Genomic DNA, 54,826 nt, shown 5'->3' with positions numbered 1-54,826 from the left:
GAACACCGCCTCCCAGGCGGTGGTCTCCCGAGCGGGCTACACCCAAACGGCAAACCGCGAAAACCTCCACGCGTACGTCCGCCACGCCTCCGCCTGAACCTCAGCCACCCGACACCCCCCTCCCACCCACCCGCCCGATCCCCCGCATCCACCCCTGAACGAACAAGCTCTCCCACCCACCCACCCGATTACCCCGCAGCAACGAGCGATGGCCTGCAGTCGGGAGCGCTCGGGAGGGGACGTGCCGGTATGTCCGCCCGGAGCACGGTTCGCGGCGCTCCGGGGCCGGAGTAGCCCCGCGGCCACCGGACGATAGCGAGGACGGACATACCGGCGCGGCACCGCACCCACAAGCGGACCAGACCCGCAGCCCGCCCCACGACCCGCACGCGGCAGCGCGACGCGAGGGGACGTGGCGGTATGTCCGCCCGGAGCACGGCTCCCGGCGCTCCGGCGCGGCACCGCACCCCAGCCGGACCGGCCCCGCAGGCGGCCCCCCGCCGCAGGAATGCCAGCTCCCACCCCCAGCGTTCTTCACTGTTATGCCGACACCTGACCCGACGCCCGCCGAGCCAGGCGCCAGCCGTACCCGTATGCCCGTGGCCGTCTACATCCTCGGCCTGGCCGTCTTCGCGCTCGGGACGAGTGAGTTCATGCTCTCGGGGCTCCTGCCCCCCATCGCCGACGACATGAGCGTCTCCATCCCCCGCGCCGGCCTCCTCATCTCCGCCTTCGCCATCGGCATGGTCGTCGGCGCCCCCCTCCTCGCCGTAGCCACCCTGCGCCTCCCCCGCCGCACCACCCTCATCACGCTCATCACCGTCTTCGGCCTCGGCCAGGTCGCCGGCGCCCTCGCGCCCACCTACGAGATCCTCTTCGCGTCCCGCGTCGTCAGCGCCTTCGCCTGCGCCGGATTCTGGGCCGTCGGCGCCGCCGTCGCCATCGCGATGGTCCCGGTCAACCAGCGCGCCCGCGCCATGGCCGTGATGATCGGCGGCCTCTCCATCGCGAACGTGCTGGGCGTGCCCGCCGGAGCCTTCCTCGGCGACAACTTCGGCTGGCGGTCCGCCTTCTGGGCCGTGGGAGCCGCCTCCGCCATCGCCCTCGTCGGCGTACTCACCCTCATCCCCCGCATCCCCCTCCCCGCCGAGAAGCCCCGCCTGAAGCAAGAGCTCGCCATTTACCGCGACCGCCAGGTCTGGCTCTCCATCGCGATCACCGCGCTCGCGGCCGGCGGCGTCTTCTGCGCGTTCTCGTACCTCTCCCCGCTCCTGACGGACGTCGCGGGCCTCGACAAGGGCTGGGTCCCGACCGTCCTCGGCCTCTTCGGGGCGGGCGCGCTCCTCGGCACGGCGATCGGCGGGCGCATCGCGGACGCGCACCTCTTCGGCGTCCTGCTCAGCGGCATCGCGGCCTCGACGGTCTTCCTCGTCGTCCTCGCGCTCTTCTCCGGTACGGCGGCCGTGGCGATCACGCTCTCGTTCCTGCTCGGCGTCTCCGCCTTCTACACCGCCCCGGCCCTCAACGCCCGCATGTTCAACGTCGCGGGCGCCGCCCCCACCCTCGCGGGCGCGACCACGACGGCCGCGTTCAACCTCGGCAACACCGGCGGCCCCTGGCTCGGCGGCACGGTCATCGACCTCGACTTCGGCTACGCCTCGACGGCCTGGGCGGGCGCGGCGATGACGGCGGTGGCGATCGGCGCGGTCGCGGTGTCCCTGCGGCTGCACCGCAGGACCCCGAGCCGCGTGGTCACATCCGCCTCGGCCGCATCCGCCGAAGCCGGAGCCGGAGCCGCTCCCGGCCACAGCCCGGCGGCGACCTCACTCCAGAGGCCGTAGGAACCGCCGCTCGTAGCGCCGGATGCACCCCGTCCGGCGCGCGAGCTCCAGGGCCTCCTGGCACTCGGGGTCGGTCGCGCTGTCGGTGCGGTACTGCTCGTACGCGGCGAAGCTCGGGAAGGAGAAGAGGGCGTACGCGATGTCGCTGTCGCCCTCGCTGGGCAGGAAGTAGCCGTGGTGGTCGCCGCCGAAACGGTTGACCAGGACGACCCAGCGGCGGCCGTACTCCTCGAAGTCGTCGATGCGGTCGGGATCGATCTCGTACTTCAGATGAACCGTGATCATGCGTGCCACCCTAAGCACAACCCGACCTACGCAGGCCTCCCCTTGGGCCTGCGCAACCCCGCATCGGTAAGCCTGCGCACCAGCTCCTTGGAGCCGATCTCGACCGCCCCCGCACGCACCGCGTCCTCGTAGCGGTGCGAGGGCAGGTCGTAGTGGTCGCGCTCGAACGCGCGCCGCGGGGCGCCGATGGCCTCCGCGAACGCGTGCAGTTCCTCGTACGAGGCGTCGCTGACCAGGTGCGACCACAGGCGGCCGTGGCCGGGCCAGGTCGGCGGGTCGATGAAGACCGTCACGTCAGGCCGCCCACCGGGGCCACGACCACGCCCGCCTTGCCGCACACCCAGTGCGGATCGGGGCCCAACTCCGGTTCCACGTCCAGCGCATGAGGGTCGCCCGAGCCGCAGACGGGGCACAGCGGCCAGCGGCCGTACTGCTCCAGGAGCGCGTCCTGGACGTCCTGGGCGACCAGGCCCGCGACGTACTCGACGCCCTCGGGCCACTGCTCGACCCACCAGCGGCGGTGCGCCACCGACGCCTCGACCAGCGAGACGACCTCGGCCTGGGCGACCTCGCGCGCCACGAGGTCGGCGAGGACAAGTGCACGAGCGGCGTGCAGCGCCTGCTCCAGAGGGTCGATCGCGTCCATGCAGCCATTGTCCACCCCATGCGCAACCCGCCGAAGATCCAACCGGAACGGAGGTGAGGCAGGTAACCGGGATCGGGACCAAAGGGGTCTTGACCGACCCCCGCTCCGAAAATATCTTTCAAGCGTGACCAATGACGTGAAGGAAATTTTCGCGGGCGCGGCGCCCCCCGCCCCAGCCGCCCTCGCGGCCAAGGTGCGCACCCTCGCCCCGTCCATGACCCGCTCCATGCAGCTGGTCGCCGAAGCCGTCGCAGGCGACCCCGCAGGCTGCGCGGCCCTCACGGTCACCGGCCTCGCCGAGCTCACCGGCACCAGCGAGGCCACGGTGGTGCGCACCGCCCGCCTCCTCGGCTACCCCGGCTACCGCGACCTGCGGCTCGCCCTCGCCGGACTCGCCGCCCAGCAGCAGTCGGGCCGCGCGCCCGCCGTCACCGCCGACATCGCCGTCGACGACCCGATCGCGGACGTCGTGGCGAAGCTGGCGTACGACGAGCAGCAGACCCTCGCCGACACCGCGGGCGGCCTCGACACCGTGCAGCTCGGGGCGGCCGTCGCCGCGCTCGCCGTCGCCCCCCGCACCGAGATCTACGGAGTCGCCGCCTCCGGCCTCGTCGCCCAGGACCTCGCCCAGAAGCTGCTGCGCATCGGCCACATCGCCCACGCGCACTCCGACCCGCACCTGGCCGTCACGAACGCGGTCACCCTGCACTCCAAGGACGTCGCGATCGCGATCACGCACTCCGGGTCCACCGGTGACGTCATCGAGCCGCTGCGGGTCGCCTTCGAGCGCGGGGCGACGACCATCGCGATCACCGGGCGCCCCGGCAGCCCCGTGTCGCAGTACGCGGATCACATACTGACCACCTCCACCGCGCGCGAGAGCGAGCTGCGGCCCGCCGCGATGTCGTCGCGCACGAGCCAGCTGCTGGTCGTGGACTGCCTGTTCGTGGGCGTCGCCCAGCGGACCTACGAGACCGCGGCCCCCGCCCTGGCCGCCTCGTACGAAGCACTCGCACACCGCCACAGCCCCCGCACCCGCAACCGCTGAGCCCCCTCCCAGAGGGCCCCGCACGCCCCCAGAGCAACCCGCACGGGCCCCGCCCGACCCGCACGAGCCCAGACGAACCGCCACCAGCCCAGAGCAACTCGCCACGAGCACAGAACAACCCGGCACGAGCCCCGCCCGACCCGCACGGGCCCAGAACAACCCGCCACCAACCCCGACCGGCCCGCACGAGCCGCGACCGACCCGCACGAGCCCAGACGAACCGCCACCAGCCCAGAGCGACCCGGCACGAGCCCCGACCAACCCGCACAAGCCCACAACAACCCACCACCAGCCCAGAGCGACCAGCACAAGCCCAGGGGCAACCCGCAGCGAGCCCCGGGCACCCCGCCGCGACTCCAGAGCAACCCGCCACGAGCCCCAAGCGGCGACCGCCACGAGCCCAGGGCAACCCGCCACCAACCCCGACCGGCCCGCCACAAGCCCAGCGCAACCCGCCACCCCCCGCCGCACACGAAAGAGCCGCACCCCATGACCTCCACGACCGACGCCAACCCCAACCCCTCCCCCACCCCCGGAGACGGCGAGACGTACGGCGAGCTCCGTGCCCAGCTGGACACGCTCACCACCGAGGCGTTCCGGCCCGAGCTCTCCGAGATCGACCGGCAGCCCACGCTGGAGATCGCGAAGATCATGAACGGCGAGGACGCCACGGTCTCCGCGGCCGTCGCCGAGCAGCTCCCGGCGATCGCCGCCGCCATCGACGGCACCGCCGAGCGCATGGCCCGCGGCGGGCGGCTCATCTACGCGGGGGCGGGGACGGCCGGGCGCCTGGGGGTCCTGGACGCCTCCGAGTGCCCGCCCACCTTCAACACCGACCCGGCCGAGGTCGTCGGCCTCATCGCGGGCGGCCCGAGCGCCATGGTCACGGCGGTCGAGGGCGCGGAGGACAGCAAGGAGTTCGCGGCCGAGGACCTGGACGGGCTCCGGCTCACGGCCGACGACGTGGTGGTCGGGGTATCGGCGTCGGGCCGCACCCCGTACGCGATCGGCGCGGTCGAGCACGCGCGGGCAAAGGGCGCGCTCACCATCGGCCTCTCCTGCAACGCGGACAGCGGTCTCGCGGCAGCCGCCGACCACGGCATCGAGGTCGTCGTCGGCCCCGAACTGCTCACCGGCTCCACCCGGTTGAAGGCGGGCACCGCCCAGAAGCTCGTCCTCAACATGCTGTCGACGATCACGATGATCCGCCTCGGCAAGACCTACGGAAACCTGATGGTGGACGTACGCGCCTCGAACGAGAAGCTGCGCGCCCGCTCGCGGCGGATCGTCTCCCTCGCCACCGGCGCTTCGGACGAGGAGATCGAGGCCGCCCTCGCCGCCACCGACGGGGAGGTGAAGAACGCCATCCTCACCATCCTCGGCGGAGTCGACGGCCCCACGGCCGCCGACCTGCTCGCTTCCTCGGACGGCCACCTCAGGGCCGCCCTGGACACCGCGCGCACGACCCGCACGCCCGGCACGCCCCGCACCACCTGACTCACCTCCCCCGAGCCGCTGAAGAACAGCGCCACCCCGCACACAGCAAGGCACCCCGCACCATGGCAACTGACAAGAACCGCGCCACAGCCGCCGCGATCCTCCCCCTCGTCGGCGGCGCCTCGAACGTCACGTCCATCGCCCACTGCATGACGCGCCTGCGCCTGGGCCTCGCCGACCGCTCGCTGGTCGACGACGAGGCGCTGAAGGCGCTGCCCGCCGTGATGGGCGTGGTCGAGGACGACACGTACCAGATCGTCCTCGGCCCGGGCACCGTCGCCCGCGTCACCCCGGAGTTCGAGGCCCTGGTGGCGGAGGGCGCTTCGGCCGCTCCGACCGCCGCGCCCGAACACACCCTCACCGCCGACGAGTTGGCGGCGCAGGGAGCCGAGATCCGGGCGGCGAGGAAGGCGAAGAACTCGACCCCCTTCAAGCTCTTCCTGCGCCGCATCGCGAACATCTTCGTGCCGCTGATCCCGGCCCTCATCGGCTGCGGCATCATCGCGGGCATCAACGGCCTGTTGATCAACCTGGAGTGGCTGCCGGGCATCACCCCGGCGCTCGCCGCCATCGCCTCCGGCTTCATGGCGCTGATCGCGGTGTTCGTGGGCTACAACACGGCGAAGGAGTTCGGCGGTACGCCGATCCTGGGCGGCGCGGTCGCGGCGATCATCGTCTACGCGGGTGTCGCGAACATCGAGGCGTTCGGTCAGAAGCTTTCGCCCGGCCAGGGCGGCGTACTCGGCGCCCTGGGCGCGGCGGTCCTCGCCACCTACATCGAGAAGTGGTGCAGGCGCTGGGTGCCGGAGGCGCTGGACGTCCTGGTCACCCCGACCATCACGGTCCTGCTCTCCGGCCTGGTCACGATCTTCGGCCTGATGTTCCTCGCGGGCGAGGTCTCGACCGGCATCGGCACGGCGGCGAACTGGCTCCTGGACAACACGGGCGCGTTCGCGGGCCTGGTCCTGGGCGGCCTGTTCCTCCCCCTCGTCATGCTGGGCCTGCACCAGGCCCTGATCCCCATCCACACCACGCTCATCGAGCAGCAGGGCTTCACCGTCCTGCTCCCCATCCTGGCGATGGCGGGCGCGGGCCAGGTGGGCTGCGCGATCGCGGTGTTCAAGCGCCTGAAGAACAACACCTCGATCCGTACGACGATCAAGTCCGCGCTCCCGGCCGGCTTCCTGGGCGTGGGCGAGCCCCTCATCTACGGCGTCTCGCTCCCCCTGGGCCGCCCCTTCATCACGGCGTGCGTGGGCGGCGCGGCGGGCGGCGCGTTCATCGGCTTCTTCTCGATGATCGGCGAGAAGGTCGGCTCCACGGCGATCGGCCCGTCCGGCTGGGCGCTGTTCCCGCTCCTGGACGGCAACAAGGGCCTGGGCCTGACCGTCGCGATCTACGGCGGCGGCCTCCTGGTCGGCTACGTGGTGGGCTTCTTCGCGACGTACTTCTTCGGCTTCAGCAAGCAGATGCTGACCGAGCTGAACGTCGACACGACCGCCCACGAGCAGGTCGTCGCGGGTTCGCCCGCCCCGTCCGCGGACCCGGCCGACCCGGCCAAGTCGCCCGCGGCGGTCTGACCCACCGCTCGACCTCACGAGGACGGCACCCCGCGCCGCGGGTGCCGTCCTCGCCCGTTCTCGCCGCTTCCCCTCGGGGAGTTGTCCGCGAAGTTCCCCGGAATTGTCCTTGATCGGTAACGGACTCGGACCCGGTGCATCCTCCGGACCCCGAACCTCGTCCTGCCAGGTGGCCGCGAGTGACCGGGGTGCGGCAAGGGACGGGACGCAAAGGGGCGGACATGGCACGGCACAGTGGCGGGCGTGGCTGGTACGGCAAAGTCATCGGGGCTGCGCTCGGGGTGACGATGCTCGCCACCGGCGCAGGGGTGTGGAGCGCCCAGGCCGGCACCACGGACTCACCGGCGGCGAAGAAGCCCAGCGCCGTCAAACCGGTCTCGGCGACCATCGCGCACGCCTCGCAGGCCGGTGAGCGCGGCATCAACCTCACCATCGACGACGGCCCCGACCCCAAGTGGACGCCCGAAGTCCTCGCCGTGCTCAAGGAGTACGACGTGAAGGCCACGTTCTGCATGGTGGGGACGCAGGCCCAGGCCCACCCGGACATGGTGAAGAAGGTCGTCGCGGCCGGGCACCGGCTGTGCGACCACTCGGTGTCGCACAACACCGGCATGGACAAGGACTCCAAGGCCTACCAGTCGAAGCAGATCCTCGACGCCGAACGCATGATCACCAAGGCGTCCGGCGGCGTACGGCCGATGTACTACCGCGCGCCCGGCGGCGCGTTCACCCCCTACAGCCGCAAGCTCGCCGCCGACCGGGGCATGCGCCCGCTCGGCTGGAACGTGGACACCAAGGACTTCGAGCTCCCAGGCACGGCCGCCATCGTCGCCACCGTCGAGCGGGAGCTGCCCAACGGGCCGACACTCCTCTTCCACGACGCGGGCGGCGACCGCACCCAGACCGTCGAGGCCCTGCGCACGCTCCTTCCCAAGCTCAAGAGCCAGGGCTACACCTTCGGCTTCCCGGTCCGCTGACCCTCACGGCAGCCGACGCTCCCGGTTGAGCTGCCGCACCCTCTCCCGCAACACCTCGCCCGGCGGGGCCTGCCCGACCTTCTCCGGCGGGCAGTCCCACTCCCGGCCGCCGTTCAGGGGCCTCAGCTGTACGAGCCCGCCCTCGCACCCCATGACCTGCCCGACGCTGCCGTCCCGGAAGTCGACGGCGTACGTCCCCGCCTCCGGCACGCTCGGATCGTCGTCGTTCACCGCGCGCTCTCCAGTACGGCGGCGAGCCGCAGCGCGGTGTCGAGGTTGCAGCGCCCCAACTCCACCAACGGCAGCGCGCCTTCCGCCGCTGCCGTCAACGGGTCCATCCGCAGGGAAGGCAGCGTGACGCCGACCTCTTCGAGCCCCGCTCTCAACTGCCGGACGGCCTCCTCCGCCGCCCGCACCCGTTCCTCCGCCGTCAGCGCCATGCGCCCCGCCTCTCACACTGGGTGTTGCTGTTTCCTCACTAAGCGTGTCCGTCGCTGCGTAGCCTGAGAAGCAACGGCGTCCCAACAAACCGCCTTGTTGGATGAGGAGTTGCTGATGACACGCCCCAAGGACCTCGATCCCTCGTCGAACCCCCGCGCCCTCCTCGGCTGCGAACTCCGTCACGCACGGGAGCGGAAGCGGATGAGCCAGGAGGCGTTGGGTGCGCCGCTGTTCGTCAGCGGCTCCTTCATCGGCCAGCTGGAGGCCGGGACGCGGCGGATGCACATGGAGTACGCCCAGCACTTCGACGAGGTGCTGGATACGGGGGGCTTCTTCGCCCGGAATTGCAGGGCTGTGGCGAGGTCGAAGTACCCGGATCACTTCGCTGAGGCGGCTGAGGCGGAGGCGGTCGCTACGGGGATCAGGGAGTACGCCCCCCTTTTGATCCCGGGGTTGCTGCAGACGGAGGGGTACGCGCGAGCCATGTTCCGGAATGGGCGCCCGACAGCAACGCCGGATGCCATCGACGAGTTGGTCGAAGCCCGCCTGGAACGAGCACACATCCTGCGCGACCCAACAACACCGCTGTTGTGGGCGGTACTCGACGAGGCAGCAATCCGCCGGGTGGTCGGAGGTCCTGCAGTGATGGCCGACGCTCTGCACCACGTCGCCGCGCTCGGGCGGCGTCACCGGGCAATCGTGCAGGTCATGCCCTTCTCGGCTGGAGCCCACCCGATCACACAAGGCTCCCTAAAGCTCATGACCTTTGAGGACGCACCCCCGCTTGCCTACGCAGAGGGAGTGGAAATCGGGCGCCTTGAGGACGACCCAGCCACAGTCGCACGCCAAACTTTGGCCTACGATTTACTAGGAGCCAGCGCGCTGTCCCCACACGATTCCCTGGCTCTGATCGAATCAGTGGCAGAGGATTACACCCATGAGGACCAGCCCTGAGTACGACCTGAGCACAGCCACCTGGCACAAATCCACGTACAGCGGCCCTGACGGCGGCAACTGCCTGGAGGTCGCCACCTGGCGCAAAGCCACGTACAGCGGCGGTAGCGGCGGCGACTGCCTCGAAGTGGCCGACGGTCACCCAGAGATCGTCCCCGTCCGCGACTCCAAGAACCCCACCGGCCCGAAGCTCGTGTTCCGGGCCGCCAGCTGGTCCGCATTCGTCGCGGACCTCAAGAACAACTGACCCCGAGGCTCAAGCCACCAGCCCCGAGCACTCTTTTCAAGGAACGGGAGGCGGGCCTCAACCCGCCCTCCCTCCCTTGGAGTTGGCACAGCCGATCACTTTCGGGCTTCGACTTGCCACGCAGTGTGACGACGCTCTAGCGTGCCCGAATAACGAACAACCCCCGCCCGGTGTCGGCAAACACCTGCGGGGGTTTAACCATCACGATCGAAAGAGACGTTCGATCCATGGCTGACGCCAAGCTTAGTGCCGCCCCCCGCCCTGCGCACGCAGACCCGCACCCCATGGCCAGTCCGGGTTACGGAAAGCGTTCGGCGCCCGAACAACGGCCCCGTACGAACCACGACTTCGCCCACCTCCCGCCCCGCGAGGCAGCCATCGCAGCCGCCGTCGACCGGCTGCCGGAGGGCGCGGACATCTCCGTAAAGACCCTGGCCAAGCACCTCCCGTACGGGCAGTGCGCCCTCCGCACGGCCCTCAACAGGCTCCAGTCCGCTGGGCACTTGAGGCGCGGCAGGGAACACGTGCACGGAAGTGGCAGCGCGCGCTGGATCACTCGAACGTGGTTCTCGCGCACCGCGCGGGACGACGCCTGGTGGGCGGCCTTCACGCGCGGCGACGTGCCGGAGCCGGAGCCGGAAAGACGGCCCCGACACCCCACCCGCAGCCGCGCGTTCATCCTTCTCGCCGCCCTCGGCCGGACGGCCCCCGCGCTCTCCCTCTCGTACGCGGACTGCGTCGCCCTGGAGCCCCAGCTCACCGAGTGGTTCACGCGCGGCGCCACGGAGCCGGACGTCCTCCGCGCCCTGACCGCAGGGCTCCCCACCCCGGTCCACAGCCCGGCGGCCCTCATCCGCAGCCGCCTCACGACGAAACTCCCGCCGGAACCAGCCCTCCGCCCCGCCCTCCGCGTCCTGGAGTGCGGCAGATGCGGCACCCCCGGCCGCCCCGAGGCCCTGCCCGGCGGCGTCTGCGGCCCGTGCCGGGGCGAACCCGCACCACCCCGCACAGCGGCACTCCTGCCGCCTGCAGCGGTCCACTCCCACGCGGCAGCCGTACGCGCCGCCCGCAGCCCACGCGAAAGGACACACGCATGAGCGCTCCAACGGTCGAAGGCACACAGCCGGGGCACGATGGAAGGGAGGAGGCACCACCATGACCCCTGGCACCGATGAGCGCCCCCAGATGTCCGTCGAGGAATTCGAAGAGCTGGCCCGCCGGGCACCGGAGACCGTGTCTCTCGAATTCCTCGACGGCAGGGTGTACGTCAAGCACGGCCCGATCGACATCGAGGACTTCGAGGAGCTCGCCCGCGTGGCCCCCGAGACGGTCACGCTCGAACTCATCGACGGAAAACTTGAGGTCAAGCCCGTGCCGGACGGCGACCACGGCGAGATCATCATGTGGGTGCTCCGTCGGTGCATGATGCAGCGCCCCGAACTGGCCCTGTATCCCGAGCAAGGGCTGCGGATCGACACGTACAGGAAGGGCTGCATCAAACCGGATGGCGCCCTGGCTCCCGTCGGCTATTTCGCCGGGCAAGAGGAGTGGGCGTCCCCCGCCGGCGTCCTGATGGCCGTCGAGGTGACCTCCCGCGATCGGGACACCGAGCGCCGCGACCGCCAGGAGAAGCCGCGCGCCTACGCCTACGCCGGCATCCCCGTCCACCTGCTCATCGACCGTGACAACCACACCGTCGTCGTATACAGCTCTCCCGAGAACGGCGTCTATCAGAGCCGTCGCTCTTTCCACTACGGCTCCACCGTCCGCATCCCCGCCCCCGTCGCCATCACCCTGGAAACCGAAGCGCTCAAGGACTACGCCGACTGACCGCCCCACCCCAGCCCGCCCCCTCCCCGGGTCACCTTCGGGACATACTTCCCCGCCCCCACCCAGCAGAAGTTGACCGAGACGAAGCCCGCCACGCCACACCCGTGACCGCCGCGCGCACCCTCGCCCCGGCCAAGGGTCCGGCGCCCCGGTCCGGCACAGGTGAAAACAGCCACCCCTCCACTGTCCGAAATGACCCCGCTCACCCGGTGAATCCCCGCGACCGCCTTCCGGCGACTACGGCGCGTATCGAGGATGGCACCTGCCGTCATCGAAACGACCAACCGGAGGGGCCCTTCATGACCGAGTCCAACGAGCCCACGGAACAGCAGATTTCCGAGGCCCTGGGCGCCGCCGCCCACATCACGCTGGCCCCCGGCCCCAGGGAGATCTCCGAAGCCGCGCCCACCCCCGACCAGGAGTGGACCCTGCCGGAGGGCAGGGCCTGGGTGTACCTCGCCAACCCCAAGCACGGGCTCGCCAAGCCGGTGATCCTCGCGGACGGGTTCAACACCGGGCCGAGCGACCTGGACTTCTCGTGGGAGATCCTGGAGCGGGGCCCGTACCCGTTCATCAGCAAGCTGCGGGAGCGCGGCTACGACGTCATCCTGCTCGGCTTCGACGAGCGCAGCGCCTCGATCCTGGAGAACGCCAAGGCCGCCAGGTCGGCGATCCAGGAGGCGATCGCGCGGCGCGTCGGCGACCACCCGCTGACCGTCGGCGGCTTCAGCATGGGCGGCCTGGTCGCGCGGTACGCGCTCGCCAAGATGGAGCACGAGAGCGTCGACCACCAGACCGAGCTGTACTTCTCCTTCGACAGCCCGCACCGCGGCGCCTGGATTCCCATCGCGCTCCAGTCGTTCGCGCACTACATCCGGCGGCTCAACGCCGCCTTCTCGAACCAGATGAACAGCCCGGCAGCGCGCCAGCTCCTGTGGCAGCACATCTCCGAGTGGGACGACAGCCCCGAGACCGACAAGGAGCGCATCGAGTTCCTCGCCGAGCTGGAGCGGGTCGGCGGCTGGCCCAGGCGCCCGAAGAAGATCGGCGTCGCCAACGGCGTGCGCACCGGAGCCGGCAACACCATCGCCCCCGGCGTACGGGCCTTCCGCGGCAAGGGCCTGGCCATCACCGGCACCCACCTCTACACCCAGCCCACCGGGGAGGACCAACTCGTCGCGCAGTTGCGGGTGGTGACCCTGCGCAAGCCGCAGATCCGCGTCTCGGGCATGCCCGAGATCGACGGCGCACCCGGCGGCACCCTGGAGGGCTTCGGCATCCTGGCCGACGAGCTGAACAAGATCCCCGCCATCATCGGCCTCGGCTCCGAGGCCGAGATCCGCGAACACTGCTTCGTCCCCGCCGTCAGCGCGGTCGCCCTGCGCGACATCGACACCCGCGAGAAGCTCTACGAGCCCTTCCCGGAGACGTCCGAGGACAGCGAACTGGACGAGTACTTCTGCTCCACGCAGAACGAGGGCCACACCCTGGTCACCGAGGAGCTCTCCACCTGGATCATGGACCGGCTTCCGGGCTGACGCCCTCCCGGGGGCAGGCCGTCAGCGGAGCCTCGGTCACACCGGTCGCCCGGCACAGGACGAGAACGACGTCGTCCGTGAGCGGGCGGCCGGTGTGCTCGATCACCATGGCGTACAGGGCGTCGAGCGCATCGGAGTTCGAGGGCTCGGCCAGCGCCTCCGCCGCCCGTGGGAGGAGCGGGAAGTCGACGCCGTCGCCGTCCCGGGCCTCGCTCAGGCCGTCGGTGTAGAACAGGAGGCGCTCCCCCGGCTGCAGGTAGACCCGGTGCGGCAGCGGGGTCGTCCGCATCCCCAACGGGAGCGCGGGCTGCGGGGGTTCGAGGAGTCTGACCTGCTTGCCCACCCGCAGGGGCGGCGGGTGGCCGCAGTTGACGAGGCGGACCTCGCCGGGCGCGAACTCGGCGAGGACGGCGGTGACGAAGTCCTCGGGCCCCAGGTCCGCGGCGAGCCGGGCGTCCAGGGCCGTGGCCAGTTCGGCCAGGCCGGGGGTGAGATAGGCGAGGTCGCGGAAGGCCCGCATCGCCGCCGCGGTGGTCCGCAGCGCCTCCAGGCCGTGGCCTCGTACGTCACCGACGAACAGCCGCGGTCCGTACGGCGTGTGGACGACGTCGTACAGGTCCCCGCACACCGAGGCCTCCCGCACCGGACTGTGGTGCCGGGTGCACACCTCGATCCCGCCGACCTCGACCGTCAGGGGCTGTAGCAGCGCGCTCTGCGACGCGCACGCCACCTCCGTGACCCGGGCGAGCGCCGCCTCCCGTTCGGCATGCCGGGCGGCATTGTGGACGGCGAGCACCCCGCCCGCCAGGAGGACCACGAACTCCAGACAGAAACCCGGCGTCCCCACCAGACGCCGCAGGACGCCGGTACCCGTCGCGAGCAGCAGCGTCCATCCGGCCACCACGGCGGTCCGCCGCGCACTGGACCAGACACCGGCCAGCACCGGACCGATCAGCAGCACGGCGACCCCGGTCGGCCAGCCGCTGACGGACGTGCCGAGCACCGCGAACAGGAAGCTCACCCCCAGGGCGAGCGCCAGAAGGCCGCCCCTGCTGCGCCATCTCCTCATGTCTGCCTCCCGGCGCCACCTGCCGGCGGGCATGGCCCGACCCCACCCCTGTATTCACGCTGCGTGACGACTGACGGTCACTATGGCCCAACCGCGCTCCTTCCCAGGTGCGTTGACCGGAGTAGTCGGCAGATGATCGGGCCTGACACCGCAATGCGGTGAACAGAGCGTCTTGCCTGGAGAAATAGGCATCTCACGACATCCGCACGCCCGGGACCGTGACGGAGAGCAGACTCAGGCGGCGGGAAGCAGCGGCTGCGGGGCCGGAAGAGGCCCCCAGGGGTGAGCGGCCGGACGGGGAGGCCAGCATGTGGAAATCCGGGCAGGGCCGGCAGGTGGGCAACCTGCCGGACGAGACAACGAGTTTCGTCGGACGCGGGCCCGAACTGCGGGCCGTCGCCCTGGCTGTGGCCGACGCCCGCGTGGTGACGCTGACCGGCGTGGGCGGCGTGGGCAAGACCCGCCTCGCACAGCGCGCCGGAGCCGAACTGCGGGAGGACTTCCCCGACGGGGTGTGGCTGGTCGACCTCGCCCAGCTGAGCCGGCCTGCCCTGATGGCGCTCGCCCTGTACGAAGCCCTGCGGCTCGCCGATCAGAGCACCCGGCCCGCGATCGAGGTGGTGGCCGACTGGCTGGCCGACAAGGAACTGCTGCTGATCCTGGACTGCTGCGAACACCTGGCCGCCGACTGCGCCGACTTCGTACGAACCCTGCTGACCGCGGCCCCGGGGGTACGCGTCCTGGCCACCAGCCGCCGCCCCCTGACCCTCCGTGGCGAACAGGCGATCGTCGTGCCCCCGCTGCCCGTCGACGGCCACGGCACGCGACTGTCCGACGCGGCCCTGCTGTTCATGGAACGCGCGGGCGTCACCGAGGAGGACGGCACGGCGGTGGCGGAGATCTGCGCGCGTCTGGAGGGCATCCCCCTCGCCATCGAACTGGCCGCCGCCCGCCTGCCCGAGATGGACCTGGACGCACTCCGGCAGCGCCTGCACACCCGCTTCGAGACACTCGCCTCCCCCGCGTCCGGCGCCTGGCACGGCGAGAGCGACCCCCGGCACCGGACACTGCGCACGGCCATCGGCTGGAGCCACGAACTGTGCACCCCTCCGGAGCGGCTCGCCTGGGCCCGGCTCTCCGTCTTCGCCGGCGGCTTCGAGCAGGAGGCGGCCGAACTGGTCTGCGCCGGCGGCCCGCTCGGCAGCGGGCAGATCGGGGGGCTGCTGTCCGCGCTGGTGGACAAGTCGCTCCTGCAAGCGGTGAAGACCCCGCGCGGGCTTCGGTACTCGATGCTGGACACCGTCCGCGAGTACGGCGCGGAGTGGCTGCGAAATCTCGGCGAGGAACAGCGCCTCGCGCAGCGGCACCGGGACTACTACCGCTGGCTGGTCCGCACCGGCAGCCGGGACTGGGTCGGCCCCGACCAGGTGTCGTGGTACGAGCGGTGCACCGCCGAGCACGCCAACCTGCGTACGGCGCTGGAGAGTTGTCTCGCCGACCCGGACCCGCGCGACAGCCTGGAGATGACCGGCGGTCTGTGGTTCTTCTGGCTCTGCTGCGGCTTCCAGCGCGAAGGCCGCCACTACTTGGACCGGGCCCTCGCCAAGGCCCCCGACCCGGTCCCGGAACCGGAACGCTTCTGGGCCCTGTGGGCCTGCGGGGCGGTGGCCTTCATGCAGGGCGACCTCGAAGCCTCCGACCGGCTGGCGAACCTCTGCACGCCGCTGGCGGACCGGATCGACGATCCGGCGGCGGCCGACGCCGCTCTCTACCTCGAAGGGGTCCAGCTGGTGCTGACCGGGCAGCCGGCAGGGGTGCTCGGCCTTCTCGCACAGAGGCCCAGCGCCCCCGACTGCGGCGGCGGTTCTCCCGCCATCAAGCTCTTCGTGCTCTCTGTCGTGACGTACGCCCAACTCCATCTGGGCGAGTTCGAACGGGCCACCGAGAGCGCCGACACCTTGCGCGAGGAGTGCGAGCGGCACGGCGAGCAGTGGATGCGCAGTTTCGCCTTCTACATGCTCTCCAGGGTGGCACTGGGCAACGGCGACCCTGCCTCGGCCGCCCGGCACGCCCGTGACGCCCTGTCGATCAAATGGCGGCTCCACGACGTCTTCGGTGCCGCCATGAGCATCGACGCACTGACCTCGGCCATGGCCGACCCGGAGCAGACCGGGCGGCTGCTCGGCATCTCCGACGTCCTGTGGCGCTCCAGCGGCGTCGCCCGGATGGGAGATCCCGAGCTCATGGCCACCCGCCAGGCCTGCGAGCGGCGCATCCGCGACGCCATCGGCGACGCGGCGTACGAAGCCGCCTTCCGCGAGGGTCTGGAGACCGACATCGACGACGGCATCGCCTACGCCCTGGCAACGCCCGAGGGCGGCACCCCTTCGTGAGAAGGAGTGCCGCCCTCGGTTCGCGTGAAGCGATGAACCGCTGATCCGCAGGGGATCAGAAGTCCATGTCACCGCCCGGCATGCCGCCGCCGGCCGGGGCAGCGCCCGCCTTCTCCGGCTTGTCGGCGATGACGGCCTCGGTGGTGAGGAACAGCGCGGCGATGGACGCGGCGTTCTGCAGGGCAGAGCGCGTGACCTTCGCCGGGTCGAGGATGCCCTCGGCGATCATGTCGACGTACTCACCGGTCGCGGCGTTCAGGCCGTGGCCGACGGTCAGGTTGCGCACCTTCTCGACGACGACACCGCCCTCGAGGCCGGCGTTGACCGCGATCTGCTTCAGCGGGGCCTCGAGGGCCAGCTTCACAGCGGCGGCACCGGTGGCCTCGTCACCTTCGAGCTCAAGCTTCTCGAAGACGGCGGCGGCCTGGATGAGGGCCACGCCACCACCGGCGACGATGCCCTCTTCGACGGCCGCCTTCGCGTTGCGAACGGCGTCCTCGATGCGGTGCTTGCGCTCCTTGAGCTCGACCTCGGTCGCGGCACCGGCCTTGATGACCGCAACACCGCCGGCGAGCTTCGCCAGGCGCTCCTGCAGCTTCTCGCGGTCGTAGTCGCTGTCCGAGTTCTCGATCTCGGCGCGGATCTGGTTGACGCGACCCTGGACCTGGTCGCTCTCACCGGAGCCGTCGACGATCGTGGTCTCGTCCTTGGTGATGACGACCTTGCGGGCGCGGCCGAGCAGGTCGAGACCGGCGTTCTCCAGCTTGAGGCCGACCTCCTCGGAGATGACGGTGCCACCGGTGAGGATGGCGATGTCGCCGAGCATGGCCTTGCGGCGGTCACCGAAGCCCGGAGCCTTGACGGCGACGGACTTGAAGGTGCCACGGATCTTGTTGACGACCAGGGTCGACAGGGCCTCGCCCTCGACGTCCTCGGCGATGATCAGCAGCGGCTTGCCGGACTGCATGACCTTCTCGAGGAGCGGAAGGAGGTCCTTCACGTTCGAGATCTTCGAGTTGACGATCAGGATGTACGGGTCGTCGAGCGACGCCTCCATACGCTCCATGTCGGTGGCGAAGTACGCCGAGATGTAGCCCTTGTCGAAGCGCATGCCCTCGGTGAGCTCAAGCTCGAGCCCGAAGGTCTGCGACTCCTCGACGGTGATGACGCCTTCCTTGCCGACCTTGTCCATCGCCTCGGCGATGAGCTCGCCGATCTGGGTGTCGGCGGCGGAGATGGAGGCGGTCGAAGCGATCTGCTCCTTGGTCTCCACGTCCTTGGCCTGCTCGAGCAGGGCGCCCGAGACGGCCTCGACGGCCTTCTCGATGCCACGCTTGAGGGCCATGGGGTTGGCACCGGCGGCTACGTTGCGAAGGCCCTCGCGGACCAGCGCCTGGGCCAGGACGGTCGCGGTCGTCGTGCCGTCACCGGCGACGTCGTCCGTCTTCTTCGCGACCTCCTTGACCAGCTCGGCGCCGATCTTCTCGTACGGGTCCTCGAGCTCGATCTCCTTGGCGATGGAAACACCATCGTTGGTGATCGTGGGGGCACCCCACTTCTTCTCGAGGACGACGTTGCGACCCTTGGGGCCCAGGGTCACCTTGACGGCGTCGGCGAGCTGGTTCATGCCGCGCTCGAGGCCGCGCCGTGCCTCCTCGTCGAACGCGATGATCTTGGCCATGTGAAGTGGTCCTCCCGGACAGGGGTGGCATGCTTCCGGATCGCGCCAGCGCCCGCGACGGACGGCCTGCAAGCCTTGTGGTTCCTTGCCCCACCCGGCCTGCGAGCCTCACCGACCCGATCCAAGTTCTGTCACTCTCACTCAGAGAGTGCTAAGCCCAATGATTAGCACTCGACCCCTGCGAGTGCAAGCGCCTCTTACGGATCCCCGACGTACGAGGGGCGCGTGCCCCGGCGACGTTTGAGGGGCACGAGCCCCGGGACGCACGAGGGGCCCGCACCCCTGTCGGGATGCGGGCCCCTCGTCACTCGCTAAGTCGCTGGCCGATCGCGCCGAGATCAGACGGCGAGCTTGACCATGTCCGCCTGCGGACCCTTCTGGCCCTGCGAGATCTCGAACTCCACTCGCTGACCTTCTTCAAGGGTGCGGTAGCCGTCCATCTGAATCGCGCTGTAGTGGACGAAAACATCCGCACCACCGTCGACCGCGATGAAGCCGTACCCCTTCTCCGCGTTGAACCACTTGACGGTGCCCTGAGCCATGCCTAACTCCCCTATTACTGGCCCTTGCACGGACCCGCACTTCGCGGACCCGGGTCAGACCTCACCCCCCCAATGGGTTGTGGAGGCGTGCGCCGGAACGCGTCGACCGCGGCTGAATGTATCTGTCCAACTGCCCTCTGCAACAGGTCAATCGGACGAGAATTCTGGGCACGCCTGATCGGGAATATGCGGAGAATTCACCGGGATTCAGGGCAACTCGGGCCAGACAAATGCCACGGAAAGGGCAAATGGGCAGTGCACTTTGGCTACTTCTTGTCGCCCTCAGGGCGACTTCGTATATGCGCTGGGCACAAACGGGGAAGCTCGCTTCCCAACTGTACCGCGCTCAACCACATGGAATTGCCCCCTCCACTTCTCTCGCGGAGGGGGCAACAGCAATTACGCAGGGTATTTCCTTAAAGGATCAACCACCCGCGACGGCGGGAATGATCGAGACCCCGGCACCGTCCGGCGTGGCCGTCTCCAGGCCCTGCTCGAAGCGGACGTCGTCGTCGTTCACGTAGACGTTCACGAAGCGCCGCAGCTTGCCCTGGTCGTCCAGGACGCGGGCGGCGATGCCGGCGTGGTTCTTCTCCAGGTCGGCGATGACCTCGCTGAGGTTCGCGCCCTCGGCGACGACCTCGGACTGGCCGCCGGTGTAGGTGCGGAGAATGGTGGGGATGCGGACCTTGACGCTCATGGGGTTCACCTCTTGATGCGGGGAGGAAGCGCCCCTGCAAGGGGCGCGGGGAACTGCGCGAGGACGGACCACGACCGTCCGTCGGCGACGGCGGCCGGGCCCTGCGGCGGCTAGCCGGCGAGCCCGGCGCTGCGGAACGCCTCAAGGCTGGGCTTGATCGTCGCCGTCGCCTGAGACGTCTCGGCAACGGCGTCGAGGGTCTTGAGCCCATCACCGGTGTTCAACACGACCGTGGTCAGCGACGGGTCGATGAGCCCCGCATCGAGCAGCTTCTTCGTGACGCCCACGGTCACGCCGCCCGCGGTCTCCGCGAAGATCCCTTCCGTGCGAGCGAGAAGCTTGATCGCGTCCACGACCTGCTCGTCGTTCACGTCCTCCACCGCACCGCCCGTGCGACGCGCGATGTCCAGGACGTACGGCCCGTCGGCGGGGTTGCCGATGGCGAGCGACTTGGCGATCGTGTTCGGCTTCTGGGGGCGTACGACGTCGTGCCCGGCCTTGAAGGCGGTCGACACCGGGGAGCAGCCCTCGGCCTGCGCGCCGAAGATCTTGTACGGCTTGTCCTCGACCAGACCCAGCTGGATGAGTTCCTTCAGGCCCTTGTCGATCTTCGTGAGCTGCGAGCCCGAGGCGATCGGGATGACCAGCTGGTCGGGCAGCTGCCACCCCAGCTGCTCGCAGATCTCGTACGCGAGCGTCTTGGAGCCCTCGCCGTAGTACGGCCGCAGGTTCACGTTCACGAAGCCCCAGCCCTCGCCCAGCGGGTCGCCGATGAGCTCGGAGCAGAAGCGGTTCACGTCGTCGTAGTTGCCCTCGATGCCGACGAGCTCGCCGCCGTAGACCGCGGCCATGACGACCTTGCCCTGCTCCAGGTCGTGCGGGATGAACACGCAGGAGCGGAAGCCGGCGCGGGCCGCCGCGGCACCCACGGCACCGGCGAGGTTGCCGGTGGAGGAGCAGGACAGGGTGGTGAAGCCGAAGGCGCGCGCCGCCTCGATGGCCTGCGCGACAACACGGTCCTTGAAGGAGTGCGTCGGGTTGCCGGAGTCGTCCTTGACGAACAACTTGCCCTGCTCGACGCCGAGTTCGCGCGCGAGGTTGTCGGCCTTGACCAGCTTGGTCCAGCCGGGGTTGATGTTCGGCTTCTCGGCCACGTCCGCGGGGACGGGCAGCAGCGGCGCGTAGCGCCAGATGTTGTCGGGGCCGGACTCGATCTGCTTCCTCAGCGCCTCGGGGTCACCGGTCGGCAGGTCGTACGCCACTTCGAGCGGGCCGAAACAGGCCTGGCAGGCGAAGATCGGACCGAGGGCGTAGAGCTCGCCGCACTCGCGGCAAGAGAGGCCGGACGCGGGGCCGAGATCCACGGACCCACTGCTGGAGGGGGTCGAAGAGGTGGTTTCGTTCGTTGCGACAGTCTGCGCAGCCATGGAGGCGAGGCCCTTTCTCCTCATCTTCCCCGTGACGCATCTCGTCACGAGACGGAATTGGCACCTTCCCCACCGAGACCTCGCGTGCGCGGTCGGCGGGATGGTTGCCGGGGCTTCAACGGGCCGTATCCCTCTGCCCCTCTGGATGAGCGGTATGGCGCCGGGGCTTCAGGGGCTCCGGGCATTTGTCGCGCGATGACCCCGACATGCGATGGTCATCCGCGTTGTTCAAGACTGTAACCGACGGCCTGGACCCTTGAGATAGTCGTCCGAACCGCGAGATGGATCACATGTAGGCCACACACAGGAGGAGCCACCCGTGCTGGAAGAGGCCGAGCGCTGGCTGACCAGGCGTTCCTGGTCCGTTGCCGACCGTCCGCTCAGCGCACTCGTCGCCGCCAAACGGGCGTCGGGAGCCTCGGTGAGTGTCGTCCTGCCCGCGCTCGACGAGGAGGAGACGGTCGGCGAGATCGTCGCCGCGATCCGCCGTGAGCTGATCGAGGAGGCCCCCCTCGTCGACGAGCTCGTGGTGATCGACTCCGGCTCGAAGGACCGCACGGCCGAGGTCGCGCGGGAGGCGGGCGCGCGGGTCGTGCACCGGGACGCGATCCTGCCGCGCATCCCGGCCGTGCCCGGCAAGGGCGAGGTCCTGTGGCGCTCGCTCCTGGTGACCGGCGGTGACATCGTCGCGTTCGTCGACGCGGACCTGAAGGAGTTCTCGGCGGACTTCGTCTCCGGCATCGTGGGCCCGCTCCTGACCGAGCCCGACGTGGACTTCGTGAAGGCGATGTACGACCGCCCGCTGGCCTCAGCCGCAGGTCAGGGCGGCCGGGTCACCGAGCTGATGGCGCGCCCGCTGCTCAACATGCACTGGCCCCAACTGGCGGGGTTCGTCCAGCCGTTGGGCGGCGAGTACGCGGCACGCAGGTCCCTCCTAGAGCGGCTGCCGTTCCCCGTCGGTTACGGAGTGGAGCTGGGCCTGCTCGTCGACGCACTGCACACCGTGGGCCTGGACGCGCTCGCGCAGGTCGACGTCGGCGTGCGCAAGCACCGGCACCAGGACGGGCAGGCGCTCGGCCGGATGGCGGCGGCGATCTACCGGACAGCGCAGCTGCGGCTCGCGCGCGGCCATCTCGTACGCCCCGAGCTCATCCAGTTCGAACGGGGCGAGCGGGGGTTCGAGCCGCGCACCCATGCGGTGGACACGGAGGAGCGGCCACCGATGGCCGACATCGCGGAGTACGCGGCCCGCCGCGTGGCGTAACCACCCCAGACCGGGCATTTTGTCTACATTCCCCACTTATGTGGCTCAGACAGGTAATGGGAAGCGCGCGACGCGTCGGTGCCGTGGCCATGGCGACGGCCACCCTCACGGCAGGAGCGCTCGGCGCGGCCACCGCGCCCGCCGCGGCGGCGGACGTGGTGGCGCGCCGCGCCACCGCCGCGAACGGCGAGGGCATCCAGGACGGCGACAGCCGACCGCGGCGGGTGCAGGCCCGGACCGTCCCGCGGCAGGAGCAGCGCGAGCCCGTGGGACAGCAGGGCACCCGGGGTGAACTGGCCGACACCGGCAGCGACTCGGACACGATGCTGTACGCGGGGCTCGCGATCGCCCTGTGCACCCTGGGCGCGCTGGCGGTGGCAGCGGCCAGGAGCAGAAGGGACTACAGGCGGGACCGGTAGCCGGTGCGGCCGGGCCCTGATTCCTTGAACGTATACGGCCGGGCCCGCCGTGGGCCCGGCCGTACGTTTGAGTCCTCCCCCGAAGGGCTAGGTTCGGCACATGGTCTCCGAGCACGCCGCCGCACAGATCCTCGTCGCGTCCAACCGCGGCCCCGTCACGTACGCCCTGGAGGACAACGGGGAGCTGACGGCCAAGCGGGGCGGCGGCGGACTCGTCTCCGGGCTCAGCGCGATCGGCGAATCCGACGGTGAATCGGCCCTGTGGGTCTGCGCGGCGCTGGGGGACGGCGACCGGGAGGCCGTGCGGCGCGGGGTCGGTGAGCCCGGCGTACGGATGCTGGACATCGACGCGGGCTCGCACGAGGGCGTGCACGCCGACGCCTACAACGGAATCGCGAACTCGGTCCTGTGGTTCGTCCACCACATGCTCTACCAGACGCCGCTCGAACCGGCCTTCGGACCGGAGTTCCGGGCGCAGTGGGCGTCGTACGAGACCTACAACCGGGCCTTCGCCGAGGCGCTCGCACAGAGCGCGGCGGACGGCGCGGCGGTCCTGGTCCAGGACTACCACCTGGCGCTGGTGCCGGGGATGCTGCGCGAACTCCGCCCCGACCTGCGCATCGGCCACTTCTCGCACACGCCGTGGGCCCCGGTGGACTACTTCCGGATGCTGCCGGACGACGTGGCGGAGCAGCTCCTGCGCGGCATCCTGGGCGCCGACCGGGCGGCGTTCCTGACGGGGCGCTGGGCGGACGCGTTCACGGAGTGCTGCGTCGCGGTCGTCGGCGGTACGTCGGGCACGCGCATCGGCGTGCACGGGCTCGGGGCGGACGCGGACTTCCTGCGGGAGCGGTCGCGGCGGGCGGACGTGGAGGAGCGGCTCGTCGCGCTGCGGGAGCAGGTGGGCGGCGGGGGCGACCGGAAGGTGATCGTCCGGGTGGACCGGACGGAGCTCTCGAAGAACATCGTGCGGGGCCTGCTGGCCTACCGGGAGCTGCTGGCCTCGCGGCCGGAGTGGCGGGAGCGGGTGGTGCACGTGGCCTTCGCGTACCCCTCGCGGCAGGACCTGGCGGTGTACCGCGAGTACACGGCGTCGGTCCAGACCCTCGCGGACGAGATCAACGCCGAGTACGGCGTGGAGGGCTGGACCCCGGTCGTGCTCCACGTGAAGGACGACTTCGCGCGGTCGCTGGCCGCGTACCGCCTGGCGGACGTGGCGCTGGTGAACCCCATCCGGGACGGGATGAACCTGGTCGCCAAGGAGGTCCCGGTGGTCTCGGACGAGGGCTGCGCGCTGGTCCTGTCCCGGGAGGCGGGGGCGTACGAGGAGTTGGGCGAGGACGCGGTCGTGGTGAATCCGTACGACGTGACGGGGACGGCTTCCGCGCTGCACACGGCGCTGACGATGCCGCTGGAGGAGCGGGCGGAGCGCACGAAACGCCTCGCGGCGGCTGCGACGGCGCTCCCCCCGGCCCAGTGGTTCCTGGACCAACTGCGGGCCCTGCGGGCCTGATCGGCCCCGGCCCCGGCCCCCGCGCCGGTCAGTCCAGTTGGGCGGCGATCGAGGAAAGCAGCTCCACGACGCCCTGCGGTCCTTCCACCACCAGGTCGGCCCGCTCGGCCAGTTCCACGACCTCCGCGTTGCCGCTGCACACCAGCAGGCCGCGCACCTGGTCCGAGCGGAGCTTCTCCACGGCCGCGTAGGCGGGCAGGTCGCCCAGGTCGTCGCCCGCGTACAGGACGGTCTCCGCGCCCACTTCGCGTACGTAGTCGGCGAGGGCCACGCCCTTGTCCATGCCCGGGGGGCGCAACTCCAGGACCAGGCGGCCCGGTTCGACGATCAGGCCGTGGCGGGACGCCAGTTCGGCGAGGGGCTCGCGCAGGGCCTCGAAGGCGGCCTGCGGGTCCCGCGCGCGGCGGGTGTGCACCGCGACCGCGCGGCCCTTCTCCTCTATCCACGTGCCGCGCCAGGCGCCGATCGTGTCCAGGAATCCGGGCAGTTCGGCGCGCACGGACGCCACGCCCGGGTGCGGCTCGGCCGCGTGCACGGTGGAGGAGACGGCGTCCCAGCGCTCGGCTCCGTAGTGCCCGAGCACGACGAGGTGTTCGAGGCCGGTGACGCCCGCGAGGCCGCCGTAGCGCACCGCCACGCCCGCCGGGCGGCCGGTGACCACCGCGACGGACAGCACCTTCGGGGCGAGCGCGGCGAGGGCGGGGACGGCTCCGGGGTGGGCGCGGGCCTGCTCGGGGTCGGGCACGATCGGGGCGAGCGTGCCGTCGAAGTCGAGCGCGATCACGGCCTTCCCCGGCCGCGCGAGGAGCGCGGCGAGACCCTCGCGCCCAGCGGGGGTCACGGGCTCGGGCAGCTCGGGGGAGTTCACAAGGTCACCCATGGGCCCGACCCTACGCTCAACGCTCCCCGCGCCGGGACTCCCTAACCCGCCGAAGCCGGTTGACGGTCACCGGATCGTGGGCGAGGGCGCGGGGGTCGTCGAGCAGGGCGTTCAGGAGCTGGTAGTAGCGGACCGGAGCCAGGCCGAGCTGCTCGCGCACGGCCCGCTCCTTGGCGCCGGGTCCCGTCACCCAGTCCCGGCGCTCCAGGGCGAGGATCGCGCGGTCGCGCTCGGAAAGGCCGGAGTCGCCCCTGGGGCCGTCCCCGGCATCGGCATCCTTCGCATCGGTCATGCCCTCACGCTATTCCGCGTTCTCCTCCGTCGCCGCCTTGGTCTGGAGCTGACCGAGGATCGACGCCGGATTGCCGTTCGGGTCGACGGCCTTGCCGATGTACTTCTTGACGTCGACGGAGACCTGAGCCCAGGACGTCTTGCCCACCGGGTAGAGCTGCGAGGTGGGCAGCTCGTCGAGGAACTCGGCGAGCGCCTTGTCGTCCTTGTTGCCCGTCATCTGCTCGGCAGCGGAGTTCGTCACCGGCAGCAGGTCGTACTCGCGGGAGAAGTCCAGGACGTTCTTCGTGCTGTAGGCGAAGTCGAGGAACTTGCCGATCTCCTCGCGGTTGCCGCGCTGCTTGAAGGCCATCATCCAGTCGGCGACGCCCATCGTGGCCTGGGTGTGGCCGTTCACCCCGGGCATCGGCACCATGCCGTACTTCACGCCCTTCTTCGCGGCCATCTGCATCAGCGTGGGGTGGCCGTTGAGCATGCCCACGTCGCCGCGCGTGAAGGCGGCGAAGGCCTCGGCGCGGTCGAGCTTGGCGGGGGGCGTGGCGCCCGTCAGGCCCTTGCCGACGAGCTCGTCCTTCAGCCAGGTGAAGGTCTTCACGTTCTGCGTGGAGTCGATGTCGTACGTGCCGACGTTGTCGGTGTAGCCGCCGCCTCCGCTGAGCAGCCACTGCATGGTCTCCGCCTGCGCCTCTTCCTTGCCAAGCGGCAGGGCGTAGGGGATCTTCACGCCGCGCGCCTTGAGCGTCTTGGCGGCGGCCGCGAGGTCGGTCCAGCTCTGCGGCGGGGTGAGGTTGGCGTCCTTGAAGATCTTCTGGTTGTAGAAGAGCAGGCGCGTGGAGGAGGCGAACGGCATGCCGTACTGGACGCGCTTGACCTCGCCGGCCTCGGAGAGGGGGGCCATGAAGTCGGCCTGGGTGGAGATGGAGACCAGGTCCTCGGTGCGGTACAGCTTGTCCGCCGCGGCGTAGTCGGCGTACGCGCCGATCTGGGCCATGTCGGGGGCGTCGCCCGCCTTCACCATTTCCTTGACCTTGCGGTCCACGTCGGTCCAGGAGTAGACGCTGACGTCGACCTTGATGCCGGGGTTCTTGGCCTCGAACTTCTCGGCGAGCCCGTCCCAGTACTTCTGGGAGCTGTTGGCCTTGGAGTCGCCGTAGTCGGCGGCCACCAGCTTGAGGGTGACGTCGCCGGAGTCGCCCGGACCGCCGCAGCCGGCGAGCACCGCCGCCATGCCCAGTGCGGCTATCGCCGCGGTCAGTCCTGTCGCGCGCCGCTGCACAGCTGTTCCCACCCTCGATGATCTACGTGAACTGCGATTTTCCCTCGCGTATGGACACGAGGTCTACACCACCTCAGTATCGCTTGTGCAACGGCGTACCAATGACGTCCCACCGGCAAGGAGCCTTGACGCATGTCGCGTACCGCAGCAGAGATAGCAACTCAGCCCGCCTGCTGGCACCGGGCGGCCGAGGCCGCCGCCGCCTTCGACGGACTGCCGGAGCCGGGCGAGCGGGTGGCCGTCACCGGGTGCGGGACGTCGTGGTTCATGGCCATCGCGTACGCGGCGCTGCGCGAGGCCGCCGGGCAGGGCGAGACGGACGCGTTCGCGTCCTCGGAGTTCCCCTCGGGGCGGACGTACGACCGGGTGGTCGCCATCACCCGCTCCGGCACGACGACGGAGGTCCTCGAACTCCTCGGCGAGCTGAAGGGCACGGTCCCGACCACGGCGCTCACCGCCGACCCCAAGACGCCGATCATGGACGCGGCCGACTCCGTGGCGGTCCTGGACTGGGCGGACGAGGAGTCGGTGGTCCAGACCCGCTTCGCCACGACCGCGCTCGCCTTCCTGCGGGCCGGACTCGGCGACATCCCCGGCGTGAAGTCGGTCGCCGAGGCAGCGGTGGACGCGGAGCTCGCGGTGACGGAGCCGCTGCCGGCTTCGGTGGTCGCCGCCGAGCAGTGGACGTTCCTCGGCCGCGGCTGGACGTACGGTCTCGCCCTCGAGGCGGCGCTGAAGATGCGGGAGGCTGCCGGGGCCTGGACGGAGTCGTACCCCGCGATGGAGTACCGCCACGGTCCGATCTCCATCACCGGCCCCGGCCGGGTGACGTGGATGTTCGGCGCACTGCCGGAAGGGCTCGCGGGCGACGTGGCCCGCGTGGGCGGAGAACTGGTGGCCCACCAGGACGCGGACCCCCTGGCGGACCTGATCCGCGCGCAACGCCTGGCGGTGTCCCTGGCCGAATCCCGAGGCTTCGACCCGGACCGCCCGAGGAACCTGACGCGAAGCGTGATCCTGAGCTAGTCCGGTACTGCCGGGGAACGGGTGGGTGGGTGATATCCGCCGCGAAGCGGCGGTTCGGGGCCGCCCACCCGCCGTGGAAGAACGGCAATCACCCGAAGTGGACTAGACCTCTCGCGGGGGACGCGCGAGACTGTCCCCCGTGAGACATGTCATCGCCCTCGATGTGGGCGGCACCGGAATGAAGGCCGCCCTGGTCGGGGCGGACGGCGCGCTCCTGTACGAGGCGCGGCGGGCCACCGGCCGTGAGCGCGGGCCCGACGCCGTGGTCGAGTCCATCCTCGACTTCGCCGCCGACCTCCGCGCCCACGGCATCAAGGAGTTCGGGGAACCCGCCGCCGCGGCCGGCGTCGCGATCCCGGGGATCGTCGACACCGAGCGCGGCATCGCGGTCTACGCCTCGAACCTCGGCTGGCGCGACGTCCCCATGCGCGAACTCCTGAGCCGCAGGCTGGAAGGCGTACCCGTGGCCCTGGGCCACGACGTCCGCACCGGCGGCCTCGCCGAGGGGCGGATCGGCGCGGGCAAGGGCGCCGACCGGTTCCTCTTCGTCCCGCTCGGCACGGGTATCGCCGGGGCCATCGGCATCGGCGGCGGCATCGAGCCCGGCGCCCACGGCTCCGCGGGCGAGATCGGGCACATCATCGTGCGCCCCGGCGGCCCGCCCTGCGGCTGCGGCCAGCGCGGCTGCCTGGAGCGGCTCGCCTCCGCGTCCGCGGTGAGCGAGGCCTGGGCGGCGGCGAGCGGCGACCCGGAGGCGGACGCGGCGGACTGCGCGAAGGCCGTGGAGTCCGGCGACCCGCGGGCGCGGGAGGTCTGGCAGAACGCCGTCGACGCGCTCGCGGACGGCCTCATCACCGCCCTCACCCTCCTGGACCCGCACACTCTGATCATCGGTGGCGGCCTCGCCGAGGCCGGGGAAACCTTGTTCACACCCCTGCGGGCGGCCATGACGGAACGCATCGTCACGTTCCAGACCCAGCCCCTCATCGTCCCGGCAGCCCTGGGGGACACCGCGGGGTGCCTGGGCGCGGGCCTGCTCGCCTGGGATCTGCTCGGCGCACCCGATCACCCCATTGACCCCACCGATCCCACCGACTCCACGGAGGTAACCGCCTGATGGCCACTAGCAAGGTCCTCGCCGGTGCTCAGGTGGTCCTGCCCACCGGGACCATTTCCAACGGCCGTGTGATCGTCGACGGCACGCGCATTGCCGGGAGCGCTCCCGCGGATGCCGAGGTCGTCGATCTCGCGCCGGACCACTGGGTGGTCCCGGGGTTCGTCGACATCCACAACCACGGCGGCGGCGGTGCCTCCTTCACCTCCGGCACGGTCGAGGACGTACTCAAGGGCGTCCACACGCACCGCCTGCACGGCACCACGACCGTCGTCGCGTCGACCGTCACCGGCGAGATGGACTTCCTCGCCCAGCGCGCGGGCATGCTCAGCGAGCTCGCCGAGCAGGGCGAGATCGCGGGCATCCACTTCGAGGGCCCGTTCATCTCGCCGTGCCGCAAGGGCGCGCACAGCGAGGGGCTGCTGCGCGACCCGGACCCGGCCGAGGTCCGCAAGCTGATCGACGCGGCACGCGGCCGGGCCAAGATGCTCACGCTCGCCACCGAGCTGCCGGGCGGCATCGACTCCGTACGCCTGCTCGCCGAACACGGCGTGATCGCGGCCATCGGCCACACGGACGCGACGTACGAGCAGACGCAGGAGGCCATCGACGCGGGCGCCACCGTCGCCACGCACCTCTACAACGCGATGCCGACGCTGGGCCACCGCGCGCCGGGCCCGATCGCCGCGCTCCTGGAGGACGAGCGGATCACGGTCGAGCTGATCAACGACGGCACGCATCTGCACCCCGCCTCGTTCCAGCTGGCCTTCCACCACGCGGGCGCGTCCCGCACCGCGCTCATCACGGACGCGATGGACGCCGCGGGCTTCGGCGACGGGCGGTACATGCTCGGCCCGCTGGAGGTCGAGGTGAAGGACAGCGTCGCGCGGCTCGTCGAGGGCGGCTCGATCGCGGGCTCGACCCTCACCCTGGACCGCGCGTTCAAGCGCTCGGCGACGGTCGACGGCCTGCCCGTCGAGGACGTCGTGCGGGCCATCTCCGCCAACCCCGCCAGGCTCCTGGGGATGTACGACACGGTCGGCTCGCTGGAGCCGGGCAAGGACGCCGACCTGGTGGTCCTGGACGCGGCATTCGACCTGGTGGGCGTCATGCGCAAGGGTGACTGGGTGGTTGCGCCCAATTAGGCCCAACTCGGGTGATTTCACCACCCGTTGAAGAGACAACGAAGAGAAGGCGGTTGGCCCGGACCCCTGGGCCAACCGCCTTCTCTTTGGCATGATCAGCCCCGAAAGAGACCGGCAGCAAGCGCGTTCTCCACTGATCCCGGGGGTGAGTGACGAGTGATCCTCACAGTGACGCTGAACGCCGCCCTGGACATCACGTACAAGGTCCCCGCCCTCACCCCGCACGCCTCGCACCGCGTCACCGAGGTCATCGAACGCCCCGGCGGCAAGGGCCTGAACGTCGCCCGCGTCCTCGCGGCCCTCGGCCACGACGTGACCGTGACGGGCTTCGCGGGCGGCGACACGGGCCGCGTCCTGCACGAGCGCCTCACGCGCGAGCCCCGCGTCACGGACGCGCTCGTGCCCGTCGAGGGCGCGACGCGCCGCACGCTCGCCGTCGTCGACGCGGCGACCGGCGACACGACGCAGCTGAACGAGCCGGGCCCGGCGATCTCCCCCGCGGAGTGGTCCGCCTTCCAGGAGTCGTACGAGGAGGCGCTGCGCGGCGGCACGGACGCGGTCGCGCTGTGCGGGAGCCTGCCGCCGGGAGTCCCGGTGGGCGCGTACGCGACCCTGGTCCGGGCGGCGCGCGCCGCCAAGGTCCCCGTGCTCCTGGACACCAGCGGCGAGGCGCTGCGCCGTGGCGTCGCCGCCCGCCCCGACATCGTCAAGCCGAACGCCGACGAGCTGGCCGAGCTGACCGGCTCCCACGAGCCCGCCCAGGCGGCCCGTGACGCCCGCCGCAGGGGCGCGCACGCGGTGGTGGCGTCCCTGGGCGCGGCGGGCCTGCGCGCGGTCACTCCGGAGGGCACCTGGCAGGCCGCTCCGCCTGTCCGCGTGCACGGCAATCCGACGGGCGCCGGTGACTCGGCGGTCGCGGGCCTGCTCTCCGCCCTGGTGGAGGAACTCCCCTGGCCACAGCGCCTGGCACGGGCCGTCGCCCTCTCCGCGGCGACCGTGGCGGCCCCGGTGGCGGGCGAGTTCGTGCCCGCGACGTACGAAGACCTGCTCGCGCGGGTCGCGGTGACCGGGGAGGCCACCGCGGCGTGAGGACACGCGTCACCGCGTGGGCGACGCACAACGGGCCGTACGGGCCCAGGAATTGGGGACATTCATCGTGCCACTCGTATCCACCGGTGACCTGGTAGCCGACGCGCGCGCCGCGGGGCGCGGGGTCGCCGCGTTCAACGTGATCACGCTGGAGCACGCGGAGGCGATCGCCGCGGGCGCCGAACAGGCGGGCACCCCCGCGATCCTCCAGATCTCCGAGAACGCCGTGAAGTTCCACGGCGGCAACCTGTCCGCGATCGCGGCGGCGGCAGCGGCGGTGGCGAGGACGTCATCGGCCCCGCTCTCCCTGCACCTGGACCACGTCACGGACCCCGAACTGCTGCGGGCCGCGCACCCCGAGGGCTTCAGCTCGGTGATGTTCGACGCGTCGAAGCTGGCGTACGGCGAGAACGTCAAGGCGACGGCGGACGCGGTGCGTTGGGGCCACGAGCGGGGCATCTGGATCGAGGCGGAACTGGGAAAGGTGGGCGGCAAGGAGGGCGAGGCCCCCCTGGACGCGCACGCACCCGGGGTCCGCACGGACCCCGCGGAAGCGGCGGCCTACGTGTCGGACACCGGCGTCGACGCCCTCGCGGTGGCGGTCGGCTCCTCCCACGCGATGACGTCCCGCACGGCAACGCTGGACCACGAGTTGATAGCGGCCCTCACGGCCGCCGTCCCCGTGCCGCTGGTCCTGCACGGCTCAAGTGGCGTACCGGACAAGGAGATCCGGGCGGCGGTGGCGGCCGGCATGGTCAAGATCAATGTCGGCACGGCCCTGAACACGGCGTTCACGGGAGCGGTGCGCGCGTTTCTGAAGGCAGACCAGTCGGCGGTGGACCCGCGCAAGTACCTGACGCCGGGGCGGGAGGCGATGGCAGAAACCGTGGCTCAATTTCAGCGGATCTTCGCCTAGCAGATCGTCGGCCGGCTGGTGGCATGACAAGGTAGAACCCGAAAACCAGGTGCCCATTACATGAGAATGGATATAGCTCTGTGAAGAAGCGCTCGCTTCTGCTGGCTGGTGTGGCTTTGGTCGCAGCCGTCCCGTTCACTGCACAACCAGCTGCCGCTGCCGCACGATGCGACAACGGTTATGTCTGCGTGTGGTCAAAACCGAACTTCGGCGGGGGCGAACGTGACCGCAAGCTCAGGCCGGGCTGCTACGGCACCGTCACCGGAGGCGCGCGCTCGGTGTCGAACCAGTCCGGTAAGCGCATCACGCTCTATAGCGACACCGGATGCTATGGAAGCAAAGTCGACATCAAGACGGGCCACTATTCCAGCTCGCTTCCCTGGAAAGCCCGAAGCGTTGCCGTTTGGGGGTAACCCTGCACCAAGTAGGGCTGACACCTTCAGCTCACGCTAAGTAGCGGATGCAGGTAGCAGCCCAGCTGACGCGGCGGCGCATTGTGTGTGCGATACCACTCCGCGAAAGAACGGTCCGCCGACATCTGTCCGCGGACCGTTCGACATCGCACTCTCAAGATGTACGAAGAGAACAGTGATCAGTTGTTGACGTGCCCGGCCTTCAGCCAGACCTGATCCAAGTTGGCGTCACACTGATCCCCCTCCTGACAAGAGATGGCCAGCGTGTTGGTGCCCTTGTTCAGGTGGACGTACGCATACGTCTTGGTCCATCCCTTCGCCCAATCACCCTCCTCAGCATGGGCGAAGTTGTCCAGGTTGAGCTTGCGGTCAGACGGTGTTCCGTTGACCAGGAGGGTTGTTTCGGCCGCCTTGCCGGGGACGCCGTAGCCCACGAACAGGGTGTACTCGCCGCTCTTGGGGATGCTATTCACGGTCCACGTCACCTGGGCGCCGACCTTGTCGAAACCGGAGACGTAGACGCCGCCCTCGGACTCGGCGCCCTCGACGTCCGAAGCCGTCGTCGTGCCGCCGTCGAGCTTGAGCGCCTTCGCGTCCGTCCTCGGGAGCTCGGCAGGCTTCTGCGGGTCCTTCGTCGGCTTCTCGCTGGGCTTGACCGTCTCGGCCTGCGTCGGCCGACCGCCCGCTTCCTTGCCGTCCTCCTTGTCGTCGCCGCCGAACACGATCGCGGCGCCGATGCCGATGGCGACGACCGCGACGACCGCGATCGCGGCGATCAGGAGGCCCTTGGTGTTGGGGCCGCCGCCGCGGCCGCCGGAGCCACGGGAAGCAGGTGTGTACTGCGGTCCCGTGGGGGCTCCGCCGGGCTGCGTCTCCGGAGCGGCGTAATGCGCGTTCGGCTGGCCGTAGGCCTGCTGCTGCGGCGGCACCTGCTGGCCGTACGCGGGCGCTGCCGGCGCCCCGTAGGTGTTGGGCCTGCGGTCGCCCACCGCGCGCACGTGGTTGTACGACGAGGAGCGGGGACCCGGGTACCCGTAGCCGCCCCCGCCGCTGGGCGGGGTGGCGCCGGCCGCCTGTCCGTCTTCGTACAGATAGCCGAACGGATCGTCGTCGCCCTCTGGCGCGTTCGGCGTGTGGTCGCCGTTATTGCCGGGCGTCATTCCCTGGTCACTCCCTCATGTCGCTGACCGGGGGAGCCTACCCGCTCCGGGTGAGGTCAAGGGGTGGCGTTGACCTCATCCGGACCCTCAGCCCGCCCGCCTGTGCTGCTTGGCACGGGACCGTTTCTCCACGTACATCCGCTGGTCAGCGGAGTGCAACACTTCGTCGGCCGACATCCCGCAGTGCGCCCACCCGATGCCGAAACTGGCACCCACACGGACCGCACGCCCGTCGACCCGGATCGGCGGGATGATCGCGTTCCGCAGCCGCACCGCGAGGTCCTGCGCGTCGGCGCGGCCGAGGCCGTCGGCGAGGACGACGAACTCGTCGCCGCCGAGCCTGGCAACCGTGTCCCCGTCACGGACACCGCTGGTCAGCCGCCTGGCCACCTCTATGAGGACGGCGTCACCGGTGTGGTGCCCGAAGCGGTCGTTGATCGACTTGAAGCCGTCGAGGTCGCAGAAGAGCACGGCGAGGCCCTTGGTGCCGTCGTCCGTGTCCCCGTGCCCCTCGGGCGGCGCGACGGTGTGCACGTGGTGGTCGAAGCCGTCGCCGCCCTGCTGGAGGGTGTGCGCGTTGTTCGAGCCGTAGTCGAAGCTGTGCTGCCCGTCCGCGTCGTAGACGCCGTCGTACGCCGCGTCCAGCGAGTCCACCGCGCTCGGCTGGCCCGCGTGCGGCCTGCGACAGAGCCGGGAGCTGAGGCGGGAGCGCAGCTCGGCGGAGTTGGGCAGGCCGGTGAGGGAGTCGTGCGAGGCGCGGTGCGCGAGCTGCAGCTCGCGGCGCTTGCGCTCCTCTATGTCTTCGACGTGGGTGAGCAGGAAGCGCGGCCCGTCGGCGGCGTCCGCGACGACGGAGTTGCGCAGGGAGACCCAGACGTACGTCCCGTCGCGGCGGGCCAGGCGCAGCTCGGCCCGGCCGCCCTCGGCGGAGGTCCGCAGGAGGGTGCCGATGTCCTCGGGGTGGACCAGGTCGGAGAAGGAGTAGCGGCGCATCGCGGACGCGGGGCGGCCGAGCAGACGGCACAGCGCGTCGTTCGTGCGCAGGATACGGCCGTGCTGGTCACCGCCCATCTCGGCGATGGCCATACCGGATGGGGCGTACTCGAAGGCCTGCCGGAAGGATTCCTCGCTGGCCCGCAGCGCCTGCTGCTCGCGCTCCAGGCGGACCAGGGCGCGCTGCATGTTGGCGCGAAGGCGGGCGTTGCTGATCGCGATGGCGGCCTGGAAGGCGTACATCTGAAGGGCCTCGCGGCCCCAGGCGCCAGGCCTGCGGCCGTTGCGCGGGCGGTCCACGGAGATCACGCCGAGCAGTTCGCCGCCGGCCGCGCCCGTCGCGTACATCGGGGCGAAGAGGCGGTCGGCCGGGTGCCACTCGTCCTCGAAGCGGGGCTCGGGGCCGTCGGTGTACCACTGCGGGACGTCGTCCTCGTCCAGGACCCAGCCCTCGGTGTACGAGATGAACCTCAGGGCGCCCCAGGCCTCGCCCATGGAGAGCCGCTTCTCCCAGGCGTCGCGGGAGCCGACCCGGCCGGTGATGAGGGCCTCGGCCGCGGTGTTGCCCGCGAAGGCGGCGACGACGAGATCGCCGTCAGGGCGCACGAGATTGACGCACGCCAGCTCATAGCCAAGGCCGTTGACCACGCCGTCGGCGACGGTCTGCAGCGTGTCCGCCAGGCTCCGGGCCGTGTTGAGATCCGCCACCACCTGATGCAGCTGCCGCAGGGTCGCAAGACGGACGTACGGCTCCGACTCGGTCTCCATTGCTCGCTCTCCCCGAGACCTCGACAGCAACTCCAGGATTCGCAGCGCCCTTAGTGTTCTCGTCGTACCTGAGTTCTCTCAGTGTCTGATTGCCACCGTCACTGAATCACAGCGAGCAGCTCACTCGGTACACAGGGTCAACAAAATATGGGTCCTGTGACTCAAGTCACAGATGGGAAGCCTTCGTTGGTCCAGTCCACTCGCCGGGCACCCGCCCCGCGAGCTCCCGGCGGCGGCGCATCGGCCATCGGACCTAGGCCCGGTCTCGGCCCTCGGCCCGATGTGGCGACTGGGGTGGCGGGGCTAGCGTCACTCCCGTGGTTCCCGTACTGAAGACATCTCCGGAGAGCGCTTCCGCGACTCTCCCCGCCCCTCCCGCCCCCCGCACCCCGTCGCCGGACGGGCATCCTGTGGGGGTGAGCAACGAACAGTTCCGCGCCGCCATGTCCCGGCTCGCCGCGGGTGTGGTCCTGGTGACCGCCTGCGAGCCCTCCCTCGACGCGGACGATCCCCGGGCGCCGGTCGGCGAGGACGTCGGCATGACCGCGACGGCCTTCCTCTCCGTCTCCCTCGACCCGCCGCTCGTGCTGGTCAGCCTGCGTGAGGGGTCCCGGATGGACGACCTGCTCGACGAGCAGCCGATGTGGGGCGTCTCGGTGCTCTCCGAGAGCCAGCGCCACATCGCGGGCCGGTTCGCGATGAAGGGCAGGATCAGCGACCGGCTGCTCTTCGAGGACATCCCCTACGTACGGGGGGAGTCGTCCGGGGCGCCCTTGGTCGGCGGCGCGCTCGCGACGCTGGAGTGCAGGACCGAACAGACGGTGACAGCGGGTGATCACACCCTCGTCATCGGGCGAGTACTTTCGGCTGCTCTGCCGAGCGCCGACGGGGGGCCGCTGATGTACTTCAAGGGGAAGTACCGACAGCTGGGCTGATGGTTTCGGGTTGAACGACATTTGCTGTCGCACCTTTGCCCACGAGGGCTCGCGACGACGACCCGCGACGACGGCCCGCGACGACGCAGGAGCTCAGCCCCAGCCCTCGCCCGAGCGGCCGCGCTTGGTCTGACCGCGCTGCTTCTTCTCACGAAGGCGCCGTTCGTTGATCCCGCGGGGGATCTTCGTGGCCCGGCGGGGCCTGGGCGGCGGCGCGGTGGCCTCGGCGAGCAGCGAGGCCAGGCGGGTCGCCGCCATCTCGCGGTTGCGCCACTGGGAACGGTGCTCGGAGGCCCGGACGCTGACGACACCGCCGACGAGCCGGCTCGCGAGCCGCTCCAGGGCGCGCTCCTTCCACACCGGAGGCAGCGCTTCCGTGCCGGCCAGATCGAAGCGCAGCTCCACCTGCGAGTCGCTGGTGTTGACGTGCTGACCGCCCGGCCCTGAGGACCTGGAGAAGCGCCACATGAGCTCGGCCTCGGGCAGACAGACGGAGCCGCGGATGACATAGGGACCGGACATGGGTCCTATGGTCCCGCGTCTGTCCGGTCCACGTCACCCGTATTAACGGCGCGCCTCCCTTGTGTCGGGAGTGACGCGAGAGATGAGTAAAGAAAGTAAAAGGAGCTGGAACCTCTGGGACCCCGGTCGACGTTCATAGAGGTGACGGTAGCTTCGTCCCCAGTACGAAGCCCGTTCGTACGCAACGAGGGAAGGGACTCCCAACAATGGCAGTAAGCCTGTCCAAGGGTGGCAACGTCTCGCTCACCAAGGAGGCTCCGGGCCTGACCGCCGTCACCGTGGGCCTCGGCTGGGACGTCCGTACCACCACTGGCACCGACTTCGACCTGGACGCCTCGGCCATCGCGGTGAACCCGCAGGGCAAGGTCTTCTCGGACCAGCACTTCGTCTTCTTCAACAACAAGGTGACGCCGGACCAGACCATCGAGCACACCGGTGACAACGTCACGGGTGAGGGCGAGGGCGACGACGAGCAGATCAAGGTCAACCTGGCGGGCCTCCCGGCCGACATCGACAAGATCGTCTTCCCGGTCTCGATCTACGACGCCGAGAACCGCTCGCAGAACTTCGGCCAGGTGCGGAACGCCTTCATCCGCATCATCAACCAGGCCGGCGGCACGGAGATCGCCCGCTACGACCTGAGCGAGGACGCCGCCACCGAGACCGCCATGGTCTTCGGCGAGCTGTACCGCAGCGGCGCCGAGTGGAAGTTCCGCGCGGTCGGCCAGGGCTACGCGTCCGGCCTCGTCGGCATCGCGCAGGACTTCGGCGTCAACGTCTGAGGTTCATAAGGCAGTCAGCAGTTCCCGAGGGCCCCCGGCGGAATCTCCGCCGGGGGCCCTCGCCGTTGCCGTGACGGCTCCGGGGCCGCAGGATCGTGTGCACCACCCACCACTTGAGGGAGTGTGAGGGCCATGGCGACCGTGGTGCTGGTCGGGACGCTCGACACCAAAGGCGCGGAGTACGCCTGGCTGCGCGAACGGCTCAGGGAGTACGGCAGCGACACCCTGCTCGTCGACACCGGCATACTGCCCCCGCCCGCCCAGGCCCCCGCCCCCGACGTCACGGCCGACGCCGTGGCCCGCGCGGCCGGCCACGACCTGGCGAAGCTGCGCACCGCGGGCGAACGGGGCGCGGCCGTGGCCGCGATGGCGGACGGCGTGACCGAGGTGGTCCTCGACCTGCACCGGCAGGGCAGGCTGCACGCGGTGCTCGCCGCCGGGGGCAGCGGCGGCTCGTCGATCGCCGCGCAGGCCATGCGCGCACTGCCGATCGGAGTGCCGAAGGTCCTGGTCAGCACGATGGCGGGCGGTGACGTGGCGCCGTACGTCGGCAGCAGCGACATCACCCTGATGTACAGCGTCGTGGACATCTCCGGCATCAACGCGGTCTCCCGGCAGGTCCTCGGCAACGCGGCGGCGGCAGCCGCGGGCATGGCACGCCGCTTCGAGCGCAACCACGACGAACTGGCGGGCCGGGGCCGCAAGGTGGTCGCCGCGACGATGTTCGGCGTGACGACACCCGCGATCGACGCGGCCCGCGCCCGCCTCGACGAGCTCGGCTACGAGGTGCTGGTCTTCCACGCCACGGGCTCGGGCGGCCGTGCGGTGGAGAAGCTGGCGTCCGACGGCCTGCTGGACGGCGTACTGGACCTGACGACCACCGAACTCGCCGACGAGCTGGTCGGCGGCGTCCTCTCCGCGGGCCCCGAGCGCCTCACCGCCGCGGGCCGCGCGGGCATCCCACAGGTGGTCGCCCCCGGCGCCCTCGACATGGTCAACTTCGGCCCCGCGTCGACCGTCCCGCCCCGCTTCGCCGACCGCACCCTGCTCGTCCACAACCCCACGGTCACCCTGATGCGTACGACGGCCGAGGAGATGGCCGCGCTCGGCGCCACCCTCGGCCACCGGCTCGCCGCCGCGCGCGGCCCCGTCGACTTCTTCTGGCCGCTGCGCGGGGTCTCGGCGGTGGACGCCGAGGGCGGCCCGTTCCAGGACACGGCGGCGGACGAGGCCGGGCTGAACGCGCTGCGGACGACGCTGCGGGGCAGCACCGTACGGCTCCACGAGCTGGACGCGCACATCAACGACGCGGAGTTCGCGGTGGCGATGGCCGACCGCCTGGACGAGCTGATCGGCGCACGCGCGCTGAAGCGCTGAACCAGACGCCATGACGTGACACCGCATCCGTCGCACGACTCGCTGTCGCACAACTCGCTGAGGAGCACCCCATGACACACATCACCCGCACGGAAGCCCTGGAGCGCCTCAACTCCCAGGTGGCGAAGGGCAATCCGGTGATCGGCGCCGGAGCGGGCACGGGCCTCTCCGCCAAGTGCGCGGAGGAGGGCGGCGTGGACCTCCTGATCATCTACAACTCGGGCCGCTACCGGATGGCGGGCCGCGGCTCGCTGGCGGGCCTGCTCCCGTACGGCGACGCGAACGCGATCGTGGTGGACATGGCCAGGGAGGTGCTCCCGGTGGTGAAGGACACCCCGGTCCTGGCCGGGGTCTGCGGCACCGACCCGTTCCGCGACATGCGCCGCTTCCTGGACGAGCTGAAGGGGATGGGCTTCAGCGGCGTACAGAACTTCCCGACGGTCGGCCTGTACGACGGCACGTTCCGCACCAACCTGGAGGAGACGGGCATGGGGTACGGCCTGGAGGTGGACATGATCCGCGAGGCCCATGCCCGCGACCTCCTGACCACCCCCTACGTCTTCGACCCCGACCAGGCGGCGGACATGGCCCGCGCGGGCGCGGACGTCCTGGTCCCGCACGTGGGCCTGACGACGAAGGGCTCGATCGGCGCGGGCACGGCCCTGACCCTGGATCAGGCGGCCACCGCGGTCCAGGAGATGCACGACGCGGCCAAACGCGTGAACCCCGACATCCTGGTCCTGTGCCACGGCGGCCCCATCGCGGAGCCGCGGGACGCGGCCCACGTCCTGTCCCGCACCACGGGAGTCGTCGGCTTCTTCGGCGCCTCGTCGATCGAACGCCTCCCCACGGAGCGGGCGATCGTGGACCAGACCCGCGCCTTCAAATCCCTGCGGACTCAGGTCAACTAACCTGCGCCGCATGATCCTCGAACCGCTCGCCTCCGCCGAGGACGGCGCGCTCCCCGGTGAGCTGCTCACCGAGCTCACCGCCCTGTACGCGTCGAACCACGTCTTCCACGCCCTCTCCGGGGACTTCCCCGACCCGGACGACATCCGCCCCGAACAGGTCGCCGCCGCGCTCGCGGACGAGCTGGCGGTGCCGGGGGCCCAGGTGCTCGTCGCGCGGTCCGAGGGGCGGGTCGTCGGGATCGGCATCACGCTGGACCGGCATCCCGACCCCGCCGACCCCGACCCGTGGATCGGCCTGCTCATGGTCGACGCCGGGCGGCAACGCCAGGGGTTCGGCCGCGAGCTGGCAGAGCGGATCGAGGAGCGCTTCCGGGAGGACGGGCGCACCGGCGTGCGGCTCGCGGTGCTCGCGGGGAACGACGCCGGGCTCGCCTTCTGGAGCGGGCTCGGGTACGAGATCATCGACCACCGGGACGATCTCGAAGCGGGCCGCCCCTGCGCCGTGCTGCGCAAGCCGCTGCTGTGAGTCCCTACGGGCGGTCCGGCTTTCCGTCCCCGTACAGCCACGGGCCCCAGATCGCGCGGACCTTCTCGCGCGCGGCCTCGCTGCCTGCGTGCTTCTCCACGTAGCGCGTGAAGTCCTCGGTGTCCGCGTTGCCGTGGCGGTGGGCCTTCGTCCAGCCCTGCACGATGTCGTAGAAGGTGTCGTCGCCCACCGCCTGGCGGATCTTGTGGATGACCATGCCGCCCCGCTCGTACACCGGGCTGTCCGAGATGGTCGCGGCGGACGGCGGCTTCGCGGGCGGGAAGGCCCAGATGGCGTCGTTGTCCTCCTGGTCCTCGTAGTAGTCGTCCGCGTAGATCTGGTCGAAGGTCTCCTGCACGCTGTCGCCGTCGTGGTCCTCCTCCCAGAGCCACTCGGCGTACGTCGCGAAGCCTTCGTTGAGCCACATGTCCCGCCAGGACTTGGGCGTCACGGAGTTCCCGAACCACTGGTGCGCCAGCTCGTGGACGATGAGCCCGGTGTCGGGGGCGCCGGGGAAGGTGGGGCGCGTCTGGGTCTCCAGGGCGTACCCCGCGTCGCCCTCCTGGGCGACGATCGCGCCGGTCGACGAGAAGGGGTAGGGGCCGAAGTTCAGCTCCTGCCACTCCATGATCTCGGGGATGCGGGCGAGCGCCTTCGCACCGGCCTTGGCCTCGGAGGGATCGACCGCCGTGAGCACCGGGATGCCGGACTTCGTCGTCGACCTCTTCACCTCGTACGGCCCGATCGCCACCGTCGCGAGATAGCTCGCCATCGGCTCGGCGCTGTGCCAGGCGAAGGTGGTGCGGCCGTTCTTGGTGGACTCGCGGGTCAACTCGCCGTTGGAGACGGCCTTCAGGCCCTGCGGGACGGTGACGCGTATGTCGTACGAGGCCTTGTCCGAGGGGTGGTTGGCGGAGGGGAACCACGCCATGGAGCCCGTCGGCTCGCCGAGCGCCAGGGCCCCCTCCTCCGTCCGCAGCCAGCCCTCCTCGGAGTCGTCCGGGTCGGTGATCGTCTCCGGGCTGCCGGAGTAGCGGACGGTCGTGCGGAACGTCTCGCCCTTGTCGAGGTCGTCCGCGGGCCGGATCGTCAGCTCCTGCCCGTCGCGGTGGAAGGAGGCGTCCTTCCCCTCGACGGCCACGCCCCGCACGTCCAGGCCCTTGAGGTCGAGGTTGAAGGCGCTGAGGTCCTGGGTGGCGCGCGCCGTGACCTCGGCCGTGCCGGTGAGGTGGCGCGCGTCGGGGTCGTACCCGAGGGTCAGGTCGTAGTGCGCGACGTCGTAGCCGCCGTTGCCCAGCTTCGGGAAGTACGGGTCACGCACGCCGTCGGCCCCGGGCGTGCCGTGCACTCCGGAGCCGCTGCAGGCGGTGAGGGCGAGGGCGGTGAGGGCGACGGCCGAGGTGCCGCGCAGCGCGGTGGATCGTAGGTGCACGCCTGTGATCTTATGCGGCATATGTTCGGGCCGGGCACCTTGCCCGCACCCTGTCCATGCCATGTCCATGCCATGGACATGCCTCTGCGCGCCCCCTCTCCGCGCCTTCTCCGCGCCCCGGGGCCCCGCCCTAGAGCACCGCGACGCCCAACGGGCGCTCCCCTGCCGGGAGGCGGCGGGTGTCTCCGCTCTCCAGGTCGACGACGGTGATCCCGTTCCAGAATCCGTCGCGGGTGAAGCCGCCGGTGACGTAGGCGGTGCCGCCGTCCTCGGAGACGGCGACGTCCTCGTGCGGCCCGTCGAGCGGGAAGACCTTCTCCTTGCCGTCCTTCGTACGCATGGTCAGCGAGGGGCCCTCGTCCGACGAGGGGTCGATGGGTCCCGTGCCGACCGCGAACAGCGTGCCGTCGCCGGTGATCCGCGCGCCGTGCTGATGGGTGTTGGCCGTCATCTGCTCGATGTCGGACTCGCCGGTGCGCGGGTCGAGCACCACGAGCTTCTCGCCCTCGAAGGGCAACAGGAGCTTGCCGTCCGAGGGGCGTACGGCGGCGTAGTGCGGCTTGAGCCAGGAACCGAGGCCGCCTTCGGTACCGTAGGGGGCGACTTCGATGCGGCGGGGCTTGAGGGAGTCGGCGCGTACGACCGTCACGTCGAAGGAGTCGTGGTTGGTCGCGTAGACCTCGCGACCGTCCTTGGACACGTCCACGTCGAAGGGCCGTCGGCCCACCGGGACGGTGTCGGTGACCTCGCGCCTGCCGGTGTCGATGACCTCCAACGTCCCGTCGCCGCCGGGCACGTTGACGCCGACGTAGGCGTGCTCGCCGTCCGGGGCGAGGGCGATGCCCATGCCGCCGCCGCGGTACTCGCCGGTCGTCGCGGGGCCGCTGTCGGTCTCGTACGGGATGGTGTCGACGCGCTCGCGGGTGCGGGTGTCCACGACCGCGACGGCGTCCGCGGTGGCGACCCAGGCACGGCCGTCCTCCCCCACGGTCAGCCCGTAGGGGGCGGTGCCGACCTTCACGGACTCGACGGGGCCGCGCTCGGGGTCGACGAACGTGACGGTGTCCGAGCCGAAGTCGGCGACCAAGAGGGTGCCTTCGGGGGTGCGCTGCTCTGCGGGGAGGGTGGCCGTGGCGGTCGCGCGGGCGGGCCCGGAGCCGGCTGCCGCGGGGCCGTCGCCGCCGGTCCCGCCGGCGCCGCAGCCCGCGAGGACGGCGGCGCTCAGGAGGGCGGCCCCGGCGGCGACTCCCGCTCGGGGCGCCCTCACGAGGAGGCGTCCCTCAGCAGCGCGGCGATCTCCGCGAATCCGTGCCGCTCCGCGTGCGCGAGGGGCGTGACGCCGTCCCGGTCGGCGAGGCCGGGCGTGGCGCCCGCGGCGAGCAGCAGCTCCACGATCTCCTGGTGGGCCCGGCCGCCGTCGCCGAGGATCACGGCCTCCAACAGGGCGGTCCAGCCGAGGTCGTTGACGTGGTCGACGTCGATGTCGGTGACGCGCAGGACTTCCCGTACGTACGCGACATGGCCGCGCTCCGAGGCCGGGATCACGGAGATCCCGCCGAAACGGTTGCGGAGCTTCAGGTCGGGCCCCGCGGGAAGCAGCACGTGCAGCATGGCGACGCTGCCCGTCACGCCGGTGGCCAGCCAGGGGCTGTCGGCGCGATGGTCCTGCGCGTCGACGTCCGCTCCCGCGGCCACCAGGACTTGAGCGGCCTCGACGTGATCGCCGAGGGCGGCGAGCAGCAGGGGCGTGCGCAGCTCGGTGTCGCGGGTCTCGACGCGGGCGCCCGCGTCGATGGCGGCTCTCACCTCGGCGGCGTTCCCGGCGTGTGCGGCGTCGAGCAGCCGCTGGTCGTCAGCGGTCCTTGTCATGATCGTTCTCCTCGTCGTCGTACGGACCGGGAACAGCCTCGGCATCATGAGATCAGCCGGCCTCGGCAGCTTCGCGGCTCAGCGGCTTCAGCGGCCGAGCGCCGCGACGCCCGCCTTGGCGAACTTCTCGTCCAGGTCGCCGCTCGGGGCGCCCGCGACACCGATGCCCGCGATGGGCGCGTCCTTGGCGGTGACCGGCGCACCGCCCGCGAGGAACAGGGTGCCGGGGATGTCCTTCAGGTTCGGGGCCTGCTCCAGGCGCTTGACCAGCTCGGAGGTGGGCGCGTTCCAGGAGACGGCGGTGTACGCCTTCTTCACGGCGGACTCGGGGGACTGCGGGCCCGCGCCGTCGCCGCGCAGCTCGACGATGGTGTTGCCGTTGCGGTCCACGACGGCGACGGAGACGCGCTGGTTCTCCTTCTTCGCGGCGTCGAGGGTGGCCTGGGCGGCCTTGGTCGCGGCGGCGACGTTCAGGTGCGTCGACTGCGTGAGGTTCTTGTTGGCCGCGTCGGCGGCGACGGCGGCCTTGGGGGCGGCGGCCGGGGACTCGGCGCTGGCGGAGACGGCGCCGAAGGTGCCCGCGCCGAGAACGGCGGCGGTGGCGGCGATGGTCAGGACGCGGGTGCGGCGGGAGATCTTCTGCACGGGGTGCTCCTCAAGGTGAAGGTGGGGCGGAGTTCGGGGTGTTCGGGGTGTTCGGGGAGGTTGTTTTCCTCTGCCACCAATCCTCCGGCCGCATCCGGCCCGCACCCCTCGGCGTACCGGCTGGGAGCCGCGCGCGACTCGGCCGACACCAGGGTCAACCGATCGGTTGACCCCTCGGTGGTCCCGCCGGGCCACAATGAGGTTGTTTGCGCAGTTCAGCGACCGCGTGACGGCGACATGAGAGACGGCGGCACGAGGCTGTACGAGAGGGAGGCGCCCCAGTGGGACAGCGCACGCCGGGCCTCGACCCCCGCACGCCGGACCCCGACGCCCGATGGCTCGCCGCCGTCATGCACGCGGCGTTCTACCTGCTCCTCGCCACCTCGCTGGCCCGCTTCCTGCTGCGCCACCCCGGCGGCGCGCGCGTCCCGTGGATCATCGTGCTCTCGGTGGTCCTCGCCGTCCTCTACGCCCTTCCGCCGCTCACCGCGGCCCTGCGGGGAAAGCACTCCGCGTCGTACGCGTCCGGCTACGCCTCCGGCCCGGCACCCGGCACCCGCCCCACCCCCCGCCGCCTGACCTGGCTCGCCCTGGTCGTCGGGGTCTGGCTGGTCCTCGTCGTCCTCGCGCCGAGCTTCGGGTGGTGCGCGGTGCCGCTCTTCTTCACCGGGCTCCGGACGCTGCCGCCGCGCGCGGCCCTGGTCCTGGTGGCCGTCCTGACCGGCTGCGTCATCGCGTCGCAGCTGCGGCTCGCGGGCCGCTACGACCCCGACCTGATCCTCGGGCCGCCCGCCGTGTCGGCGATCGCGACGGCGGTCTTCGCCTACATGCAGCGCCAGGCGGCCCGCCAGCGCGAACTGATCGACGACCTCATCCGCACCCGCCGCGAACTGGCCGCCACCGAGCGCCGCGAAGGCACCCTCGCCGAACGCCAGCGCATCTCCATGGAGATCCACGACACCCTCGCCCAGGGCCTGTCCAGCCAGCAGATGCTGCTCCAGGCCGCCGACCGCGTCTGGGACACGGACCCGGCCAGGGCCCGCACCCATGTCCGAACGGCCGAGTCGATCACCGAACGCGGCCTCACCGAGGCCCGCCGCTTCGTGCACGACCTGGCGCCCGCCGACCTCGCCGACGGCGGCGGCCTCGACGAGGCACTGCGGACGCTGGCCGCGCGCACCGCGCGGGACGCGGGCCTCACGGTCCGCTTCCACTCCGAGGGCACACCGGTCCCGCTCCCGGACCGGACGCAGTCCGCGCTGCTGCGCATCGCGCAGGGCGCCCTGGCCAACGTGACGGAGCACGCCGGCGCGCGGACGGCGGCGCTGACGCTCACCCACCTGGACGACCAGGTGGTGCTCGACGTCGCGGACGACGGCCGCGGCTTCACACCCGCCGAGCCGCGGCCCGCCCCCGACCGGCGGGGCCACGGACTGCCCGCGATCCGCGCCAGGGCCCGGCAGCTCGGCGGCACACTGACGATCGAGTCGGCACCGGGCGAGGGCACGGTGCTCTCGGTCGCGATCCCGCTTTCCCCCCAGGAGACGTCATGACGCCCGACAGTTCCCCGGTCCGCCTGCTGGTCTGCGACGACCACGTCGTCGTACGCGCCGGACTGCTCGCCCTGCTGGGCAGCGCGCCGGACATCGAGGTGGTCGGCGAGGCGGGCACGGGCGAGGAGGCGATCGCGCTGGCCGCGAAGCTGACCCCGGACGTGGTCCTGATGGACCTCCAGCTGGGCGAGGGAATGGACGGAGTGGAGGCGACCCGCCGGATCACGGCGCCCGCCGCCCCGCCGCACGTCCTGGTCCTGACGACGTACGACACGGACGCCGACATCACCCGCGCCATCGAGGCGGGCGCCACGGGCTATCTCCTGAAGGCCGAGCGCCCCGAGGAGCTCTTCGCCGCTATCCACGCCGCCGCGCAGGGCCGCACCACGCTCTCGCCGCCGGTCGCGTCCCGCGTGATGGCCCGCATGCGCAAGCCGCTGCCGACCCTCACGGACCGCGAGCTCGACATCCTCGCCCAGCTCTCCCACGGGCTCGGCAACCGCGACATCGCCCGCGCGCTGTTCATCAGCGAGGCCACGGTGAAGACGCACCTGGGCCGGATCTACGACAAGCTCGGCGTGGACACGAGGGCGGGAGCGGTGGCGGTGGCGAAGGAACAGCGCCTGCTGCCGTGAGGAAGCATCGACAGGCATCGACAGGTATCAACAGGGACGGACGGGCATCGGCGGGCACCGGCAGGCACCGGCAGGCATCGACAGGTGGGCTCCGCCGCCATGACACCATCACTCACGTGCTCGACATCGGCTACGCCCTCTCCCACCGCTTTCCCGACCCCCCGCAGTTCGACTACCGCCGCGCGGACGTCCACGCGCTGCGGCACGACCTGTTCTGCGGGGACGTGTATCTCGCGGACACGAAGGCGGACCGGGAGCTGTCCACAGCCTGGGGATGGGTTCCCGTCCTCGACTTCGCGTGGGCGCTGTGCGACATCGTCGAGCTCGTGGACCAGGACCCCCGGGGGAGCAGGGCCTCCCGTCCTCAGCACGCGGAGCTCGACTTCACGGAGTCGACGGACCGCATGCTGTTCACCCGGCGCTTCGGGTGGGTGGACATCGAGGCGGACTGGATGCGGGCGGAGGAGCCCCCGCTGACGTTCTCCCACTCCGAGCTCCGCCGCGAGGCGCGGGACTTCCTCCAGGATCTCCTGGCGGACCTCATCGACCTCCACGAGTCCCTGGCGGACAACCCCACCATCTGGACCCTCCAGTCCCGATTCCCCCGGGCATAAGCGCCCAGCGCGTACGCCGGTCGCAGCGGCCCGCACCACCCATGGAGAGACACCGCACCCACCGGCGGACCGGAACCACCCCGCCAAACCCGGCCGCTACTCCACCCGCACCCCCACCTGCGCGGCGAACGCCGGCGCCAGATCCATCAGCTGCGCCGTACTGATCACCGCCCCCGCCAGGCAGTCGATCCCCCGCAGGATGTCCACCTCCGCGGCCCCCCTCAGGTCGACGTCCTTCATCCGGACCCCGCTGAAGTCCGCCCCCTTCAGCACGCAGCCCACGAACTCCACCCGCTCCAGAGCCGCCTGCCCGAAGTCCGGCTCCACCAGCACGCACCCCTCGAAGACGACATCCTTCAACCGTGCCTTCCGCAGGTTCAGATAGTCGATCTTCCCGCCCCGTACGACGACCCGCTCCAGCACGCTCCCGTGCAGCTGAACGCCCCCCAGCCGCGCGTCCACCACCTCCACGTCCCGCAGCGACGCCTCCACCAGCTCCGTGCCGACCCCCCGCAGCTCCGTCAGCACCGAGTCCACGAACCGCGCCCTGCTGAGCCGCGTCTCGGTCACCCCGCAGCCCGTCATCGCGCAGTCCAGGAACAGCGCTCCCCCGCCGTCCTGCCCCGCGAGATCGAGGTCCCGGAACCCGAACCCGTCGTAATCCCCGTCGGGCTCCAACTCGCCCCCGTCGAACTCCCGCAGCGCGGGCAACCGCACCTCAGGCCGCCGAGCCTTCTTCACCGCTGCCGCATCCCTCTGTCCCATGCCCCCATCGTGCACCCACCCACTGACAACGCCGCCGCACCCCGATGTCACATCCAGGGCACCCCTGTCCGTCGTATCGAGTAGGCCGTACCGAGCAGGCCGTACCGAGTGGGCGCAGCCAAGCGCGGCTGCCCGCGCCCGACCACGACAGGAGCACCCCATGCGCAACAACCCCAAGCACTCCAACCCCACCCCCACCACGCACCTCACCGTCATCGGCGGCGGCTTCGCCGGTCTCACCGCGGCCATCACCGCCGCCGAATCCGGCGCCCGCGTCACCATCCACGAGTCCCACCACACCCTCGGCGGCCGAGCGCGCACCGCCGAAGGCGCGTACCGCACGAACGAAGGCCCGCACGCCCTCTACAACGGCGGGCCCCACTGGACCTGGCTCAAGCAGCGCGACCTCATCGGCCCCCTCGCCTCCCTCCCGCCCATCGAAGGCACCCGCCTGCGCCTCCACCACCAGGGCAGGCTCCGCCGTACCCCACCTCTCGCGATGCTGAAGCTCCTGCGCCGCAGGCCCGAACAGGCGCCGGTGAACGAGGACTTCATGACCTGGGCCACCGCCGAGGTCGGCGAGGAAGGCGCACGCGCCGCCGCGCACTACATCGCCGTGGCGACGTTCCACCACGACCCCGGCTCCCTCTCCGCCAGGTTCGTGCACGAGCGCCTGCGCCGCGCCACGAAGCTGCCCCCGGAGGCGCACTACCCGCGCGGCGGCTGGGGCTCGGTCATCGACCGCATGGCGACCCTCGCCTGGAACCTGGGGGTACGCGTGGAGACGCTGTCCCGCGTCGACAGCCTCGCCTCGCTCCCCGCCACGGGCCCCGTCGTCGTCGCCACCTCCCTCCCCGCGGCCCGCCGGCTCCTCCAGGACGACACCCTCCAGTGGGACAGCGCCCGCACGACCCTCGTCGACGTGGCCCTCACCTCCCGCAGGGGCGACCCGTTCGCCATCTCCGACCTGGACGGGACCGGCTGGATCGAACGGTTCACCACACAGGACCGCACCCTCGCCCCCGCCGGACAGGAACTGATCCAGGGTCAGATCCCGCTCTCCCCCGACGAGTCCAAGGCGGACGGCGCGGCCCGCGCCGACCACCTGCTCGACCTCGGCTTCCCCGGCTGGCGCGACCGCCTGGTCTGGCGCCGCGACGCCGTGTCCAACGGCCGCACCGGCGCGGTGGACCTGCCCGGCACCACCTGGCGGGACCGCCCGGCGATCGACCGCGGCGACGGCGTCTACCTGGCCGGTGACCAGGTCGCCGCGCCCGGCCTGCTCTCCGAGGTGTCCTTCAACAGCGCGCTGGAGGCGGTGACGCTCGCACTGACCTCCACAAGGCTTGACCTCAAGTCCGCTTGAGGAACCAGGCTGGCGTCCAGGCCCACCACCTCACCGACCCCGAGACCCCGACCCGACACCCAAGCCCAAGCCCAAGCCCACGACCACGACCAAGCCCACGTCCTCGTCCTCGTCCAGGGAGCACCCCCCATGCACGCCATCCGCCTGCACACCTTCGGCCCGGCCGACCACCTCACGTACGAGGAGACCCCGGACCCGGTCCCGGCCCCCGGCCAGCTCCGCATCGCGGTGACAGCGGCGGGCGTGCACCTCCTGGACACCGCCATCCGCGAGGGAATCAAGGGCCCGCTCCCCGAACTCCCCGAGCTGCCCACGATCCCGGGCCGCGAGGTGGCCGGCACGGTCGAGTCCCTCGGCGAGGGAGTGGACGCGAACTGGCTCGGCAAGCGCGTGGTCGCCCACATCGGCTTCGCCCCCGGGGGCTACGCCGAGCTGGCCGTCACGGAGGCCTCCCGGCTGCACGAGATCCCCGAAGGCCTGGACGACGCGGAGGCCGTGGCCCTGATCGGCACGGGCCGTACGACGATGGGAATCCTTCAGTTCGCCGAGCTGACCCCCGACTCCGTGGCCGTCGTCCCGGCGGCGGCGGGCGGCATCGGCACGCTCCTGGTCCAGTACGCCAAGCACGCGGGCGCCACCGTGATCGGCCTGGCGGGCGGCCCGGAGAAGACGGCCCGCGTCGAGGCGAACGGCGCCGACCTCGCCGTCGACTACACGAACCCGGACTGGCCGGACGAGGCGCACGCCTACCTGGCGAAGCTCGGCGTCCCCGGCGCCACCGTCGTCTTCGACGGCGTGGGCGGGGCGCCCGGCCGGGCCGCCGTGGACCTCCTCGCCCGCGGCGGCGAACACCTCGTCTTCGGCTGGTCGGGCAAGGGCCCGCACGACGGCGAGCCCCTGACCTTCACCGACGAGCAGCTGGCGGCCCGCGGCATCACCCAGACCGGCGTCCTCGGCCCGGTCATGATGCGGAAGGCGGGCGGCGACAACCCGGTCCGCACCCTGGAGCTCGCGGCCCTGGCCGAAGCGGCGAAGGGTCACTTCACCCCGGCGATCCAGCGCTACCCCCTGTCGAAGGCGGCAACAGCCCACGCCGACCTGGAGAGCCGCCGCACGACGGGCAAGGTGGTCCTGATCCCGTAGAACGGCTCAGCGGAAACCCGCTCAGGCCCCGAGTCCCGCCAACGCCTCATCGGTCAGCCGGTACACGGTCCACTCGTCCTGCGGCAGCGCACCGAGCGACTTGTAGAAGTTGATCGACGGCTCGTTCCAGTCGAGCACGGACCACTCGAGGCGCTCGTAACCGCGCTCCACACAGATCCGCGCGAGCTCGGTCAGCAGCGCCTTGCCGTGGCCGCCGCCGCGCGCCTCGGGCCGTACGTACAGGTCCTCCAGGTAGATCCCGTGCACCCCGCGCCACGTGGAGAAGTTCAGGAACCACAGCGAGAACCCGACGACCTCGCTCTTGCCCGACGCGTCCTGCGCCTCCGCGATGTGCGCGAACGCGGCGGGCCGCCCCCCGAAGAGCGCTTCACGCAGCTGCTCCTCGGTGGCCCGCGCTTCGTCGAGGGCTTTCTCGTACTCCGCCAGGTCGCGGACCATGGCGTGGATGAGGGGCACGTCGGCAGGGGTGGCGGCACGAATCATGGCCGCAGGGTACGACGCGGCTCACCGCACTCCCAACAGCAGCCGGGCGACCTCCAGATCCTCCGCGTCCAGCTCCCGCCCGTCCTCGATCTCCCACAGCGCGTTCTGCAGCACCCGCCCCAGCGTCCACGCGCGCGCCCGCTCCCGGTCGAGCCCGAGCACCTCGCTCATCGCGTCGAACCGCCACAGCACGTCGTCCACGTCGAAGCGGTTGTTGAGCGCGGGCCAGAGGTCGAAGCCGGGGTCCCCGGCCAGCGGCTTCGGGTCGATGGCGAGCCACGGCTCGCGCTCGGCCGCCAGGACGTTCTCTAAGTGCAGGTCCCAGTGCAACAGCCGGTCACCGGGCTCGCCCATGACCTCGCGCACCGCGCCCCCGCACCGCTCCACGATCGCGCGCTCGGCCGGGTCGGAGATCGCCTTCAGCGCCTGAGGCAGATCGTCGACCATCTCCGCCGCGATGTCCCCCAGCCCCCGCATCCCCTGCGGCGCGGGCACGGCGGTGAGCCGCGCAAGCAGCTCGGCGATGACGAGCACGGCTTTCCGGGTGTCCTTCATCGTCGACAACATCCGCCCGGAGTCGAGGCGTTCGAGCAGCATCGTGCCCGTGCCGGCGTCGTGGTCCAGCAGCCGCACCGCCCCGTCCCCGTCCCACACGCGCAGCCCGACGGGCTCCCCCTCGGTCTCCTCGTCCAGGAGCTGGAACTTGACCGCGGCGGGAGTGCCGTCGCCCCGCCGCACCACGGGCAGCACGAGCGCGGCCATGCCGTGCATCGGGGGCCCGTCGACCCTCAGGTCCCACCGCTCGACGAACTCCGTCACGCGCGCGGGCAGCGCCGCGATGAAGGCACGGCCCGGCTCCCCCGCGTACTCGTACTGCGACTCGATCAGCCCGTCCGGAATGCGAATGTCGATCACGCCCGCGACGCTACCGGCGTGGGTCAATCACCGCATGGGGATTCTTCGGGCCACGAGGCCCGCGAGGCAGGCTGTCCTGGCCTACATCCGCGGCGCCCCGGGGACGTACACCTGGCTCGCGATCCTCTTCGTCACGACGGTCGCGATGCACCACATGTCACCGGAGTTCGGGCAGGACTTCCTGCGCCAGCGCTCCACGAACATCCACGAGCTGTCCAAGAACCCCGTCCGCGTCCTGATCTCCAGCGCGCTGTGGATCGACGGCGGCACCTGGCTCTCGTACGCCGTGCTCTACACCGTGTTCCACGCCACCGCCGAACGCTGGCTCGGCACGGCGCGCTGGCTCGCGGTGGCCGCGGGCGCGCACGTCATGGCCACGCTCATCAGCGAGGGCGTCCTCGCGCTGGCGATCCACCACGGCGCCGCGCCGCCGTCATCGGTCAACACCCTTGATGTGGGCGTCAGTTACGCCCTCGCGGGCGTGATCGCGGTCCTCACCTACTGGGTCCCCGCCCCCTGGAGATACGCGTATCTCCTCGTCGTCATCGCCGTGTACGGCACCCCACTGATCACCGGCAGGACCTTCACCGACCTGGGCCACTTCACGTCGGTCCTGATCGGCCTCGCCTGCTACCCGCTGACCCGGAGCGCCGTACGCCCGGCACCGGCACGATGGGCGGTCAGGAGATTCAGGAGATCCCGGACGCCTTGAGCTCCTTAGCGAACGTGTCCTGGTCGAACAGCGAGTTGCTGTCCGCCTTCTTGCCGTCGATGACGACGGTCGGCGTGCCCTGCATGCCGTCGTCGGTGAAGGCCTGCATGGCCTCACCGACCCACTTCTTGTACGTGCCCTTGTGCACCGCCTTGTCGAACTCGGCGCCCCGCAGCCCGTCCACCTTGTCGGCGATCTTCAGCAGGAAGGCGGGCGTGTAGGCGTCGTCGGTCTCGACCTCGGCCTGGTTGGCGAAGACCGCGGCGTGGAACTGCGGGAACTTGCCCGCGTCCACCGAGGCGCGCAGCGCGTTCGCCGCGTTGACCGAGCCGCTGCCGCCGAGGTTCTTGTCGAGGAACGAGGCGAGCGTGTACTCGACCTTCACCTTGCCGTCGGCCACCGGCTTCACCAGGGCCTGCGCGCCGGTCTCCTCGAACTTCTTGCAGATCGGGCAGCGCGCGTCCTCGTACAGCTTGACCGTGTGCGCGGCCTTCGGGTCGCCGACGGTGATCACACCGCCCTTCACCGTGGCGGGCGTCTTCGCGAGCGCGTCGGTGCCGGCCGGCGGCTCCTTCGCCTCGGGGCCACCGGAACCGCCGGTGGCGGCGGACTCCGAGGCCGACCCCTTGTCGTCGCTCCCGCCCGTGAGGTCCTCGGGCCCGCAGGCGGCTGCGCCCCCGGCGAGAAGTGCGGTGGCGGCCACCGCGGCGACGATGCGCCCGGCCTTGCGTACGGCCATCTGAACTGTCCTTTGTCGATCCGGCACGTGACGCTCCGCCACGTGCCGGATCAACGTATCGGAATGCCCTGCCCTGAACCCCTCCCCAAAGCCCCCACCAGCGCAGTAACGTCCCGCGCATGAGCAGCACGATCAACGGCGGCATCTCGTACTGGTACACGGACGACGGCACCCCGGCCCCCCGTGAACCCCTGCCGGGCGACGAGAGTGCCGACGTCTGCATTGTCGGCGGCGGCTACACGGGCCTGTGGACCGCGTACTACCTGAAGAAGGCCGCCCCCTTCCTCCGCATCACCGTCCTGGAACAGAAGTTCTGCGGGTACGGAGCCTCCGGCCGCAACGGCGGCTGGCTCTACAACGGCATCGCGGGCCGCGACCGCTACGCCCGCCTGCACGGCAGGGACGCCGCGGTCCGCCTCCAGGAAGCGATGAACGAGACCGTCGACGAGGTGATCCGCGCCGCCGCCGACGAGTCGATCGAGGCGGACATCCACCACGGCGGCGTACTCGAAGTGGCGTACACGCCTGCCCAGTTGGCGCGCCTGAAGGAGTTCCACGCGACGGAACTCGCGTACGGCGAGAAGGAGCGCACGCTGCACGGCGCCCGGGAGACGGCCGACCGGATCCGCGTCGCGGGCGCCGTCGGCTCCACCTGGACCCCGCACGGCGCGCGCCTGCACCCGGTGAAGCTGGTGAAGGGCCTGGCGGCGGCGGTCGAGGCACTGGGCGTGACGATCCACGAATCGACGCCGGTCACGGAGATCAAGCCCAAGCACGCCATCACCCCGTACGGCACGGTCCGCGCCCCCTACATCCTGCGCTGCACGGAGGGCTTCACGGCGTCCCTGAAGGGCCAGCGCCGCACGTGGCTCCCGATGAACTCCTCAATGATCGCGACGGAGCCCCTGTCGCCCGCCCAATGGGAGTCGATCGGCTGGGAGGGCCGCGAGACCCTCGGCGACATGGCGCACGCGTACATGTACGCGCAGCGCACCGCCGACGGCCGCATCGCACTGGGCGGCCGAGGCGTCCCGTACCGCTTCGGCTCGAAGACGGACAACGACGGCCGCACGCAACCGGCCACGATCGAGGCCCTGCGCGAGATCCTCACCCGCTTCTTCCCGCAGCTGGCCGGGGTCGAGGTGGCCCACGCCTGGTCCGGGGTCCTGGGCGTCCCCCGCGACTGGTGCGCCACGGTCACCCTGGACCGCGCGACGGGCCTGGGCTGGGCGGGCGGCTACGTCGGCTCGGGCGTCGCCACCGCCAACCTCGCGGCCCGCACCCTGCGCGACCTGGTCCAGCAGGACTCGGGCCAGGCGGGCCCCACGGACCTCACGACCCTGCCCTGGGTCAACCACAAGGTCCGCAAGTGGGAACCGGAACCGTTCCGCTGGATCGGCGTCCAGGGCATGTACGCGACGTACCGCAACGCGGACCGCCGAGAACTGACCACCCCGACGCCCACGGCCCCCCGCCTGGCCCGCATCGCGGACCGCCTGTCGGGCCGCCACTAGGCAGAAAAAAGAGCCCCCTGTCGGATTCGAACCGACGACCTACGCATTACAAGTGCGTTGCTCTGGCCATCTGAGCTAAGGAGGCATGCACTGAACGTGCCCGTGCAGTGTAACCAACACCGCCGGTGCCCCCGTCGAAAATTTCCTCGAAGGTCGCGGCCGCAGGACTACTGACAGAGCGGTCCCCCCCGGGGTACCGTCCCAGCAGTTCACTCAGGTGGACTACACCACTCCCTCTACTCGGATCGTCCGGCACGTTCCTGCCGGTGGAAGGGGCCCTCACCATGGCCACTGTTTCGTTCGACAAGGCGACCCGCATCTACCCGGGTGGCGACAAGCCCGCCGTCGACCAGCTCGAGCTCGACGTAGCGGACGGCGAATTCCTCGTCCTCGTCGGTCCCTCC

At 71.0% G+C, this 54,826-nt stretch carries 58 protein-coding genes, 1 tRNA gene and 1 riboswitch (2 of these 60 cut by a window edge); of the genes, 34 read left to right on the top strand and 25 right to left on the bottom strand.

The genetic code is table 11. The features are described 5' to 3' along the window. On the top strand, positions 1-97 hold the end of the coding sequence (locus ACZ6ZP_RS34815) for a GNAT family N-acetyltransferase (protein WP_469409778.1). The gene continues 983 nt to the left of window position 1, outside the view; the window shows 97 of its 1,080 coding nt (coding positions 984-1,080); the start codon falls outside the window, past its left edge; the stop codon is at positions 95-97. A 496-nt stretch (positions 98-593) separates the two neighbouring features. Next, positions 594-1,841, top strand: coding sequence for a Cmx/CmrA family chloramphenicol efflux MFS transporter (locus ACZ6ZP_RS34810; RefSeq protein ID WP_469409776.1), 1,248 nt, complete (start codon positions 594-596; stop codon positions 1,839-1,841). Here ACZ6ZP_RS34810 and ACZ6ZP_RS34805 read toward each other — a convergent pair. Genes ACZ6ZP_RS34805 through ACZ6ZP_RS34795 form a run of 3 tightly spaced genes read right to left on the bottom strand, consistent with a single transcriptional unit; the run spans position 1,824 to position 2,772 of the window. After that, a complete protein-coding gene (locus ACZ6ZP_RS34805; protein WP_351168595.1) occupies positions 1,824-2,126 on the bottom strand; it encodes an NIPSNAP family protein in 303 nt (100 codons plus the stop codon). The genes ACZ6ZP_RS34810 and ACZ6ZP_RS34805 overlap by 18 nt on opposite strands. A gap of 26 nt (positions 2,127-2,152) precedes the next feature. Further along, entirely contained in the window at positions 2,153-2,419 is a 267-nt protein-coding gene (locus ACZ6ZP_RS34800; protein WP_351168593.1) for a DUF4031 domain-containing protein, read from the bottom strand. Then, positions 2,416-2,772, bottom strand: coding sequence for a hypothetical protein (locus tag ACZ6ZP_RS34795; RefSeq protein WP_351168591.1), 357 nt, complete (start codon positions 2,770-2,772; stop codon positions 2,416-2,418). The genes ACZ6ZP_RS34800 and ACZ6ZP_RS34795 overlap by 4 nt, the downstream gene beginning before the upstream one ends. Before the next feature lie 124 nt (positions 2,773-2,896). On the opposite strand from ACZ6ZP_RS34795, the gene ACZ6ZP_RS34790 reads away from it, so the two are divergent. From ACZ6ZP_RS34790 to ACZ6ZP_RS34775, 4 genes are all read left to right on the top strand, one after another. Then, positions 2,897-3,820, top strand: a complete 924-nt coding sequence (locus ACZ6ZP_RS34790) for a MurR/RpiR family transcriptional regulator (protein ID WP_351168589.1) — start codon at positions 2,897-2,899, stop codon at positions 3,818-3,820. 489 nt (positions 3,821-4,309) lie between these two features. After that, positions 4,310-5,317 (top strand): N-acetylmuramic acid 6-phosphate etherase, encoded by a 1,008-nt coding sequence (murQ, locus tag ACZ6ZP_RS34785; protein WP_351168587.1) that lies wholly within the window; start codon positions 4,310-4,312, stop codon positions 5,315-5,317. Positions 5,318-5,379: 62 nt separating this feature from the next. Further along, positions 5,380-6,897 (top strand): PTS transporter subunit EIIC, encoded by a 1,518-nt coding sequence (locus ACZ6ZP_RS34780; protein ID WP_351168585.1) that lies wholly within the window; start codon positions 5,380-5,382, stop codon positions 6,895-6,897. Positions 6,898-7,118: 221 nt separating this feature from the next. Then, positions 7,119-7,874, top strand: a complete 756-nt coding sequence (locus ACZ6ZP_RS34775) for a polysaccharide deacetylase family protein (protein WP_361467129.1) — start codon at positions 7,119-7,121, stop codon at positions 7,872-7,874. A gap of 3 nt (positions 7,875-7,877) precedes the next feature. Here the strand turns inward: ACZ6ZP_RS34775 and ACZ6ZP_RS34770 are convergent, their stop codons facing one another. After that, positions 7,878-8,105, bottom strand: a complete 228-nt coding sequence (locus ACZ6ZP_RS34770) for a hypothetical protein (protein WP_351168581.1) — start codon at positions 8,103-8,105, stop codon at positions 7,878-7,880. Further along, the gene (locus ACZ6ZP_RS34765; protein WP_351168579.1) at positions 8,102-8,314 is read right to left on the bottom strand and encodes a hypothetical protein; all 213 of its coding nucleotides are present in this window, start codon (positions 8,312-8,314) and stop codon (positions 8,102-8,104) included. The genes ACZ6ZP_RS34770 and ACZ6ZP_RS34765 overlap by 4 nt, the downstream gene beginning before the upstream one ends. 115 nt (positions 8,315-8,429) lie before the next feature. Between ACZ6ZP_RS34765 and ACZ6ZP_RS34760 the strand changes: the two genes are divergently transcribed. From ACZ6ZP_RS34760 to ACZ6ZP_RS34740, 5 genes are all read left to right on the top strand, one after another. Then, entirely contained in the window at positions 8,430-9,269 is an 840-nt protein-coding gene (locus ACZ6ZP_RS34760) for a helix-turn-helix domain-containing protein (RefSeq protein ID WP_468615382.1), read from the top strand. Then, on the top strand, positions 9,253-9,516 hold the full coding sequence (locus ACZ6ZP_RS34755; protein ID WP_468615384.1) for a DUF397 domain-containing protein: 264 nt from the start codon (positions 9,253-9,255) through the stop codon (positions 9,514-9,516). Before ACZ6ZP_RS34760 ends, ACZ6ZP_RS34755 begins: the two co-directional genes overlap by 17 nt. A 284-nt stretch (positions 9,517-9,800) precedes the next feature. Continuing rightward, positions 9,801-10,613: a hypothetical protein gene (locus ACZ6ZP_RS34750; protein WP_468615386.1), complete on the top strand. Its 813-nt coding sequence runs from the start codon at positions 9,801-9,803 to the stop codon at positions 10,611-10,613. 58 nt (positions 10,614-10,671) lie between these two features. After that, complete coding sequence (locus tag ACZ6ZP_RS34745; protein ID WP_469409769.1) at positions 10,672-11,346, top strand: Uma2 family endonuclease; 675 nt, start codon at positions 10,672-10,674, stop codon at positions 11,344-11,346. Positions 11,347-11,645: 299 nt separating this feature from the next. After that, positions 11,646-12,884 (top strand): esterase/lipase family protein, encoded by a 1,239-nt coding sequence (locus ACZ6ZP_RS34740; protein WP_361467140.1) that lies wholly within the window; start codon positions 11,646-11,648, stop codon positions 12,882-12,884. On the opposite strand, the gene ACZ6ZP_RS34735 is transcribed toward ACZ6ZP_RS34740, so the two are convergent. Continuing rightward, positions 12,862-13,953: a PP2C family protein-serine/threonine phosphatase gene (locus tag ACZ6ZP_RS34735; protein WP_351168567.1), complete on the bottom strand. Its 1,092-nt coding sequence runs from the start codon at positions 13,951-13,953 to the stop codon at positions 12,862-12,864. The genes ACZ6ZP_RS34740 and ACZ6ZP_RS34735 overlap by 23 nt on opposite strands. Before the next feature lie 308 nt (positions 13,954-14,261). On the opposite strand from ACZ6ZP_RS34735, the gene ACZ6ZP_RS34730 reads away from it, so the two are divergent. Next, positions 14,262-16,346, top strand: coding sequence for an ATP-binding protein (locus ACZ6ZP_RS34730; protein WP_469409766.1), 2,085 nt, complete (start codon positions 14,262-14,264; stop codon positions 16,344-16,346). A gap of 55 nt (positions 16,347-16,401) precedes the next feature. Here the strand turns inward: ACZ6ZP_RS34730 and groL are convergent, their stop codons facing one another. The 4 genes from groL to thrC form a co-directional block, all read right to left on the bottom strand. Continuing rightward, positions 16,402-18,027 carry a chaperonin GroEL gene (gene groL / locus ACZ6ZP_RS34725; protein WP_055551550.1) on the bottom strand — a complete coding sequence of 542 codons (1,626 nt, stop codon included), beginning with the start codon at positions 18,025-18,027 and terminating at the stop codon, positions 16,402-16,404. 338 nt (positions 18,028-18,365) lie between these two features. Then, on the bottom strand, positions 18,366-18,569 hold the full coding sequence (locus ACZ6ZP_RS34720; protein ID WP_005315736.1) for a cold-shock protein: 204 nt from the start codon (positions 18,567-18,569) through the stop codon (positions 18,366-18,368). Positions 18,570-18,993: 424 nt separating this feature from the next. Continuing rightward, positions 18,994-19,269, bottom strand: coding sequence for a MoaD/ThiS family protein (locus ACZ6ZP_RS34715; protein ID WP_351168563.1), 276 nt, complete (start codon positions 19,267-19,269; stop codon positions 18,994-18,996). Between the two features lie 110 nt (positions 19,270-19,379). Beyond that, positions 19,380-20,696, bottom strand: a complete 1,317-nt coding sequence (thrC, locus tag ACZ6ZP_RS34710; protein WP_351168561.1) for a threonine synthase — start codon at positions 20,694-20,696, stop codon at positions 19,380-19,382. 17 nt (positions 20,697-20,713) lie between these two features. Beyond that, positions 20,714-20,848: riboswitch (SAM riboswitch) on the bottom strand. Positions 20,849-21,015: 167 nt separating this feature from the next. On the opposite strand from thrC, the gene ACZ6ZP_RS34705 reads away from it, so the two are divergent. From ACZ6ZP_RS34705 to ACZ6ZP_RS34695, 3 genes are all read left to right on the top strand, one after another. Then, positions 21,016-21,960, top strand: a complete 945-nt coding sequence (locus ACZ6ZP_RS34705) for a glucosyl-3-phosphoglycerate synthase (protein WP_351168559.1) — start codon at positions 21,016-21,018, stop codon at positions 21,958-21,960. A gap of 89 nt (positions 21,961-22,049) precedes the next feature. Then, complete coding sequence (locus ACZ6ZP_RS34700; RefSeq protein ID WP_469409761.1) at positions 22,050-22,379, top strand: LAETG motif-containing sortase-dependent surface protein; 330 nt, start codon at positions 22,050-22,052, stop codon at positions 22,377-22,379. A gap of 100 nt (positions 22,380-22,479) precedes the next feature. Next, positions 22,480-23,892, top strand: a complete 1,413-nt coding sequence (locus ACZ6ZP_RS34695; RefSeq protein WP_351168555.1) for an alpha,alpha-trehalose-phosphate synthase (UDP-forming) — start codon at positions 22,480-22,482, stop codon at positions 23,890-23,892. Positions 23,893-23,920: 28 nt separating this feature from the next. On the opposite strand, the gene otsB is transcribed toward ACZ6ZP_RS34695, so the two are convergent. From otsB to ACZ6ZP_RS34680, 3 genes are read right to left on the bottom strand one after another with little or no spacing between them, the layout of a single operon-like run. After that, entirely contained in the window at positions 23,921-24,772 is an 852-nt protein-coding gene (gene otsB / locus ACZ6ZP_RS34690) for a trehalose-phosphatase (RefSeq protein ID WP_469409758.1), read from the bottom strand. Between the two features lie 16 nt (positions 24,773-24,788). Further along, entirely contained in the window at positions 24,789-25,064 is a 276-nt protein-coding gene (locus ACZ6ZP_RS34685; protein WP_351168551.1) for a DUF3263 domain-containing protein, read from the bottom strand. A 9-nt stretch (positions 25,065-25,073) separates the two neighbouring features. Continuing rightward, entirely contained in the window at positions 25,074-26,339 is a 1,266-nt protein-coding gene (locus tag ACZ6ZP_RS34680; protein WP_454429283.1) for an ABC transporter substrate-binding protein, read from the bottom strand. A 132-nt stretch (positions 26,340-26,471) separates the two neighbouring features. Between ACZ6ZP_RS34680 and ACZ6ZP_RS34675 the strand changes: the two genes are divergently transcribed. The 6 genes from ACZ6ZP_RS34675 (at position 26,472) to ACZ6ZP_RS34650 (ending at position 32,042) form a co-directional block, all read left to right on the top strand. After that, complete coding sequence (locus ACZ6ZP_RS34675; RefSeq protein WP_469409756.1) at positions 26,472-27,365, top strand: SIS domain-containing protein; 894 nt, start codon at positions 26,472-26,474, stop codon at positions 27,363-27,365. A gap of 139 nt (positions 27,366-27,504) precedes the next feature. Beyond that, on the top strand, positions 27,505-28,482 hold the full coding sequence (locus tag ACZ6ZP_RS34670) for an ROK family protein (protein ID WP_351168547.1): 978 nt from the start codon (positions 27,505-27,507) through the stop codon (positions 28,480-28,482). Further along, on the top strand, positions 28,482-29,624 hold the full coding sequence (nagA, locus tag ACZ6ZP_RS34665; protein ID WP_469409753.1) for an N-acetylglucosamine-6-phosphate deacetylase: 1,143 nt from the start codon (positions 28,482-28,484) through the stop codon (positions 29,622-29,624). The genes ACZ6ZP_RS34670 and nagA overlap by 1 nt, the downstream gene beginning before the upstream one ends. Before the next feature lie 156 nt (positions 29,625-29,780). Next, entirely contained in the window at positions 29,781-30,713 is a 933-nt protein-coding gene (locus ACZ6ZP_RS34660; RefSeq protein ID WP_351168543.1) for a 1-phosphofructokinase family hexose kinase, read from the top strand. Between the two features lie 67 nt (positions 30,714-30,780). Continuing rightward, positions 30,781-31,629 carry a class II fructose-bisphosphate aldolase gene (locus ACZ6ZP_RS34655; RefSeq protein ID WP_469409751.1) on the top strand — a complete coding sequence of 283 codons (849 nt, stop codon included), beginning with the start codon at positions 30,781-30,783 and terminating at the stop codon, positions 31,627-31,629. Positions 31,630-31,709: 80 nt separating this feature from the next. After that, complete coding sequence (locus ACZ6ZP_RS34650; RefSeq protein ID WP_366462484.1) at positions 31,710-32,042, top strand: peptidase inhibitor family I36 protein; 333 nt, start codon at positions 31,710-31,712, stop codon at positions 32,040-32,042. A 179-nt stretch (positions 32,043-32,221) separates the two neighbouring features. Here ACZ6ZP_RS34650 and ACZ6ZP_RS34645 read toward each other — a convergent pair whose 3' ends face one another. Together ACZ6ZP_RS34645 and cdgB are read right to left on the bottom strand one after the other, a co-directional pair. Then, positions 32,222-33,202: a CBM35 domain-containing protein gene (locus ACZ6ZP_RS34645; RefSeq protein WP_469409748.1), complete on the bottom strand. Its 981-nt coding sequence runs from the start codon at positions 33,200-33,202 to the stop codon at positions 32,222-32,224. Between the two features lie 87 nt (positions 33,203-33,289). Continuing rightward, a complete protein-coding gene (gene cdgB, locus ACZ6ZP_RS34640) occupies positions 33,290-34,963 on the bottom strand; it encodes a diguanylate cyclase CdgB (RefSeq protein ID WP_351168537.1) in 1,674 nt (557 codons plus the stop codon). Between the two features lie 416 nt (positions 34,964-35,379). Here cdgB and ACZ6ZP_RS34635 point away from each other — a divergent pair, with 416 nt between their 5' ends. Continuing rightward, on the top strand, positions 35,380-35,898 hold the full coding sequence (locus ACZ6ZP_RS34635) for a flavin reductase family protein (RefSeq protein ID WP_351168535.1): 519 nt from the start codon (positions 35,380-35,382) through the stop codon (positions 35,896-35,898). 93 nt (positions 35,899-35,991) lie between these two features. On the opposite strand, the gene arfB is transcribed toward ACZ6ZP_RS34635, so the two are convergent. Then, entirely contained in the window at positions 35,992-36,429 is a 438-nt protein-coding gene (gene arfB / locus ACZ6ZP_RS34630) for an alternative ribosome rescue aminoacyl-tRNA hydrolase ArfB (RefSeq protein ID WP_351168620.1), read from the bottom strand. A gap of 197 nt (positions 36,430-36,626) precedes the next feature. Between arfB and ACZ6ZP_RS34625 the strand changes: the two genes are divergently transcribed. The 4 genes from ACZ6ZP_RS34625 to ACZ6ZP_RS34610 all read left to right on the top strand — a co-directional run bounded on the left by ACZ6ZP_RS34625 (position 36,627) and on the right by ACZ6ZP_RS34610 (position 40,016). Continuing rightward, complete coding sequence (locus ACZ6ZP_RS34625) at positions 36,627-37,202, top strand: TerD family protein (protein ID WP_249589187.1); 576 nt, start codon at positions 36,627-36,629, stop codon at positions 37,200-37,202. A 132-nt stretch (positions 37,203-37,334) separates the two neighbouring features. Beyond that, a complete protein-coding gene (locus ACZ6ZP_RS34620) occupies positions 37,335-38,579 on the top strand; it encodes a Tm-1-like ATP-binding domain-containing protein (RefSeq protein WP_361467166.1) in 1,245 nt (414 codons plus the stop codon). 71 nt (positions 38,580-38,650) lie between these two features. Further along, positions 38,651-39,490 carry a phosphoenolpyruvate hydrolase family protein gene (locus ACZ6ZP_RS34615; protein ID WP_351168529.1) on the top strand — a complete coding sequence of 280 codons (840 nt, stop codon included), beginning with the start codon at positions 38,651-38,653 and terminating at the stop codon, positions 39,488-39,490. Positions 39,491-39,500: 10 nt separating this feature from the next. Continuing rightward, entirely contained in the window at positions 39,501-40,016 is a 516-nt protein-coding gene (locus ACZ6ZP_RS34610; protein WP_469409743.1) for a GNAT family N-acetyltransferase, read from the top strand. A gap of 4 nt (positions 40,017-40,020) precedes the next feature. Here ACZ6ZP_RS34610 and ACZ6ZP_RS34605 read toward each other — a convergent pair whose 3' ends face one another. From ACZ6ZP_RS34605 to ACZ6ZP_RS34590, 4 genes are all read right to left on the bottom strand, one after another. Then, a complete protein-coding gene (locus tag ACZ6ZP_RS34605; protein WP_383819055.1) occupies positions 40,021-41,469 on the bottom strand; it encodes a M1 family metallopeptidase in 1,449 nt (482 codons plus the stop codon). A gap of 109 nt (positions 41,470-41,578) precedes the next feature. Beyond that, positions 41,579-42,715: a YncE family protein gene (locus ACZ6ZP_RS34600; RefSeq protein ID WP_469409742.1), complete on the bottom strand. Its 1,137-nt coding sequence runs from the start codon at positions 42,713-42,715 to the stop codon at positions 41,579-41,581. After that, entirely contained in the window at positions 42,712-43,317 is a 606-nt protein-coding gene (locus tag ACZ6ZP_RS34595) for an ankyrin repeat domain-containing protein (protein ID WP_469409741.1), read from the bottom strand. The genes ACZ6ZP_RS34600 and ACZ6ZP_RS34595 overlap by 4 nt, the downstream gene beginning before the upstream one ends. 87 nt (positions 43,318-43,404) lie before the next feature. After that, positions 43,405-43,962, bottom strand: a complete 558-nt coding sequence (locus tag ACZ6ZP_RS34590) for a GlcG/HbpS family heme-binding protein (RefSeq protein WP_351168522.1) — start codon at positions 43,960-43,962, stop codon at positions 43,405-43,407. A gap of 281 nt (positions 43,963-44,243) precedes the next feature. Between ACZ6ZP_RS34590 and ACZ6ZP_RS34585 the strand changes: the two genes are divergently transcribed. The 3 genes from ACZ6ZP_RS34585 (at position 44,244) to ACZ6ZP_RS34575 (ending at position 46,764) form a co-directional block, all read left to right on the top strand. Continuing rightward, positions 44,244-45,515, top strand: a complete 1,272-nt coding sequence (locus ACZ6ZP_RS34585) for a sensor histidine kinase (RefSeq protein WP_366462478.1) — start codon at positions 44,244-44,246, stop codon at positions 45,513-45,515. Beyond that, positions 45,512-46,150 carry a response regulator transcription factor gene (locus ACZ6ZP_RS34580; RefSeq protein WP_351168518.1) on the top strand — a complete coding sequence of 213 codons (639 nt, stop codon included), beginning with the start codon at positions 45,512-45,514 and terminating at the stop codon, positions 46,148-46,150. The genes ACZ6ZP_RS34585 and ACZ6ZP_RS34580 overlap by 4 nt, the downstream gene beginning before the upstream one ends. Positions 46,151-46,266: 116 nt before the next feature. After that, entirely contained in the window at positions 46,267-46,764 is a 498-nt protein-coding gene (locus tag ACZ6ZP_RS34575; RefSeq protein ID WP_351168516.1) for a hypothetical protein, read from the top strand. A 96-nt stretch (positions 46,765-46,860) separates the two neighbouring features. Here ACZ6ZP_RS34575 and ACZ6ZP_RS34570 read toward each other — a convergent pair whose 3' ends face one another. Continuing rightward, positions 46,861-47,529 (bottom strand): pentapeptide repeat-containing protein, encoded by a 669-nt coding sequence (locus ACZ6ZP_RS34570; protein ID WP_351168514.1) that lies wholly within the window; start codon positions 47,527-47,529, stop codon positions 46,861-46,863. Between the two features lie 160 nt (positions 47,530-47,689). Between ACZ6ZP_RS34570 and ACZ6ZP_RS34565 the strand changes: the two genes are divergently transcribed. Together ACZ6ZP_RS34565 and ACZ6ZP_RS34560 are read left to right on the top strand one after the other, a co-directional pair. After that, positions 47,690-48,895: an FAD-dependent oxidoreductase gene (locus tag ACZ6ZP_RS34565; RefSeq protein ID WP_469409736.1), complete on the top strand. Its 1,206-nt coding sequence runs from the start codon at positions 47,690-47,692 to the stop codon at positions 48,893-48,895. Positions 48,896-49,024: 129 nt separating this feature from the next. Then, positions 49,025-50,038: a zinc-binding dehydrogenase gene (locus tag ACZ6ZP_RS34560; protein ID WP_366462476.1), complete on the top strand. Its 1,014-nt coding sequence runs from the start codon at positions 49,025-49,027 to the stop codon at positions 50,036-50,038. Between the two features lie 21 nt (positions 50,039-50,059). Here ACZ6ZP_RS34560 and ACZ6ZP_RS34555 read toward each other — a convergent pair whose 3' ends face one another. Continuing rightward, positions 50,060-50,542: a GNAT family N-acetyltransferase gene (locus ACZ6ZP_RS34555; RefSeq protein WP_469409734.1), complete on the bottom strand. Its 483-nt coding sequence runs from the start codon at positions 50,540-50,542 to the stop codon at positions 50,060-50,062. A gap of 21 nt (positions 50,543-50,563) precedes the next feature. Next, entirely contained in the window at positions 50,564-51,457 is an 894-nt protein-coding gene (locus ACZ6ZP_RS34550; RefSeq protein WP_469409732.1) for an aminoglycoside phosphotransferase family protein, read from the bottom strand. Between the two features lie 34 nt (positions 51,458-51,491). Here ACZ6ZP_RS34550 and ACZ6ZP_RS34545 point away from each other — a divergent pair, with 34 nt between their 5' ends. After that, positions 51,492-52,169: a rhomboid-like protein gene (locus tag ACZ6ZP_RS34545; RefSeq protein WP_469409730.1), complete on the top strand. Its 678-nt coding sequence runs from the start codon at positions 51,492-51,494 to the stop codon at positions 52,167-52,169. Here the strand turns inward: ACZ6ZP_RS34545 and ACZ6ZP_RS34540 are convergent. Continuing rightward, positions 52,147-52,908, bottom strand: a complete 762-nt coding sequence (locus tag ACZ6ZP_RS34540; protein ID WP_361467189.1) for a DsbA family protein — start codon at positions 52,906-52,908, stop codon at positions 52,147-52,149. The genes ACZ6ZP_RS34545 and ACZ6ZP_RS34540 overlap by 23 nt on opposite strands. 119 nt (positions 52,909-53,027) lie before the next feature. Here ACZ6ZP_RS34540 and ACZ6ZP_RS34535 point away from each other — a divergent pair, with 119 nt between their 5' ends. After that, positions 53,028-54,422: an NAD(P)/FAD-dependent oxidoreductase gene (locus ACZ6ZP_RS34535; RefSeq protein ID WP_469409726.1), complete on the top strand. Its 1,395-nt coding sequence runs from the start codon at positions 53,028-53,030 to the stop codon at positions 54,420-54,422. An 11-nt stretch (positions 54,423-54,433) separates the two neighbouring features. Here the strand turns inward: ACZ6ZP_RS34535 and ACZ6ZP_RS34530 are convergent. Continuing rightward, positions 54,434-54,507 (bottom strand) — tRNA-Thr (locus tag ACZ6ZP_RS34530). A gap of 199 nt (positions 54,508-54,706) precedes the next feature. Between ACZ6ZP_RS34530 and ACZ6ZP_RS34525 the strand changes: the two genes are divergently transcribed. Continuing rightward, positions 54,707-54,826, top strand: partial view of an ABC transporter ATP-binding protein gene (locus ACZ6ZP_RS34525; RefSeq protein WP_351168499.1) — the 5' end (the start) only. Its footprint extends 1,017 nt past the window's final position; 120 of the gene's 1,137 nt are visible here — the first part of the coding sequence; its start codon is at positions 54,707-54,709; the stop codon falls past the right edge of the window.

Source organism: Streptomyces sp. NPDC054047, from assembly GCF_055585065.1.
Note: the sequence above shows the minus strand (reverse complement) of the source record. Positions and strands in the feature narration are given on the sequence as shown.

Bases quoted from the DNA above. Each gene is read 5' to 3' on its own strand.
- ACZ6ZP_RS34715 (WP_351168563.1), bottom strand. From the start codon at position 19,269: ATGAGCGTCAAGGTCCGCATCCCCACCATTCTCCGCACCTACACCGGC.
- ACZ6ZP_RS34545 (WP_469409730.1), top strand. From the start codon at position 51,492: ATGGGGATTCTTCGGGCCACGAGGCCCGCGAGGCAGGCTGTCCTGGCC.
- ACZ6ZP_RS34565 (WP_469409736.1), top strand. From the start codon at position 47,690: ATGCGCAACAACCCCAAGCACTCCAACCCCACCCCCACCACGCACCTC.
- ACZ6ZP_RS34685 (WP_351168551.1), bottom strand. From the start codon at position 25,064: ATGACCGATGCGAAGGATGCCGATGCCGGGGACGGCCCCAGGGGCGAC.
- ACZ6ZP_RS34540 (WP_361467189.1), bottom strand. From the start codon at position 52,908: ATGGCCGTACGCAAGGCCGGGCGCATCGTCGCCGCGGTGGCCGCCACC.
- ACZ6ZP_RS34720 (WP_005315736.1), bottom strand. From the start codon at position 18,569: ATGGCTCAGGGCACCGTCAAGTGGTTCAACGCGGAGAAGGGGTACGGC.
- ACZ6ZP_RS34740 (WP_361467140.1), top strand. From the start codon at position 11,646: ATGACCGAGTCCAACGAGCCCACGGAACAGCAGATTTCCGAGGCCCTG.
- ACZ6ZP_RS34730 (WP_469409766.1), top strand. From the start codon at position 14,262: ATGTGGAAATCCGGGCAGGGCCGGCAGGTGGGCAACCTGCCGGACGAG.
- ACZ6ZP_RS34535 (WP_469409726.1), top strand. From the start codon at position 53,028: ATGAGCAGCACGATCAACGGCGGCATCTCGTACTGGTACACGGACGAC.
- ACZ6ZP_RS34780 (WP_351168585.1), top strand. From the start codon at position 5,380: ATGGCAACTGACAAGAACCGCGCCACAGCCGCCGCGATCCTCCCCCTC.
- ACZ6ZP_RS34745 (WP_469409769.1), top strand. From the start codon at position 10,672: ATGACCCCTGGCACCGATGAGCGCCCCCAGATGTCCGTCGAGGAATTC.
- ACZ6ZP_RS34810 (WP_469409776.1), top strand. From the start codon at position 594: ATGCCCGTGGCCGTCTACATCCTCGGCCTGGCCGTCTTCGCGCTCGGG.
- ACZ6ZP_RS34620 (WP_361467166.1), top strand. From the start codon at position 37,335: ATGGCGACCGTGGTGCTGGTCGGGACGCTCGACACCAAAGGCGCGGAG.
- ACZ6ZP_RS34675 (WP_469409756.1), top strand. From the start codon at position 26,472: ATGTCGCGTACCGCAGCAGAGATAGCAACTCAGCCCGCCTGCTGGCAC.
- nagA (WP_469409753.1), top strand. From the start codon at position 28,482: ATGGCCACTAGCAAGGTCCTCGCCGGTGCTCAGGTGGTCCTGCCCACC.
- ACZ6ZP_RS34595 (WP_469409741.1), bottom strand. From the start codon at position 43,317: ATGACAAGGACCGCTGACGACCAGCGGCTGCTCGACGCCGCACACGCC.
- ACZ6ZP_RS34610 (WP_469409743.1), top strand. From the start codon at position 39,501: ATGATCCTCGAACCGCTCGCCTCCGCCGAGGACGGCGCGCTCCCCGGT.
- ACZ6ZP_RS34755 (WP_468615384.1), top strand. From the start codon at position 9,253: ATGAGGACCAGCCCTGAGTACGACCTGAGCACAGCCACCTGGCACAAA.
- ACZ6ZP_RS34580 (WP_351168518.1), top strand. From the start codon at position 45,512: ATGACGCCCGACAGTTCCCCGGTCCGCCTGCTGGTCTGCGACGACCAC.
- ACZ6ZP_RS34805 (WP_351168595.1), bottom strand. From the start codon at position 2,126: ATGATCACGGTTCATCTGAAGTACGAGATCGATCCCGACCGCATCGAC.
- ACZ6ZP_RS34555 (WP_469409734.1), bottom strand. From the start codon at position 50,542: ATGATTCGTGCCGCCACCCCTGCCGACGTGCCCCTCATCCACGCCATG.
- ACZ6ZP_RS34695 (WP_351168555.1), top strand. From the start codon at position 22,480: ATGGTCTCCGAGCACGCCGCCGCACAGATCCTCGTCGCGTCCAACCGC.
- ACZ6ZP_RS34645 (WP_469409748.1), bottom strand. From the start codon at position 33,202: ATGACGCCCGGCAATAACGGCGACCACACGCCGAACGCGCCAGAGGGC.
- ACZ6ZP_RS34775 (WP_361467129.1), top strand. From the start codon at position 7,119: ATGGCACGGCACAGTGGCGGGCGTGGCTGGTACGGCAAAGTCATCGGG.
- ACZ6ZP_RS34615 (WP_351168529.1), top strand. From the start codon at position 38,651: ATGACACACATCACCCGCACGGAAGCCCTGGAGCGCCTCAACTCCCAG.
- ACZ6ZP_RS34625 (WP_249589187.1), top strand. From the start codon at position 36,627: ATGGCAGTAAGCCTGTCCAAGGGTGGCAACGTCTCGCTCACCAAGGAG.
- cdgB (WP_351168537.1), bottom strand. From the start codon at position 34,963: ATGGAGACCGAGTCGGAGCCGTACGTCCGTCTTGCGACCCTGCGGCAG.
- ACZ6ZP_RS34605 (WP_383819055.1), bottom strand. From the start codon at position 41,469: ATGCCGCATAAGATCACAGGCGTGCACCTACGATCCACCGCGCTGCGC.
- ACZ6ZP_RS34765 (WP_351168579.1), bottom strand. From the start codon at position 8,314: ATGGCGCTGACGGCGGAGGAACGGGTGCGGGCGGCGGAGGAGGCCGTC.
- ACZ6ZP_RS34560 (WP_366462476.1), top strand. From the start codon at position 49,025: ATGCACGCCATCCGCCTGCACACCTTCGGCCCGGCCGACCACCTCACG.
- murQ (WP_351168587.1), top strand. From the start codon at position 4,310: ATGACCTCCACGACCGACGCCAACCCCAACCCCTCCCCCACCCCCGGA.
- ACZ6ZP_RS34795 (WP_351168591.1), bottom strand. From the start codon at position 2,772: ATGGACGCGATCGACCCTCTGGAGCAGGCGCTGCACGCCGCTCGTGCA.
- ACZ6ZP_RS34700 (WP_469409761.1), top strand. From the start codon at position 22,050: ATGGCGACGGCCACCCTCACGGCAGGAGCGCTCGGCGCGGCCACCGCG.
- ACZ6ZP_RS34760 (WP_468615382.1), top strand. From the start codon at position 8,430: ATGACACGCCCCAAGGACCTCGATCCCTCGTCGAACCCCCGCGCCCTC.
- ACZ6ZP_RS34735 (WP_351168567.1), bottom strand. From the start codon at position 13,953: ATGAGGAGATGGCGCAGCAGGGGCGGCCTTCTGGCGCTCGCCCTGGGG.
- ACZ6ZP_RS34750 (WP_468615386.1), top strand. From the start codon at position 9,801: ATGGCCAGTCCGGGTTACGGAAAGCGTTCGGCGCCCGAACAACGGCCC.
- otsB (WP_469409758.1), bottom strand. From the start codon at position 24,772: ATGGGTGACCTTGTGAACTCCCCCGAGCTGCCCGAGCCCGTGACCCCC.
- thrC (WP_351168561.1), bottom strand. From the start codon at position 20,696: ATGGCTGCGCAGACTGTCGCAACGAACGAAACCACCTCTTCGACCCCC.
- ACZ6ZP_RS34570 (WP_351168514.1), bottom strand. From the start codon at position 47,529: ATGGGACAGAGGGATGCGGCAGCGGTGAAGAAGGCTCGGCGGCCTGAG.
- groL (WP_055551550.1), bottom strand. From the start codon at position 18,027: ATGGCCAAGATCATCGCGTTCGACGAGGAGGCACGGCGCGGCCTCGAG.